This is a genomic window from Noviherbaspirillum malthae (genome assembly GCF_015352985.1).
Classification (GTDB): domain Bacteria; phylum Pseudomonadota; class Gammaproteobacteria; order Burkholderiales; family Burkholderiaceae_D; genus Noviherbaspirillum; species Noviherbaspirillum malthae.
Genome location: NZ_JACYXF010000001.1, coordinates 1 through 54,655 on the forward strand (window position 1 = coordinate 1; position 54,655 = coordinate 54,655).

Annotated in this window: 58 protein-coding genes; 30 read left to right on the top strand and 28 right to left on the bottom strand. The window is 62.7% G+C overall.

The window, feature by feature from the left end:
* The 4 genes from IGW03_RS00005 to IGW03_RS00020 all read left to right on the top strand — a co-directional run.
* Positions 1-871 (top strand): branched-chain amino acid ABC transporter substrate-binding protein (locus tag IGW03_RS00005; RefSeq protein WP_194720468.1); only part of this gene is annotated, 871 nt, incomplete at its 5' end.
* 119 nt (positions 872-990) lie between these two features.
* Positions 991-1,749: an aspartate/glutamate racemase family protein gene (locus IGW03_RS00010; protein WP_228534837.1), complete on the top strand. Its 759-nt coding sequence runs from the start codon at positions 991-993 to the stop codon at positions 1,747-1,749.
* 31 nt (positions 1,750-1,780) lie between these two features.
* Positions 1,781-2,791, top strand: coding sequence for an asparaginase domain-containing protein (locus IGW03_RS00015; RefSeq protein WP_194720469.1), 1,011 nt, complete (start codon positions 1,781-1,783; stop codon positions 2,789-2,791).
* 363 nt (positions 2,792-3,154) lie between these two features.
* Positions 3,155-4,321, top strand: coding sequence for a benzoate/H(+) symporter BenE family transporter (locus IGW03_RS00020; protein WP_194720470.1), 1,167 nt, complete (start codon positions 3,155-3,157; stop codon positions 4,319-4,321).
* Here IGW03_RS00020 and IGW03_RS00025 read toward each other — a convergent pair whose 3' ends face one another.
* The 5 genes from IGW03_RS00025 to IGW03_RS00045 form a co-directional block, all read right to left on the bottom strand.
* Positions 4,322-5,206, bottom strand: coding sequence for a PhzF family phenazine biosynthesis protein (locus tag IGW03_RS00025; RefSeq protein WP_194720471.1), 885 nt, complete (start codon positions 5,204-5,206; stop codon positions 4,322-4,324). It abuts the gene before it with no gap.
* A complete protein-coding gene (locus IGW03_RS00030) occupies positions 5,206-5,517 on the bottom strand; it encodes a cupin domain-containing protein (RefSeq protein ID WP_194720472.1) in 312 nt (103 codons plus the stop codon). The genes IGW03_RS00025 and IGW03_RS00030 overlap by 1 nt, the downstream gene beginning before the upstream one ends.
* Positions 5,514-6,035, bottom strand: a complete 522-nt coding sequence (locus tag IGW03_RS00035) for a DUF3291 domain-containing protein (protein ID WP_194720473.1) — start codon at positions 6,033-6,035, stop codon at positions 5,514-5,516. Before IGW03_RS00035 ends, IGW03_RS00030 begins: the two co-directional genes overlap by 4 nt.
* A gap of 35 nt (positions 6,036-6,070) precedes the next feature.
* Positions 6,071-7,057, bottom strand: a complete 987-nt coding sequence (locus tag IGW03_RS00040; protein WP_194720474.1) for an NADPH:quinone reductase — start codon at positions 7,055-7,057, stop codon at positions 6,071-6,073.
* Between the two features lie 63 nt (positions 7,058-7,120).
* Complete coding sequence (locus IGW03_RS00045; RefSeq protein ID WP_194720475.1) at positions 7,121-7,468, bottom strand: DUF2917 domain-containing protein; 348 nt, start codon at positions 7,466-7,468, stop codon at positions 7,121-7,123.
* A gap of 147 nt (positions 7,469-7,615) precedes the next feature.
* On the opposite strand from IGW03_RS00045, the gene gcvA reads away from it, so the two are divergent.
* A complete protein-coding gene (gene gcvA / locus IGW03_RS00050) occupies positions 7,616-8,509 on the top strand; it encodes a transcriptional regulator GcvA (protein WP_194720476.1) in 894 nt (297 codons plus the stop codon).
* Between the two features lie 127 nt (positions 8,510-8,636).
* On the opposite strand, the gene IGW03_RS00055 is transcribed toward gcvA, so the two are convergent.
* The 11 genes from IGW03_RS00055 to IGW03_RS00105 all read right to left on the bottom strand — a co-directional run bounded on the left by IGW03_RS00055 (position 8,637) and on the right by IGW03_RS00105 (position 17,982).
* A complete protein-coding gene (locus IGW03_RS00055; protein ID WP_194720477.1) occupies positions 8,637-8,924 on the bottom strand; it encodes a DUF493 family protein in 288 nt (95 codons plus the stop codon).
* A 92-nt stretch (positions 8,925-9,016) separates the two neighbouring features.
* Positions 9,017-9,307, bottom strand: a complete 291-nt coding sequence (locus IGW03_RS00060; RefSeq protein ID WP_194720478.1) for a DUF1330 domain-containing protein — start codon at positions 9,305-9,307, stop codon at positions 9,017-9,019.
* A gap of 146 nt (positions 9,308-9,453) precedes the next feature.
* Complete coding sequence (locus IGW03_RS00065; RefSeq protein WP_194720479.1) at positions 9,454-10,599, bottom strand: D-alanyl-D-alanine carboxypeptidase family protein; 1,146 nt, start codon at positions 10,597-10,599, stop codon at positions 9,454-9,456.
* Positions 10,600-10,737: 138 nt separating this feature from the next.
* Complete coding sequence (locus tag IGW03_RS00070) at positions 10,738-11,361, bottom strand: alpha/beta hydrolase (protein ID WP_194720480.1); 624 nt, start codon at positions 11,359-11,361, stop codon at positions 10,738-10,740.
* A 107-nt stretch (positions 11,362-11,468) separates the two neighbouring features.
* A complete protein-coding gene (locus tag IGW03_RS00075; RefSeq protein WP_194720481.1) occupies positions 11,469-11,786 on the bottom strand; it encodes a (2Fe-2S) ferredoxin domain-containing protein in 318 nt (105 codons plus the stop codon).
* A 48-nt stretch (positions 11,787-11,834) separates the two neighbouring features.
* Positions 11,835-12,989 carry a VanZ family protein gene (locus tag IGW03_RS00080; RefSeq protein WP_194720482.1) on the bottom strand — a complete coding sequence of 385 codons (1,155 nt, stop codon included), beginning with the start codon at positions 12,987-12,989 and terminating at the stop codon, positions 11,835-11,837.
* Between the two features lie 83 nt (positions 12,990-13,072).
* Positions 13,073-13,711: an ABC-type transport auxiliary lipoprotein family protein gene (locus IGW03_RS00085; protein ID WP_194720483.1), complete on the bottom strand. Its 639-nt coding sequence runs from the start codon at positions 13,709-13,711 to the stop codon at positions 13,073-13,075.
* A gap of 16 nt (positions 13,712-13,727) precedes the next feature.
* Entirely contained in the window at positions 13,728-14,678 is a 951-nt protein-coding gene (locus IGW03_RS00090) for an MlaD family protein (protein WP_194720484.1), read from the bottom strand.
* 8 nt (positions 14,679-14,686) lie between these two features.
* Positions 14,687-15,463: an ABC transporter ATP-binding protein gene (locus IGW03_RS00095; protein WP_194720485.1), complete on the bottom strand. Its 777-nt coding sequence runs from the start codon at positions 15,461-15,463 to the stop codon at positions 14,687-14,689.
* Entirely contained in the window at positions 15,463-16,590 is a 1,128-nt protein-coding gene (locus IGW03_RS00100) for an MlaE family ABC transporter permease (RefSeq protein ID WP_194720486.1), read from the bottom strand. The genes IGW03_RS00095 and IGW03_RS00100 overlap by 1 nt, the downstream gene beginning before the upstream one ends.
* Before the next feature lie 105 nt (positions 16,591-16,695).
* Positions 16,696-17,982, bottom strand: coding sequence for a DUF6402 family protein (locus IGW03_RS00105; protein WP_194720487.1), 1,287 nt, complete (start codon positions 17,980-17,982; stop codon positions 16,696-16,698).
* A gap of 223 nt (positions 17,983-18,205) precedes the next feature.
* Here IGW03_RS00105 and IGW03_RS00110 point away from each other — a divergent pair, with 223 nt between their 5' ends.
* The 3 genes from IGW03_RS00110 to IGW03_RS00120 are packed head-to-tail and all read left to right on the top strand — an operon-like array spanning position 18,206 to position 20,680.
* The gene (locus tag IGW03_RS00110; RefSeq protein WP_194720488.1) at positions 18,206-19,003 is read left to right on the top strand and encodes a biotin--[acetyl-CoA-carboxylase] ligase; all 798 of its coding nucleotides are present in this window, start codon (positions 18,206-18,208) and stop codon (positions 19,001-19,003) included.
* Between the two features lies 1 nt (position 19,004).
* Positions 19,005-19,778, top strand: a complete 774-nt coding sequence (locus IGW03_RS00115) for a type III pantothenate kinase (protein WP_194720489.1) — start codon at positions 19,005-19,007, stop codon at positions 19,776-19,778.
* Complete coding sequence (locus IGW03_RS00120; protein WP_228534839.1) at positions 19,772-20,680, top strand: SPOR domain-containing protein; 909 nt, start codon at positions 19,772-19,774, stop codon at positions 20,678-20,680. Before IGW03_RS00115 ends, IGW03_RS00120 begins: the two co-directional genes overlap by 7 nt.
* Before the next feature lie 27 nt (positions 20,681-20,707).
* Here IGW03_RS00120 and IGW03_RS00125 read toward each other — a convergent pair whose 3' ends face one another.
* The 3 genes from IGW03_RS00125 to IGW03_RS00135 are packed head-to-tail and all read right to left on the bottom strand — an operon-like array spanning position 20,708 to position 21,730.
* Complete coding sequence (locus IGW03_RS00125; RefSeq protein WP_194720490.1) at positions 20,708-20,920, bottom strand: cysteine-rich CWC family protein; 213 nt, start codon at positions 20,918-20,920, stop codon at positions 20,708-20,710.
* Positions 20,917-21,132 carry a zf-HC2 domain-containing protein gene (locus IGW03_RS00130; protein WP_194720491.1) on the bottom strand — a complete coding sequence of 72 codons (216 nt, stop codon included), beginning with the start codon at positions 21,130-21,132 and terminating at the stop codon, positions 20,917-20,919. The genes IGW03_RS00125 and IGW03_RS00130 overlap by 4 nt, the downstream gene beginning before the upstream one ends.
* A 13-nt stretch (positions 21,133-21,145) precedes the next feature.
* Positions 21,146-21,730 carry a sigma-70 family RNA polymerase sigma factor gene (locus tag IGW03_RS00135; RefSeq protein ID WP_194720492.1) on the bottom strand — a complete coding sequence of 195 codons (585 nt, stop codon included), beginning with the start codon at positions 21,728-21,730 and terminating at the stop codon, positions 21,146-21,148.
* 131 nt (positions 21,731-21,861) lie between these two features.
* Between IGW03_RS00135 and argB the strand changes: the two genes are divergently transcribed.
* The 5 genes from argB to pabB all read left to right on the top strand — a co-directional run bounded on the left by argB (position 21,862) and on the right by pabB (position 27,645).
* Positions 21,862-22,773 carry an acetylglutamate kinase gene (argB, locus tag IGW03_RS00140; RefSeq protein ID WP_194720493.1) on the top strand — a complete coding sequence of 304 codons (912 nt, stop codon included), beginning with the start codon at positions 21,862-21,864 and terminating at the stop codon, positions 22,771-22,773.
* 306 nt (positions 22,774-23,079) lie between these two features.
* Entirely contained in the window at positions 23,080-23,808 is a 729-nt protein-coding gene (locus IGW03_RS00145) for a pyrimidine 5'-nucleotidase (RefSeq protein WP_194720494.1), read from the top strand.
* 17 nt (positions 23,809-23,825) lie between these two features.
* Positions 23,826-24,401, top strand: a complete 576-nt coding sequence (gene slmA / locus IGW03_RS00150; protein ID WP_194720495.1) for a nucleoid occlusion factor SlmA — start codon at positions 23,826-23,828, stop codon at positions 24,399-24,401.
* Between the two features lie 436 nt (positions 24,402-24,837).
* A complete protein-coding gene (locus IGW03_RS00155) occupies positions 24,838-25,731 on the top strand; it encodes a DMT family transporter (RefSeq protein ID WP_194720496.1) in 894 nt (297 codons plus the stop codon).
* A 66-nt stretch (positions 25,732-25,797) separates the two neighbouring features.
* A complete protein-coding gene (gene pabB, locus IGW03_RS00160) occupies positions 25,798-27,645 on the top strand; it encodes an aminodeoxychorismate synthase component I (RefSeq protein WP_228534840.1) in 1,848 nt (615 codons plus the stop codon).
* Here pabB and IGW03_RS00165 read toward each other — a convergent pair.
* The 3 genes from IGW03_RS00165 to IGW03_RS00175 all read right to left on the bottom strand — a co-directional run bounded on the left by IGW03_RS00165 (position 27,619) and on the right by IGW03_RS00175 (position 30,700).
* Positions 27,619-28,521 (bottom strand): DMT family transporter, encoded by a 903-nt coding sequence (locus tag IGW03_RS00165; protein ID WP_194720497.1) that lies wholly within the window; start codon positions 28,519-28,521, stop codon positions 27,619-27,621. The genes pabB and IGW03_RS00165 overlap by 27 nt on opposite strands.
* A 95-nt stretch (positions 28,522-28,616) precedes the next feature.
* On the bottom strand, positions 28,617-29,813 hold the full coding sequence (locus IGW03_RS00170; protein ID WP_194720498.1) for a YbfB/YjiJ family MFS transporter: 1,197 nt from the start codon (positions 29,811-29,813) through the stop codon (positions 28,617-28,619).
* Positions 29,810-30,700 (bottom strand): DMT family transporter, encoded by an 891-nt coding sequence (locus IGW03_RS00175; RefSeq protein ID WP_194720499.1) that lies wholly within the window; start codon positions 30,698-30,700, stop codon positions 29,810-29,812. Before IGW03_RS00175 ends, IGW03_RS00170 begins: the two co-directional genes overlap by 4 nt.
* A gap of 187 nt (positions 30,701-30,887) precedes the next feature.
* On the opposite strand from IGW03_RS00175, the gene IGW03_RS00180 reads away from it, so the two are divergent.
* The gene (locus tag IGW03_RS00180) at positions 30,888-31,301 is read left to right on the top strand and encodes a hypothetical protein (RefSeq protein WP_194720500.1); all 414 of its coding nucleotides are present in this window, start codon (positions 30,888-30,890) and stop codon (positions 31,299-31,301) included.
* A 38-nt stretch (positions 31,302-31,339) separates the two neighbouring features.
* Here IGW03_RS00180 and IGW03_RS00185 read toward each other — a convergent pair whose 3' ends face one another.
* Complete coding sequence (locus IGW03_RS00185) at positions 31,340-35,374, bottom strand: hypothetical protein (protein WP_194720501.1); 4,035 nt, start codon at positions 35,372-35,374, stop codon at positions 31,340-31,342.
* A gap of 284 nt (positions 35,375-35,658) precedes the next feature.
* Between IGW03_RS00185 and IGW03_RS00190 the strand changes: the two genes are divergently transcribed.
* The 3 genes from IGW03_RS00190 to IGW03_RS00200 all read left to right on the top strand — a co-directional run bounded on the left by IGW03_RS00190 (position 35,659) and on the right by IGW03_RS00200 (position 38,611).
* Complete coding sequence (locus IGW03_RS00190) at positions 35,659-36,453, top strand: cystine ABC transporter substrate-binding protein (protein ID WP_194721162.1); 795 nt, start codon at positions 35,659-35,661, stop codon at positions 36,451-36,453.
* A gap of 303 nt (positions 36,454-36,756) precedes the next feature.
* Positions 36,757-37,410 carry an amino acid ABC transporter permease gene (locus IGW03_RS00195; RefSeq protein ID WP_194720502.1) on the top strand — a complete coding sequence of 218 codons (654 nt, stop codon included), beginning with the start codon at positions 36,757-36,759 and terminating at the stop codon, positions 37,408-37,410.
* Positions 37,411-37,462: 52 nt separating this feature from the next.
* The gene (locus IGW03_RS00200) at positions 37,463-38,611 is read left to right on the top strand and encodes a trans-sulfuration enzyme family protein (protein WP_194720503.1); all 1,149 of its coding nucleotides are present in this window, start codon (positions 37,463-37,465) and stop codon (positions 38,609-38,611) included.
* Here the strand turns inward: IGW03_RS00200 and IGW03_RS00205 are convergent.
* From IGW03_RS00205 to gpmA, 4 genes are all read right to left on the bottom strand, one after another.
* Positions 38,597-39,409: a HesA/MoeB/ThiF family protein gene (locus IGW03_RS00205; RefSeq protein WP_194720504.1), complete on the bottom strand. Its 813-nt coding sequence runs from the start codon at positions 39,407-39,409 to the stop codon at positions 38,597-38,599. The two genes, IGW03_RS00200 and IGW03_RS00205, sit on opposite strands and share 15 nt — an antisense overlap.
* 178 nt (positions 39,410-39,587) lie before the next feature.
* Positions 39,588-41,066 (bottom strand): S41 family peptidase, encoded by a 1,479-nt coding sequence (locus tag IGW03_RS00210; protein ID WP_194720505.1) that lies wholly within the window; start codon positions 41,064-41,066, stop codon positions 39,588-39,590.
* 3 nt (positions 41,067-41,069) lie between these two features.
* A complete protein-coding gene (locus IGW03_RS00215) occupies positions 41,070-42,422 on the bottom strand; it encodes a murein hydrolase activator EnvC family protein (protein ID WP_194721163.1) in 1,353 nt (450 codons plus the stop codon).
* A gap of 179 nt (positions 42,423-42,601) precedes the next feature.
* Complete coding sequence (gene gpmA, locus IGW03_RS00220) at positions 42,602-43,348, bottom strand: 2,3-diphosphoglycerate-dependent phosphoglycerate mutase (RefSeq protein WP_194720506.1); 747 nt, start codon at positions 43,346-43,348, stop codon at positions 42,602-42,604.
* A gap of 110 nt (positions 43,349-43,458) precedes the next feature.
* On the opposite strand from gpmA, the gene IGW03_RS00225 reads away from it, so the two are divergent.
* The 5 genes from IGW03_RS00225 to IGW03_RS00245 all read left to right on the top strand — a co-directional run bounded on the left by IGW03_RS00225 (position 43,459) and on the right by IGW03_RS00245 (position 46,373).
* Positions 43,459-43,860 (top strand): rhodanese-like domain-containing protein, encoded by a 402-nt coding sequence (locus tag IGW03_RS00225; RefSeq protein ID WP_194720507.1) that lies wholly within the window; start codon positions 43,459-43,461, stop codon positions 43,858-43,860.
* 13 nt (positions 43,861-43,873) lie between these two features.
* Positions 43,874-44,155, top strand: a complete 282-nt coding sequence (gene grxC / locus IGW03_RS00230) for a glutaredoxin 3 (protein ID WP_194720508.1) — start codon at positions 43,874-43,876, stop codon at positions 44,153-44,155.
* Positions 44,156-44,270: 115 nt separating this feature from the next.
* Positions 44,271-44,774, top strand: a complete 504-nt coding sequence (secB, locus tag IGW03_RS00235; RefSeq protein ID WP_194720509.1) for a protein-export chaperone SecB — start codon at positions 44,271-44,273, stop codon at positions 44,772-44,774.
* Between the two features lie 89 nt (positions 44,775-44,863).
* Entirely contained in the window at positions 44,864-45,310 is a 447-nt protein-coding gene (locus IGW03_RS00240; protein WP_194721164.1) for an SH3 domain-containing protein, read from the top strand.
* Positions 45,311-45,356: 46 nt separating this feature from the next.
* Entirely contained in the window at positions 45,357-46,373 is a 1,017-nt protein-coding gene (locus IGW03_RS00245) for an NAD(P)H-dependent glycerol-3-phosphate dehydrogenase (protein ID WP_194720510.1), read from the top strand.
* A gap of 609 nt (positions 46,374-46,982) precedes the next feature.
* Here IGW03_RS00245 and IGW03_RS00250 read toward each other — a convergent pair.
* The gene (locus IGW03_RS00250; RefSeq protein WP_194720511.1) at positions 46,983-47,336 is read right to left on the bottom strand and encodes a cupin domain-containing protein; all 354 of its coding nucleotides are present in this window, start codon (positions 47,334-47,336) and stop codon (positions 46,983-46,985) included.
* 282 nt (positions 47,337-47,618) lie between these two features.
* On the opposite strand from IGW03_RS00250, the gene IGW03_RS00255 reads away from it, so the two are divergent.
* The 8 genes from IGW03_RS00255 (at position 47,619) to IGW03_RS00290 (ending at position 54,651) form a co-directional block, all read left to right on the top strand.
* Complete coding sequence (locus IGW03_RS00255; RefSeq protein WP_194720512.1) at positions 47,619-49,373, top strand: extracellular catalytic domain type 2 short-chain-length polyhydroxyalkanoate depolymerase; 1,755 nt, start codon at positions 47,619-47,621, stop codon at positions 49,371-49,373.
* Positions 49,374-49,785: 412 nt separating this feature from the next.
* Positions 49,786-50,250, top strand: a complete 465-nt coding sequence (gene gspG, locus IGW03_RS00260) for a type II secretion system major pseudopilin GspG (RefSeq protein ID WP_194720513.1) — start codon at positions 49,786-49,788, stop codon at positions 50,248-50,250.
* Positions 50,238-50,747, top strand: coding sequence for a GspH/FimT family pseudopilin (locus tag IGW03_RS00265; protein WP_194720514.1), 510 nt, complete (start codon positions 50,238-50,240; stop codon positions 50,745-50,747). The genes gspG and IGW03_RS00265 overlap by 13 nt, the downstream gene beginning before the upstream one ends.
* Before the next feature lie 2 nt (positions 50,748-50,749).
* The gene (gene gspI, locus IGW03_RS00270; protein WP_438943611.1) at positions 50,750-51,145 is read left to right on the top strand and encodes a type II secretion system minor pseudopilin GspI; all 396 of its coding nucleotides are present in this window, start codon (positions 50,750-50,752) and stop codon (positions 51,143-51,145) included.
* Complete coding sequence (locus tag IGW03_RS00275) at positions 51,142-51,801, top strand: prepilin-type N-terminal cleavage/methylation domain-containing protein (RefSeq protein ID WP_194720516.1); 660 nt, start codon at positions 51,142-51,144, stop codon at positions 51,799-51,801. The genes gspI and IGW03_RS00275 overlap by 4 nt, the downstream gene beginning before the upstream one ends.
* Positions 51,798-52,856 carry a type II secretion system minor pseudopilin GspK gene (gene gspK, locus IGW03_RS00280; protein WP_228534844.1) on the top strand — a complete coding sequence of 353 codons (1,059 nt, stop codon included), beginning with the start codon at positions 51,798-51,800 and terminating at the stop codon, positions 52,854-52,856. The genes IGW03_RS00275 and gspK overlap by 4 nt, the downstream gene beginning before the upstream one ends.
* A gap of 17 nt (positions 52,857-52,873) precedes the next feature.
* Positions 52,874-54,124 (top strand): type II secretion system protein GspL, encoded by a 1,251-nt coding sequence (gene gspL / locus IGW03_RS00285; RefSeq protein WP_194720517.1) that lies wholly within the window; start codon positions 52,874-52,876, stop codon positions 54,122-54,124.
* Positions 54,121-54,651, top strand: a complete 531-nt coding sequence (locus tag IGW03_RS00290; RefSeq protein ID WP_194720518.1) for a type II secretion system protein M — start codon at positions 54,121-54,123, stop codon at positions 54,649-54,651. Before gspL ends, IGW03_RS00290 begins: the two co-directional genes overlap by 4 nt.
* The last annotated feature ends 4 nt before the right edge of the window (positions 54,652-54,655 follow it).

Here is a 54,655-nt window from a genome sequence, read left to right on the forward strand (position 1 = left end):
AAAACTGGTCGACGCCAAGGTCAACGGCGTCATCGGCCACCTGAACTCCGGCACCACCATCCCGGCTTCGAAGATCTATCACGACGCCGGCATCCCGCAGATCTCGCCGTCGGCAACCAACCCCAAGTACACCCAGCAGGGCTTCAAGTCGGCCTTCCGCGTGGTGGCCAATGACGGCCAGCTCGGCGGCACGCTGGGCCGCTACGCCGCTGAAAAGCTCAACGCCAAGAAAGTGGCCGTGGTCGACGACCGCACCGCTTACGGCCAGGGTGTGGCGGAAGAGTTCATCAAGGGCGCCAAGAGCAAGGGCGTGCAGATCGTGGCGCAGCAGTACACCAACGACAAGGCCACCGATTTCAACGCCATTCTGACCGCCATCAAGGCCAAGAATCCTGAAGTCGTCTTCTTCGGCGGCATGGATGCGGTCGCCGGTCCGATGCTGCGCCAGATGAAGGCACTGGGCATCAATGCCAAGTTCATGGGCGGCGACGGTATCTGTACCGAAGCGCTGGCGAACCTGGCGGGCGACGCCGTCGGCGAAAACCAGGTGGTCTGCGCAGAGGCAGGCGGCGTGGAAGAAGCGCAGAAGAAAGGCATGGACGAGTTCCGCGCGGCGTTCAAGAAGAAGTTCAATGCCGACGTGCAGATCTATGCACCGTACGTCTATGACGCCGTGATGGTGATGGTCGAAGCGATGAAGAAGGCCAACTCCGCCGATCCGGCGAAGTACCTGCCCGAACTGCACAAGATCAACTACAAGGGCGTCACAGGCAACATCGCCTTCGACAGCAAGGGCGACATCAAGAACGGCACGCTGACGCTCTACACCTACAAGGGCGGCAAGCGCGAACAGCTGGCAGTCGTCAAGTAAGCCAGCCGTCGTTCCCCATGCGGCCGGCATTGCGCCGGCCGCAATTTCTCCTGCTTCATTCGCAGGGCGCCGCATAATTATGATCGCCTTGCCGTATTTCCCTCCCATTCGCATTCGGCATGAAAGAATCCGCCATGCACTCCGCATCCCCTCGCAAAAGAATAGGCATCATCACCGGATCGGGTCCGGAAGCCGGCATCGACCTGTGGAGCAAGCTGCTCCAGGCCAGCCGGGAACTGCAGGGAGCGGCGTTTCGCGGCGACCTCGACGCGCCTGCAGTGATCGTGCATTCCGAGCCCGAGCTCGGCCTGTCGATGGAACTGGACCGCAATGACGAGCAGGTCTGGAACTGCCTGCGCGAGTCTGCAATGGCCATCGTTCCTCGCGTCGATTATTACGCGATCGCCTGCAATACGCTCAATGTCTATCAAGACCGGCTGGACGCGCTCGGCTTGCCGGCCAAGTTCATTTCCTTTGCCGATGTGGTCGCGGATTTCCTTGAGCTGAACGGCATTTCCAGGGTCGCCCTCCTGGGCGCGCGCCCGGTGATCGAGTTCGGCGAATGGTCGCATTACCGCAAGCTTGCGCAGCACGTGGAAGTCGAGCTTCCGCGCGGCCGAAGCGCGGAACGCCTGCACCAGCTGATCTATGACGTGAAGACCCATGGCGGCGCGGCGCCGCAGCTGCGTCCGCAGTTCCAGGCCCTGCTGTCCGAACTCCAGGCGCCGGCGGTGCTCCTGGCCTGCACCGAACTGCCGCTGATTCCGCTCGGCGGCCTCGATGTCGCCGGCAAGCAGATCATCGACGTCACCGCCCTGGTCGCGCGCCGGCTGGCGCATCTGGCCATCGGCGGCAATGCGGCCGGCGGCTTGGCCTGAGTATCATCCGCATCTTTCCTCTTCAGACATCATGAGCAGAAAACATATCGGCGTGATCTACACCGGCGGCACGGTGGGCATGGCAATGACGCCGCAAGGCTATGCGCCCATGCCGGATTTCGCAGCCGTTCTTTCGCGCCTGCTCGGAAGCCATGGCGAGCTGCTGCCGCGCCATACGCTCCATGCCTATGACGATCCGATCGACAGCACCAATGCGACGCCTCTAGACTGGCAAAGGATAGGGCGCGACATCGCCGCCCGCTATCATGACCATGACGGTTTTGTCGTGCTGCACGGCACCGACACCATGGCCTACACGGCATCAGCGCTGTCATTCATGCTGCAAGGCCTGCGCAAGCCGGTGATCGTCACCGGCTCCCAAATACCGCTGGGCGCGCCGCGCTCGGATGCGGCGCAGAACGTGATCACCGCATTGCAGCTGGCCGCCAGCGAGGCGATCAGCGAAGTGGCCATCTGCTTCGCCGGCCGCCTGCTGCGCGGCAACCGCGCCACCAAGGTCAGCGCCTCGCGCATGGAAGCCTTCGACACGCCCAACTATCCGCACCTGGCTGAAATCGGCATCGAGCCGCGCCTGAATGCATCTGCCCTGCTGCCGAAGCCGGAGCGGGAAAATTTCCAGCTGCCTGATTACGCCGAGGCGCTGGTCCTGCCGCTGCGCTTCGTGCCCGGCCTGCCGCTGCGCGCGGTCGAGGCGATGCTGGCGCTCAAGCCGCAGGCAGTCATCCTGGAGTGTTACGGCTCCGGCAATGCGCCCGACCGCGACCCGGCATTGCTGCAGATGCTCGCGCGTGCCAGTGCCGAGGGCACGGTGCTGGTTGCGCGCAGCCAGTGCCTGCATGGGGAGGTTCATATCGGTACCTATGCGGCGGGCGCGGGCATGACGGCCGCCGGCGTGGTCGGTGCGCGCGACATGAGTTATGAGGCGGTGTTTGCGAAGCTGCAGCACTTGTTTGCGCTTGGGATGACGGCGGGGGAGGTGAGGAGGGAGCTGGTGCGTGATGTTTGCGGTGAGGTGAGTTAGCGCTCTTTCGCACCATCTTGTCCTGATAACTTGAATGCTATGCCGGTCAATGTGACCGCGCTCCGACGGACTCCCTTCTCCCGCAGGCGGGAGAAGGGTTGGGGATGAGGGGCGTAGCAAGGGCTCCTGCGGTCTTGACCATCGCCCTCACCCCCGGCCCCCGCTCCGCGCCCCACGATTCGGCTTGCAAGCCGAATCGGCTACGGCAGCGCAAACCGGTGGTTTGCGAAACCCTGCCTCCGCCCCGCCTGCGGGAGAGGGGAGTTACTTAAAACTGCCACCACCCTGGCAATCTCCTCCCACCTGCACCACCCCGGCATCCATGCAACAATGCCGGCTTGCTCACAGCACCCGTCCCGCCCCATGTCATTCTTCAAGGATTTCTCCCTCTCCGCCCTCGCCGCCGGCTTCGTCACCGTGCTGGTCGGCTTCACCAGTTCCGCCGTCATCGTCTTCCAGGGCGCCAGTGCGCTCGGCGCGGGGCCGGCTGAAATCGCTTCCTGGATGTGGGCGCTCGGGCTGGGCATGGGGCTGACCTGCATCCTGCTGTCGCTGCGTTACCGGATGCCGGTGGTGATCGCCTGGTCGACACCCGGCGCGGCCATGCTGATCACCGGCGCGTCCGGCGTTCCGCTCGACGAAGCCACCGGCGCCTTCCTGCTCTCGGCGGCGATGATCACCCTATGCGGTTTCTCCGGCTTCTTCGAGCGCATGATCAGCCGCATCCCCGTGTCGATCGCATCCGGCATGCTGGCCGGCGTGCTGCTGCGCTTCGGCATGGATACCTTCATCGCGATGAAGACGCAGTTCGGCATGGCCTGCGCCATGTTCCTGACCTATCTGATCGGCCGCAGGCTGTTTCCGCGCTATGCGGTGATTGTGACGCTGGCGATCGGCATTGCCATCGCCGCGGCCGGCGGCCTGCTGCATCTCGATGGCATCCGTTTCGAATTCGCTCAGCCGAAATGGATCACGCCCAGCTTTTCCGTCGCCGCCGTCGTTGGCGTGGCGCTGCCTCTGTTCGTGGTGACCATGGCCTCGCAGAACGTGCCCGGCGTGGCCGTGATCCGCGCTTCCGGCTATGCGGTGCCGATCTCGCCGGTGGTGGGCTGGACCGGCGTCGCCAACCTGGTGCTCGCGCCTTTCGGCGGCTTCGCATTGAACCTGGCCGCGATCACCGCCGCCATCTGCATGGGACGCGAGGCGCATGAAGATCCGAAGCGCCGCTATGTCGCGGCGGTGGCGGCTGGCGTGTTCTATCTGCTGGTCGGCATTTTCGGCGCCACGGTCGGCGCGGTGTTCGCCGCCTTTCCCAAGGAACTGGTGCTGGCCATCGCCGGCCTCGCCCTGTTCGGCACCATCGGCAACGGCCTGGCGTCGGCACTGGCCAACGAGCAGGAAAGGGAGCCGGCGCTGGTCACCTTCCTTGTCACCGCCTCGGGCGTCACGCTGGCCGGTGTCGGTTCGGCATTCTGGGGATTGGTCGCCGGCGTGATCGCGCTGCTCATCCTGCGCGCCCGCAAGCCCTGATCAAATCTGCACGACGCGGTTTTCCATCACCGCTGCGCGCCCGCCTGCCATCAAGCCGGCAATGCGGCCGTCTGCCTTGTTCAGCTTCACTGTGATCACGCTTGGCGAGGCTTGCGGCATCAGGTAGCCCTGTTCGATCAGCAGGGTGTCGGCATCGATCTTCAGCCTGTCATGCAGAAAGCAGGCGAGGGGACCGGCCGCCATGCCGGTCGCCGCTTCCTCGGCGATGCCGTAGCGCGGCGCGAACATGCGCGTGCCGGCGTGACGCCCGGCCCGTCTCGTCTCTGTGGAAAACAGGTAATAGCCGATCAGGTCGAGCTGTTCGCTGATGGTTTCGATCATGTCCATCCGCGGCTGCGCGCGCAGCAGGGCCGCTTCGTTTTTCAGCGGCACGATCAGGAAGGCATTGCCGGTGTGGACCACGGCCGGCGCCTGGCCCGCGATCAAATCGTCGCGGCTCAGCCCCAGCGACACCAGCACCCGTTCGGTATCGATACCGGGCGTGGCCTCGCCCAGTTCGGTATGGCGCGGCGCGAGCTGTTCCATGAACGCCATGCCGTCATGCAGGCGTATCGCGCGCGTGCCGTCGATGGTTTCCTTCGAAGTGTCGGCGCGAGCGACCCGGCGCAGCTGCTGCAGATAGCCGAAGGTGGCAATGGTGGCATGGCCGCAGTGCGCGATCTGGCGCGAGGGCGTGAAAAACTCCAGCTTGAAGTCGGCTGCCTGCGACGGCGACACGAAGGCCGTCTCGGACAGGCCGACGCGGGCGGCGATGGCCTGCTTCTGTTCACGGCTGAAGCGTTCCGCATCGAGCACCACGCCGGCGGGATTGCCGCCGCGCTCGCCGTCGACGAAGGCATTGACGATCTGCACCGCGATCTCCATCAGATGCTCCCTTCCTTCTCGATCACCAGGATGCGCGCCGCGCCGCGCGGATGGGCGACATGCTCGCAGCCGATGCCGGCGAAGAACACGTCGCCGGTCTGCAGCACGGCGGATTTCTCGACGCCCTGTTCGCGGTAGCGCATCTCGACCGTGCCATCCAATATCGCGAACACTTCCTCGCCGTCGTTGACATGCCATTTGTAAGGCTGGTCGGTCCAGTGCAGGCGTGTGGTGACGCCGCCCATGTTGGCGATGTCGAGCGCCCCCCAGGCGCGTTCGGCGGTGAATTCCCTGCTGCGGATGACTTTCATGCTGCGGTCCCTGAAATGATGGTTGTCTGCTCGGTTTGTTCTGCTTGTTTCAGCTGTTCTATCGTCTGCACCGCGCCCGGCGGGTGAATGACCCTGGCGAAGGAGAACGCGAATTCGGTCTCGCCGTACAGCCGCAGGTAGGCCAGGCGTTCCTTTGCCTCGGCCACGGTCGGAACATGGCCGGGCGCGACCCACCACAGCGCGGCATGCGACTCCCGCATGCGCTCGAACCACTGCCTGCGCGACTTCATGACTTCCGCATGGGCGCTGCGGTAGACGAACTGCTTCAGATGCTCGACCGATTCCCAGACCGACAGATTCACCAGGATGAGCTCGTCGTCATAGGCGCTGATCGAGGTTGCATTGCCGGCCTCGGTCTTGAGCCGCCAGACGAAGCCGGGGCTGCTTTCGGCGAGCGCATTGACGGCGTCGAGCCGTGCCGCGAAGCCCGCCATCACCGGATGGCCGATCGGCGCAAGGGCGCGGGCGATGTTGACCTGTGCGAGCTGGCATTTCATGTGTCTCACCATTCGGTATCGGAATGGAATATCTATCAATCGATGGCGAGCACCACGTTGCCCGTCACCTTGCCGCTTTCGACCAGTTCATGCGCTTCGGCGATGCGCTCCAGCGGCAGGCTGGCAGCGATGTTGTGTTTGAGTTTTCCCTGCTCCAGCAGGCGGGTGAGGCCGTCCACCGCGCGCCTGCGGTCGGCGGCAGTCAGGTTGTAAGCGATGAAGAAGCGCAGCCGCACATTCTTGACGATCATCGGAAAGAACGGCACCGCGATCTCGGGCTTGCCGCTGCCGTAGCCGATGATGTCGCCCTCGGGCGCGATCAGTTCGGTATCGAGCGCCATGTTGGCGCCGATGTCGACTTCGATGATACGGTCGATGTTCTTGCCTCCGGTCAGCTGCCGTACCTGTGCGGCGGCATCTCCGGTCTTGTAGTTGACGGCGGCGTCTGCGCCTGCCGCCAAGGCGAGCGCGGCCTTCTCGTCATTGCTCACCGTGGCGATCACCTGCGCGGCGCCGGCAAGCCGGGCCATCTGGACCGCGTAGTTGCCGACCGCGCCCGCGCCGCCGGCCACCAGCACCCGCTTGCCGGCCACGCCGCCATCCATCCCGACCGCATGCAGCGCGGTCAGCGCCGGTATGCCCATGCAGGCGCCGACATCGCCTTTGACGCCGTCCGGCAGGCGCACCGCCTGTTCCGAAGGCAGGCAGATGAATTGCGCGGCGGTGCCGTCGGGGCGGCCCCAGGCCGCATTCCAGGTCCAGACCGGCTCGCCGATGCGCGATGCGTCCACGCCCGCTCCGACCGCATCGATCACGCCGGCGCCGTCGCTGTGCGGAATGATGCGTTCGAAGGCCAAGGTTTTGGTGCGCAGTCCGGCCCGCGTCTTCACGTCGGAAGGATTGACGCCGGAGAACTGCAGCTTCACCCTGACTTCGCCGGGGCCGGGCTCCGGCGTGGCAATGTCTTCGATCGTCAGGACTTCCCTGGCCGGACCGGTCCGGCGGTACACCGCAGCTAGCATGGCTTTTCCTTTATTGATTCGGCCCGAAAAGTGGTTCATTTTTCGGGCCGGGTTTATCAGTTATCAGCAGGGGCTGTTGCAGCGGCGATCACGCTTGAGGCTGACCGTGGCATGGCCGAACACGCGCTGTGCCAGGCCCACGATCCATGCACCGGCATTCGCCACGGCCTGGCGCGCGCCGGCACGGCGGGTATCGATGCTGCTTGCGCTGTCTGCTTCGATGACGATCAGTTTGCCAGGAATCGCGGTGAAGCTGTCGCCGGCGGCGAGCCAGTAATCATGCTTGATGCCTTCCACGGTCAGCCAGACGTTGCCGCGTGTCACGCGCAGGGTCTGGGCACGCGGCGCAGTGCCGGAAACGGTCTGGCCGGGTTCGATGGACAGCAGCTGGTTTGTGAATAGTCCTCTCATGGCAGTACACTCCTGAAAGTGCGGAAAGGTGCCTTTGCAGGCTTGCATTGACAGGCTGTTCCCAACCGCGTGAAGTCATTCTAGTACTTGCCCCTGGCTTGTCTAAACGATATATTTTGGCTTTCTTTGTTAGATAAATTCACAAAGATGGCAGATCTCAGGCGTCTTCCCAATCTCGCCGCGCTGCGTGCCTTCGAGGCTGCAGCGCGCCACCAGAACTTCTCGCGCGCCGCCGAAGAGATCCATGTCACGCACGGCGCGATCAGCCACCAGATACGTGCGCTGGAAGAGGAATTGGGCGTGGCGCTGTTCATGCGGCACGGCAAGCGCATTGCAATCACCCCTGAGGGCGAACGCTTTGCGGAGACGCTGCGCCGCGCGCTCGGCGATATCGCGGCGGCGGCGGCGCAGCTCAGGACGGAAGGCAAGCAGAAGCGCCTGACGGTCACCGCCCTGCCGTCGTTTGCGGCGCGCTGGCTGTCGCCCCGCCTCGGGCGCTTCATCGAGCGCTATCCGGAACTGGAAGTCATGCTGCAGTCGAGCGGACACCTGACCGACTTCGTGCGCGAGTCGGTCGACATCGGCATCCGCTTCGGCGGCGGCCATTATCCGGGGCTGGTGGTGGAGAAGCTGCTGGACGATTACTACTATCCTGTTGTCAGCCCGCGCTTCAACGGCGGCAATCTGCCGAAAACGCCGAGGGAAATGGTGAAGCATCCGCTGCTGCGCTGCGAGGGCGAGCCGTGGACGCCGTGGTTCCGCGCGGCCGGACTCGATCTGCTCGAGCCGACCGGAGGGCTGGTGTTCCAGGATTCCTCGATGCTGGTGCGGGCCGCCGCCGAAGGGCACGGCATCGCCCTGGCGCGCCATGCGGTGGCAATGACCGATATCGCATCCGGCGAGGTGGTGCGGCTGTTCGATGTGGCGGCGAAATGCTCGCTGTCGTATTACCTCGTCTGTCCCGAGGAATCGCTGCGCAAGCCGCAGGTGCAGGCATTCCGCCAGTGGCTGCTGGAGGAAGTGGCGAAAGCGGGCGGCTGAAGCCGCCTTATTGATTCGGCCCGAAAAATGGTTTGTTCTTCGGGCCGCTAATCTCACCCTCTCCCTCTGAAAGAGGGTCGGGGTGAGGGGATCCGGCTCACCATATTTTCGGGCCGGATCTATGGGTTTACAGCACGACCTTGACCATCGGATGCGAGGACAGCTCGCGGTACAGGTTGTCGAGCTGTTCGCGGCTGGTGGCACGCACGGTGACGGTCAGCGCGAGATAGGTGCCCTTGGACGAGGGGCGCATTTCCATCTTCCCGGCGTGGAAGGTCGGGTCGTGGCGCACCACGACGTCGACCATGGTCTGCGCGAAGGCGTCCTGCATGACGCCCATGATCTTGATCGGGAAGTCGCTGGGATATTCGATGAGGCTTTCTGCGGGCGGCTTGGGCTGTGTGGGCTGGGACATGATGAGTTTCCGGCTGCGGCGGCTTTCCCTGCTGAAAGAGGAAAGCGGACAATGGGCGGCACGACCTTGGAGAGGTCGGCAAAGCCGGTATTTTACGCCGATGCCTCGTAACTGATCAGGGTCACGTCGGCCCCGGCGTCACGCAGCGGAATCAGCGCCTGGTATTCGGGGGAGGCATGCCAGCCCAGCACCGACGCCCGGTCGGGGAAGCGCGCTACCACGGTATCGGTCTGCGGATGCTCGCCGTTGAACACCTCGATCTTCTTTCCCCGGAACACCAGCTCGCCGCCCCAGGCGGTGATGGTCGCGCCAACCCGTGTGCGGTAGGCGTCCCACTGTTCCGGGTTCTTGATGGCGATGTGGCCGATGATGTAGGCGGGCATGGACACTCCTGGTCTGTGGTTGATGACGGACCTGAGGAGTGTAACCCGGCGTGGAGCTTGTCCGTGTGTGCCTGAAGGGAAGGAAAAAGAAAAAGGGCGGGTGATCCCCCCCGCCCTTGCAGCGTAATGGCGTACAGGGCTGGCGCTTACTTCATCATCAGCCGTACCGAATCCCAGGCGCGGCCAAAGATGCCGGCTTCGTTCACCTGTTCCAGCGCGGTCACCGGCAATTCGGTCAGCGGCTTGCCGTCGACCATCATCTTCAGCGTCCCGACCCTGCTGTGCTGTGCAACCGGCGCCACCAGCGGGTCCTTGCGCTCGAGCACCGGCTTCATCTTGTCGGCCACGCCCTTGGGCACGGTCACGTAGACATCATGGTTGAAGCCGATCTTGACCTGGTTCTGCGTGCCTTTCCAGACTTCCGGCGTCGCCACCGGCTGGCCCTTGCCATACAGCTTGACGGTATCGAAGTTCTGGAAGCCCCAGTTCAGGAGCTTCAGGCTTTCCTGGGCGCGCACCTGGTCGGACACGGTGCCGAGGATGACCGAGATCAGGCGGCGGTCGCCGTTGCCGTTCGGACGCTTGGCGGTGGAGATCAGGCAGTAGCCGGCGCCGGAAGTGTGGCCGGTCTTCATGCCGTCGACGGTCGGGTCGAGCCACAGCAGGCGGTTGCGGTTGGGCTGCTTGATCTTGTTGTAGGTGAATTCCCTGATCGAATAGATCTTGTAGTAGTCGGGATGGTCGGCAATGATGCGCGCGGCCAGCGTCGACAGGTCCTGCGCGGTCGAATAGTTGTCCGGGCTGGGCAGGCCGTGCGGATTGGCGAAGCGGGTGTTCTTCAGGCCCATGCGCTCGGCTTCGCGGTTCATCAGCGTCACGAAGGCGTCTTCGGAGCCGGAGACCGCTTCCGCCAGGGCGACGGCGGCATCATTGCCGGACTGCACGATCAGGCCGTAGAGCAGGTCGTTGACCTTCACCGGCGTGGCAGGATCGATGAACATCTTCGAGCTGCCGGCATCGACCTTCCATGCGCGCACCGACACGTTGATCAGCTGTTCCGGATCGAGGCGCTTTTCCTTGATGGCCGAGAAGGCCAGGTAGGCGGTCATGATCTTGGTCAGCGATGCCGGCTCGATGCGGGTTGTCGCATCTTGAGAGGCGAGAACCTGGCCGCTGGTGGCGTCGAGCAGGAGCCAGGACTTGGCGGCGACGGTGGGCGGAGGAAGGGCCTGAGCAAAAGCCGCAGACCAGGAAAAGACGGTGGCAGCAAGGGCTGCTAGGAGTTTTTTCATCGGTGGCAAGGTGAGAAAGCCGCGTCCGGGCGGCGGGTGACGACAAGAAACGAGGTGCGAATTATAGCCTCGCGGAATGCGCGAACCCCGAAACCCGGCCAGCCCGCAAGGAGGCTGTTTCTTGTTTCTCGTCGGCAATCAGCGATGCCACATTTCGACTACGAAATTTTTTATATGTTGCAACTTGCGATGAAAAAAATGATCGGCGCCGGGAATCACGATGACCGGCACATCCTGCGGACGCGCCCAGTCCAGCACGTCCGACAGCGGAATGGTTTCGTCATGCTCGCCGTGGATGAGAATGGTATTGGCAGGGATCTCCGGCATCGCCCATTTGCCGGCGGCGCTGCCCACCAGCACCAGGCGCTCGGCCGGCGCACCCTGCGCGATCAGGCGCTGCTGCAGCTGCGACTGCACGAAGGTGCCGAAGGAAAAACCGCCCAGCGCGACCGGCAGGTCGGGATACTGCTGCTTCATGTGCTCCAGCAGCAAGGCCATGTCGTCGGTTTCGCCGCGGCCGGCATCATGCACGCCTTCGGATTTGCCCACGCCGCGGAAATTCATGCGCACGGTCGCATAGCCGATGGCCACGAAGGCGCGGGCCAGGGTCTGCGCCACCTTGTTGTCCATGGTGCCGCCGTAGAGCGGATGCGGATGGGCGACGAGCGCCAGGCCGCGGGGCGCGGTTTCAGGCAGGTCCAGCGCGCATTCGATCGAGCCGGCGCCGCCCGTGATGGAGAAGCGTTGAGTTTGTGCGTTCATGAGTCTGATGTGCGTCCCGCCGCTGCGGGGGATGAAACGGTAGTGTTTGCGATGGATTGCTGACAGGCATCTCGTCGATGCGCGACGGGGATGGCGGCCTACTATCCTCAGATCTTCAGGCGATCCACCACCTTGCCGCCGACCAGATGGGTATCGATGATTTCATCGATGTCTTCATTGTCGACATAGGTGTACCAGGTACCTTCGGGATAGACCACCAGGACCGGGCCTTCCTCGCAGCGGTCCAGGCAGCCCGCCTTGTTGATGCGCACCTTGCCTTGGCCGCTCAGGCCGAGCTGCTTGATGCGCTTCTTCGCATGTTCCTGCGCGCTCTGCGCACCGCGGTCGGCGCAGCAGGGGCGGCCTTCGTCGCGCTTGTTCAGGCAGAAAAACACGTGGTGCTCGTAATACGGCTTGTCGGACATGACACTCTCGTCGATACAGGTTGAAGCGGCAATCATACACCGCGATGCCTACCTCTTCAGGCCATGCATCGGATGCAGCAGGAACCACAGCGCGAACAGCGGCCACACGACCGAAAGAAAATGCGCAGCGCCGTTGAAGTTGAGAAAGCGTCCCTGGACCCAGGTCTGCAGCGTTGCGACGAAATACGGGTTGGCCGGCACCATGTTGATCGCAGCCAGGCTCACCAGCAGGCTGAAGATGGCCAGCCGGCGCTGCGCCGCGGGCGGTGCGAAGGCCAGGCCGCCGACCATCATCGCACCGATCAGGATCCCGCCTTCGGCCCCCGGCGTCAGCCAGGCCAGCGCATTGGCCGGCGTGAACAGCAGCGCATTGGCCAGCAGCTTCACCGCGGCCGCACCGAGGGCCAGCAGGATCAGCAGCACCGCCCGCGGCGCCTGCTTGCGCAGCATGCAGGACAGCATCAGGAGCGCAGTGGTCATGCCGCAGGCGGTGATGAGCGTTTCCGCCAGCCAGAATTGCTGCACCGTCAGGTGGATGTGGGTGCTGATCAGCGCCAGCAGGTCCACCGGCTGCTCCAGCCAGTCGGAAAGCCAGTCCGACAGGATGGGCAGGAACTGCCCATGGCCGAACAGGTAGCCCTGCGGGTAAATCTGCGCAAGCGGCCACAGGCCGATGACGATCAGTCCGCGTCCCGCATCGGGGATCACCCAGGAGCGGCGGATCACCCTCAGCATCCGGTTTTGTTCGAGGAAGTAGGGGCTGAGCAGCACGCCGGTCACCGCGCCCAGTCCGGTGCCGGTGATATTGGTCAGGAAATCCAGGTTGGACGACACACGGTTGGGCAGCAGCGTCTGGATTGCTTCCATCGAGCCGGACAGCAGCATGCCGCTGAAGATGGCGACAATCGCCGCCGAGGCGCCCTTGAGGTGGGGATGCAGCGCGAATACGACCAGCGCGCCGAACGGCAGGTAGCCGATGATGTTGGTGATGACGTCGAAGCCGGTCCAGTAGTGCGGCATCGGCATGAACAGAAAGCCGAACAGCGGCAGGCCCTTGTTCTGCCAGTTGGAGAGCGGATAGAGGCTGGCGTACACGATCAGGAAGGTGTACATCAGCAGGCCGGCGCGGGCGAAGGTCGACGCGCTGGCGGACAGTGAAGCGGAGGCAGCGTCGGCCGCCGGGTGTTCCTCGTTTGGCAACATAGCAATCCGGTGTTCGGTATCACGCATCCTTCGAGAGGCGTGGTCTCGTATTCTGGCCAGCGGCAACCGGCCCGGCAAGCAGATTATTTGAGGTTGAGGGAAGCCAGCCACGCGATCATGTCGCAGAGCGCGGCATCGCCGGCATCGGCCAGCGCGCGCACGCCGCCGGCTGCATCCGCCGTGGGCGCGGGTGCCTGGCGCACGAAGCTGCGCTGCGCGACCAGCGTGCGCTCCCTGAAAACCGAGGCGCGCAGGCTGACCTGCCCGATGCTTTGCGCCGGGCTGGCAAAGAGTTGCGTGAAATCGTCGGCTTCGATGCGCAGCACCGGCACATTGGGCGCAGCCGACGACGGCGTCAGCACCGCGCCGCCGGCCTGGGCGATGCGTGACTTCAGGTGCTGCTGCAGCAGCTGGCCGGGCGGCATGCTCCAGCGCGCCTGCGCATAGGGCCGCGGCTGCTGTTCATTCGCGTAGCTGAGACGGTAGAAGATCAGCGAGCTGTCGAGCCAGCCGGGCACCTGGATGTCGACGATGCTGAGCGGCGGCAGCGGCAGTGACTGCGGCGATTGTGAAGATTGCGGCGTCTGCGTGCGCAGCGGGCCGAGGTCGTAGAGCACGGCTGCGTCGGGACGGCTGACGACCGAGCAGGCGGAGATCATGGCCAGCGCGGCGATGCCGGCGGCAAGGCGGAGATGTCTTCTTCGGGTTCGCGGTGTTGTCATTGCTTTCCTCATTTCCCTATTGCGCCTGCACGGGCGTTCGCGGCGCGGTGAATCCGCTTTCTCCCGGCCCGGGCGCGAGGACGGACGATCCGAACAGCACGCTCTGCGGGCGCTCGTTCAGGTTGTCCAGCGTGCGGTTGAGCGTGCGCAGCGAAGTACGCGCATCGTTGATCAGCGGCAGGGTTTCGAACTCGATTTTGCCGGCCACCGCGCCGAGCTGCTCCATGCTGCTGGAAAAGCGGGTGATCGGACCGTTGGGCGCCTGCAGTCCGGTGACCAGCCCGTTGAGGCTGCGGGTGAGCGCGCCGGCATCGGCCGACAGCTTGCTGACGGTACCCAGCGTCTGCTGCGCCTGCGCCGTAATGGCGGGCAGGCGGTCCAGCGTCGGCTGTATCTTGTCAGGAATGGTTTCCAGCGCCACGGCGGCCCGGCTCACGTTGTTGGCCGCGTCGATGATGGCTTTCTGGTTCTCGGGCGTGAGTATGCCGTTGATGCGCTTGGCCACTTCCTCAGTCTGCTGCAGGATCGCCAGGCCGCGCGTCTGCAGCTGGTCGAACAGGCTGGGCCGCATCTCGATGCGGGCGATCTTTTGCGGACTGCTGGGCAGGCGCACCGGACGGCTGCCGTCATCGTCGAGCTGCACGTAGGCGATGCCGGTCACTCCCTGGTAGCCGAGCGTGGCGAAGGTCGATTCGGTGATCGGCGCATCCGGCTGCACGCTGATGTTGACCAGGATCTGGCCGACCACCTGCGGATCGAAGGCAATGCCGTCGACCTTGCCCACGTCCAGCCCGCGATAGCGCACCGCGGCTTGGGGATTGAGGCCGGGGATCGACTGCTTGGTGGCGATCTGGTACGGCACCCACTGCACGCGGTCCTGCTTGAACCAGATGCCGGCGAAGATGGCGCCTGCCAGCAGCAGCAGCGTGAAGAGGCCTGCCATCAATGCATGCGACTTGTTTTCCATAATGTTTCCTAATGCTTGTCACGCAAGACTTCCAGCGCGCGCTGGCCGCGCTCGCCGAGGAAGAACTGCTTGATGAAAGGATGCGGCAGGGCGATCACTTCCTCGGGCGCGCCCATCGCGATCACCCGTTTTTCCGCCAGCACCGCGATCTTGCTCGACAGCGCGAACAGCGTATCGAGATCATGGGTGACCATCACCACCGTCAGGCGCATCTGCTGGTGCAGGCCGCGGATCAGCGACACGAAGCTTTCCGACCGGTCCGGATCGAGCCCGGCGGTCGGCTCGTCGAGGAACAGCAGCTCCGGCTCCAGCGCCAGCGCACGGGCCAGCGCGACCCGCTTGATCATGCCGCCGGACAGGTCGGCCGGCATCTTGACCGCGTCCTTCGGCGTCAGGCCGACCATCGCCAGCTTCAGCAGGGCCGCGTCGCGGATCAGGTCTTCCGGCAATCCGCGCAGCTCGCGCATCGGCTGCGCCACGTTGTCGAGCGCGGACAGGGCCGAGAACAGGGCGCCATGCTGGAACAGCATGCCCCAGCGGTTGCGCAGCTGCTGGCGCCGCACGCTGCCGCAGCCGTTGATGTCCTCGCCGAGCACCCTGACGCAGCCCTGCGCCGGATGTTCCAGGCCCAGCATCTGCCGCAGCAGCGTGGTCTTGCCCGAGCCGGACCCGCCGACCAGCGACACGATCTCGCCGGCCTGCACCTCGAGGTTCAGGTCCTGGTGAACGACGACCTGGCCGAACTTCGTCCACAGGTTCTGGATCTGGATGACGGGCGCGGCCATCAGTAGAACCCCACGCCCTTGAACAGAATGGCGAATACCGCGTCGGCAAGGATCACCACCGTGATCGATGACACTACCGACAGCGTGGTGCCCTGTCCCAGGCTTTCCGTATTGGGCTTGATGCGCAGGCCGAAGTGGCAGGCCATCAGCGCGATCAGCGCGCCGAAGACAACCCCCTTGCCGATGCCGATCCAGTAATTGGCCAGCGGCACCGCGTCCGGCAGGGCCTGCAGGAAGTAGCTGGCCGACAGTCCGAGCTCCAGCTTGGCCGCCACCATGCCGCCGGCGAGCGCCACTGCATCGGTCCAGACCACCAGCAGCGGCATTGAAATCGACAGCGCCAGCACCTTGGGCATGATCAGCCGGAAGCCGTGCGACATGCCCATGACCAGCATCGCGTCCAGCTCCTCGGTCACGCGCATCACGCCGAGCTGCGCGGTGATCGCCGACCCCGAGCGGCCGGCGACGAGAATGGCCGCCAGCAGCGGACCGAGTTCGCGGATCACGCTCATGCCCAGAATGTTGACCAGATAGATGTCGCCGCCGAAGGTGTGCAACTGCTGGGCCGACAGGAAGGACAGCACCACGCCGATCAGAAATCCCACCAGCGCGGTGATGCCCAGCGCCTGATAGCCGATGTGATAGATGTTGGAAGAGATTTCCTTCCACGGTCCGCGCAGCGGCCGGCGCGCAAAGCGGCCAAAGTCGAGCACCAGCTGGCCGATCAGGATCACGAAGGAAAACAGATGGCCGGCGAGATTGCGCTGGATGCGCAGCAGGGTCGCAGGGGAAAACCAGTGCGGCCTGGATTTCGCGGGCAGCACCAGCATGCCGGCCTGTTCGATGCGTTCGAAGGTGTCTTCATGCTGGGGCGCCAGGATGAGATGGCGCGGCCGTCGCTTGCCCCAGGCATTCCACAGGATCTGCGCGCCGAAATGGTCGAGCGCCTCGATGCCCGACAGATCCCACTGCATGTCGGCATCCCGGGCGGCCTTGCGCAGCTGCCTGCTCAGCCCGGCCAGCGCATCGTTGGCCACCAGCGCGTGCACCTGCCACTGGCCGATGGCGGCCAGGCGCGAAGGGCGTTCGCCGGTGAAATTCAGTGCGGGGGCTTGCTGTTCGGACATCCCGTTAGTTTAAGGGAGAAATGGAAAAGGGGCGCATATTCGCCTGCTAGTTCCGAACCATTCCACATGGCGGGTTCCAGTGAACATCACAACAAACACTTGGTTTCAGGCGCGTTCCATTCTTTGCCTGACAAATGTCCGAATACGCGGTTCGAAGACGGCAAGCAGGAGCAGCAATGAGGTGACAGCCAGCAATGCATAAAGCTCATCTACGGAACGGGACCATGCCGGACCGTCGTGCGCATCGTTGTTTGCCGGGTAGGTCGCCAGCGAAAAGACGATGAATCCGGCGCATGACAGCAGTGAGGCAATGGTGATCCAGCGGGCAGCGAAGAAGCGAAAGGCAACGCCTGTAAAAAGCAGCACCATTCCGCTGCAGGCCAACCAGAAGGCGACTTGGTAAATGGCGGAGGCCCCCATTTTCATGCTGATGGTATCCGTGACGTTTGCATAGCCGATGAAGAAGAACACGGTCAGGGCGCTAACAGGCAGCAGGGTGATCAGGCTGAGTATCCGGCGCATAACGTCTTCCTGAATCGTGATCTTCAACGGACGGACGAGCCGCTTGGACATGACATCCGAAAAGAGTGCGAAATCACCGCCGCGACCATGACGAGTACGCCACTCCCTGAAACTTTTATTCTCGACAAATACCTTCCCGGAACTCGGCATTCTGCTTGCGCCATCCCGTCCCCAATGGCCGAGAGGTTCATCTTCCCCGGAAAATTCATAATTGTCTCGCACATAGAAATGGAGGGCGGTAATCTCAACTTCATGTGTCGCGCCAGCCGATGTTCTTGCGACGGGCTGGACCGAGCCGCTTGCCGCCATATGCAGACTGAATGACCCAAGTGCGCAGTCAAGCGGATCGGTTGAATCGGCAAGCTCGACGGTCATGAAATTCAGATGGGCTGTCTCGTGAAGATCAATGACATCGGGCGACGTACCAAGAGCCATGCGCTTGTTGGTCAATGCGCCGGCTCGCATCAGTACCCGCTTGAGTTCCCGTGCCGCAGCAGGCGTGGCAGCGTGATGTGCTTCCATCATCGCAAGTGCTCGCTGCGTGCGTGCAAAGCCGGCCACCCAGGACATTTTCACAGCTGCGGTATCAATGTTTTGCCTTGAAATCGCCCGGAAATCGACACGGCCATGGATCATTGCTTCAGATATGGTAAATGCCGGGCTATTGAACCAGCGCTGCATCAGAGCCGCACCGGCAGGCGCATTCATTCGCGTGCGCATGACCTCCGGAATCTCGATCAGCTGGAAATCCTTGAAGCACGCTTCGTTAGCATTGGCCACCGTTGCAGCTTCCGTTGATACGAGGCGCATCGCTCCGGTATAAGCTGAGTAGAGCGCTTGCTTCACTGATTCCTTGACTGACATTTGCATCCCTCGATCTATCCGCGGGTTGCAATGGTAACAATAAATTCAGCGTTGTTTCCTTTTTGTTAATGGGAATTGTAAGGATATGAAGCATCTCTTCCGTAATTGCTGACGATTTTCATGCATCTGCTTTCGACGCAGGCTGGACTCGGACGCCTGCGATGGTTTTGCAAACCAGCTGTTGCCAATCAGCATCAACGCCGCTCAGGCATGCCATTACAATGTCAGCATGACTGACACTCTTTCCCCCGAACGGATTGCCGCGCTCTGCCGGCCTGCTGCCCAGCAGGTCACGGTGCGCGTCGTCGATGAAACCGGCTCCACCAATGCCGACCTGCTGGCGGCGCTGCCAACCCTCAGCGGTCCCGTGCTGCTGCAGGCGAAGCGCCAGACCGCCGGCCGCGGCAGGGCGGGGCGCAGCTGGCTTTCCGCGGAAGGCAAGTCGCTGACCTTTTCGCTGGCATGGAAATTTCATCTGCCGGTGCATGCGCTGGTCGGTCTGCCGCTGGCGGTGGGCGTTGCCCTGGCCGAGGCGCTGGCCATGTTCAGCATCGATGCAAGACTGAAATGGCCGAACGACGTTCTGGTCCAGGGCCGCAAGCTGGCCGGCATCCTGATTGAATCGGCCGGCGCCGGCAGCGTGCCGCACGATGCGAGCTGGGCAGTGATCGGCATCGGTCTCAATATCGCCGTCGACGAGCGCATGGCGGCCGAGATCGGGCGGGCTGCGGCCGGCATCCCGTGGCTGGCCGACCTCGACCAGAACATGCTGATGGCGACCCTGCTTAGCAGCCTGGCCGAAGCGCTGGTGCAGTTCGAACACGAAGGGCTCGGCGCCTTTACCGGGCGCTGGAACGCCTTGCACGCGCATGCGGGCCAGGCCGTGGTCATCCTCGACCACGGCAAGGTGCTGCACGAGGGCATCGGACGCGGCATCGATGCGAGCGGGCGCTTTCTGATCGATACCGCGGCGGGTCAGGTTGCCGTGATGGCGGGCGATGTGTCGCTGAGGCCGAAGGAGGCATGAAATGCTGCTGCTGATCGATGCGGGCAATACCCGAGTGAAATGGGCGCTGGTGCCGAGCAGCCTGCGCGGCGCTTCGGCGCTTGGACAGTGGACGGCATCGGGCATGGTTGACCATGCGCAGCTCGCCACGCTGAGCGAGACCTGGCGCGGACACAAGATTGCGCATGTGCTGATTTCCAATGTCGCCGGAGAAGGCATGCGCGACAGGCTGGAGCAGGTGCTCGTGCGCGTGCTCGGCCTGCAGCCGGTGCCGCTGGAATGGTTCGCCTCCTGCGCCAGCCTGGCGGGCGTGCGCAACCATTACCGCAACCCTGCGCAGCTCGGCTGCGACCGCTTCGCATCCGTCATCGGCGCGCATGCGCTCTATCCCGGCAAGGCGCTCATCGTGGCCACCTGCGGCACCGCGACCACGATCGACGCGGTGACGCCCGACGGCATCTTCCAGGGCGGCATGATCCTGCCGGGCCTGGGACTGATGGCCGCGTCGCTGGCCCGCAATACCGCGCAGCTGCCCCAGGTGGCGGAAACGATGAACATCACCGAGACCTTCGCCGACCATACCGACGCGGCCATCATCAGCGGCTGCCTGGCGGCGCAGGCCGGCGCCGTCGAGCGTGCGATGCGCGCGCACCGGCAGCACCACGGCGAAGTGCAATGTGTTCTGTCCGGCGGCGCGGCGCCGCTGATTGCGCCGCATCTGGGCTTTGCGCCCCTGCGCGTGGATAATCTCGTGCTGATCGGCCTGCATCACGTCGCGATGAAAACATCATGCTGAAATTCTTCTTCTTTATCCTGCTGCTGGCCAACGGTGCTTTGCTGGCCTACCAGCAGGGCTATTTCGAGACGCTGTTCCCGAGCGGGCGCGAACCGGCGCGCGTCAAGAACCAGCTCAACGCCGACAAGCTGAAGCTGGAGAAGCCGCCGGCAGGCGATGCGGCCCAGACCCGGAGCGAACCCGCCGCACCGGCAGCCCCGGCAGCGCCGGCATCAACGCCTGCGGCCCCGAAACCGGCGGCAGCTCCAGCCGCGCCCGCCGCCCCGGCTCCCACGACACCTGCAGCTCCTGCAGCTCCTGCAGCACCCGCCACGCCCGCCACGCCCGCCGCTCCGCCGGCAGCCGAACCGGCGCCGGTCAGCGCCGTGCCGGCTTCGGCTACGGTTCAGTCCGTCAGTGCAGTGAGCGATGCCGGCAAGTCCGTCGCCAAACCCGCCGTGCTGGCCTGCGCTGATATCGGCAACTTCAATGCGGAAGAAGCGAAGCGTTTCAGCGCGCAGCTTGCGCCGCTGGCGCTGGGCCGGCGCGTCACGCAGCGCCCGGTGCAGGAAGTCGCATCGCACATGGTCTACATTCCGCCGCAGGCCGACAAGGAGTCCGCCGAGAAGAAGGCTGGCGAGCTGCGCCGCCTCGGCATCGACGATTTCTTCATCATCCAGGACAATTCGCCGCTGCGCTGGGGCATATCGCTCGGCGTATTCAAGATGGAGGAGGCGGCGCGCGCGCATCTTGCCAACCTGAACCAGAAAGGCGTGCGCAGCGCGCGCATCGGCCAGCGCAGCGTCAGCTCGCACCTGGTGGCATTCCGCCTGCGCGACCTCGACGAAGACAGCAGCAAGGCGGTGCAGAAGATCAAGGCCGCTTACGCCCGGCAGGAAATGCGCAATTGCGAAGGCGCATGACGCGCGTGGCTGTCGCGGCTGCTGCGGCTACGAATCGCCGGCCGCAGGCCGTTCCAGGCTGCGGCTGATCAGCGCCCGCAGGCAGTCGGGACAGAAACAGCCGGCGCTCCCGCCGCCGGCATTGCGCACATAGGCTTCCGGCGGCAGCGTCGGCAGCTGCGTGCACCAGCACGGCACGTCCGCCGGGCCGTCCGCCATGCCGCATTCGAAGCTGGCGCCGCAGGAGGAGCAGGTGCTCATTGCGGTCCGTCCTTGTCTTGATCTTCACCGCCCCGTCCCGACAGCCTCTGCATGGCCTTGTGCAGCAATTGCGTCTGCTCGGTGAAATTGCGGCAGGCCTGGCAGGTCAGCAGGTGCACCTGCATGCGCGCGCGCTCGACCATGGACAGTTCCCGGTCCAGTCCTTCGGATGCCAGGCGGTGAACTTCCTTGCAAGTCGGCTTGATCGACATGGTCATCTCTTCCTCAGTTTTTCCGGCCGAACCAGTTCAGGTCCAGGCATTCCCGCAGCTGCAGGCGCGCCCGGTACAGCATGACCCAGGCATTGGAGGAACTGATCTGCAGTTCCATGCAGATGTCCGCAGTGTCCATCTCCAGCCATTCGCGCATCATGAAGATGCGCGCCGTCTTCGGCGGCAGCTTCTCCAGGCAGACCTCCAGCGTGCGAAAGAAATCCTTCTGTTCCAGTGCGGCATCGGGATCGCCCCAGCGGCGCGGCATGTCGACGACGTGGCCGTCGGGGCGGAACAGCGCATCGATGAAGTCGGCGTCGGACTGGCGGTCATTCCCGTCGAAGCCGTCGACGGCCCCATCGAACTGCACTTCGCGCCGGTTCGAGCGCATCGCGTCGAGAATCTTGTGCTTGAGAATCCCGGTGACATAAGTGCGCAGGCTGGACTGGCCGGCGAAGCTATTTGGCTTCTCCAGCACCGCCATCAATGTTTCCTGGACGACGTCTTCCGCCGCAGCGTCATTCCGCAGCTGCAACACCGCAAAGCGCACCAGGGCGGGGCGCAGGGCTTCCAATTCACTGTTCGGGGGAATGCTCATAAAGGCCGGCTTGTCATTTGGTCAAACACGCGAAACATGCGTGGGCAAAGCGCCATTTTAAAACCAGTAAATCAACGAAGAATTCGAAACGTTTCCTGTAAAATCGCGAAAAATTGTTTTCAGGACTGACCATGACCGATCAACTCGCTCCCGCCGCCGACCTGAGTGCGGTTGCCCCGCAGATCAAAGCGGAAATCCTGGCCGAGGCGCTGCCCTATATCCGCAAGTTCCACGGCAAGACCATCGTCGTCAAGTACGGCGGCAATGCGATGACCGAGGAGCGCTTGAAGCACGGCTTCGCGCGCGACGTCATCCTGCTCAAGCTGGTCGGCATGAACCCCGTCGTCGTGCACGGCGGCGGACCGCAGATCGACAATGCGCTGAAGAAGATCGGCAAGCAGGGTACCTTCGTGCAGGGCATGCGCATCACCGACGAGGAAACCATGGAAGTGGTGGAGTGGGTGCTGGGCGGCGAAGTGCAGCAGGACATCGTCATGCTGATCAACCACTACGGCGGCCAGGCGGTCGGCCTGACCGGCAAGGACGGCGGCCTGATCCGCGCCCGCAAGATGAAGCTGCCGGACCGCGAGAATCCGGGCCAGTTCCTGGACATCGGCTTCGTCGGCGAGATCGACGCGATCAATCCGGCGGTGGTCAAGGCGCTGCAGGACGACGCCTTCATTCCCATCATTTCCCCGATCGGTTTCGGCGAGGATGGCCAGGCCTACAACATTAATGCCGACCTGGTGGCCGGCAAGATCGCCGAAATCCTGAAGGCTGAAAAGCTGATCATGATGACCAACATCGCCGGCGTGCAGGACAAGCAGGGCAAGCTGTTGACCGACCTGTCGGCCCGCGAGATCGATGAAATGTTCGCCGACGGCACCATTTCCGGCGGCATGCTGCCGAAGATCTCCTCGGCGCTCGACGCCGCCAAGTCCGGCGTCAATACCGTGCACATCATCGACGGCCGCATCGAGCATTCGCTGCTGCTGGAAGTGCTGACCGAACAGGCGTTCGGCACCATGATCCGCTCTCACTGATCCGAGCTGCAGCGCCGGCTAGGACCGGCGCCGTCACCGACGCTGCCCGCGACATCGCCTGCCGATGCCGCGGGCAGCGTGCTTTCCGGCTTCCCTTGCAGCTGCCGCGCTACCGCCTCCGCAAATTTCCGGCTGAAATACACTGCAATGTTGTAGGAAATACAGCTGAAAACTTGTGCAGATTGCTTCCCTGTTGCATTATTGCTCCAATGTAATTTCGACAGGCAGCGGGAGCGCATCGGCCATCCGACAATCGCCCATGGTCAATTTTGCAATTTTCCGGGCAGTTTCAAGAATGTATTCATCATGCGCAATCCGGTCTGGCTCTTCGATCTCGATAACACGCTGCACAACGCGTCACATGCGATTTTTCCGGCAATCAACGCGAACATGAATGCCTACATGGCCAAGGTGCTTGGACAGGATGAGATGCCGGCCGATCCGGAGACGGTCAATGCCGCGCGCATCGCCTACTGGAAGCGCTATGGCGCGACGCTGCTCGGCATGATCCGGCACCACGGGGTGCACATGGACGACTTCCTGCATGAAGCCCACCTGTTCGACGATTTGTCGGCGATGATCCGCGCCGAGCGCGGTCTGGGGCGCCTGCTCAGGCGCCTGCCCGGGCGCAAGATCCTGCTAACCAATGCGCCGCGCCGCTATTCGCACGAGGTGATGCGCCATCTCGGTCTGCACCGGCATTTCGCCAAGCATATTCCGATCGAGGCCATGCATGTGCACCGCCAGCTGCGGCCCAAGCCGTCGAAGCAGATGCTGCGCAAGCTGCTCGCTAAAGAACGCATTGCCGCCAGCCGCTGCGTGCTGGTGGAGGACACCGCGGACAACCTGAAGGCGGCCAAGGCGCTCGGCATGCGCACCGCCTGGGTCACGCAGTACCTGGCGGCGAGCCCGAATCACCAGCAGCTGGCCGGCATGCGCCGCCCGGCCCGATTGAGCCGGCGGCCGGCCTTCGTGGATGCGAAGGTGAAGTCCGTCACACAGCTTCCCGAGATGCTGCACCGATTGCGCCACTAACGACAACGAAGAGACCTATGGCTACGACAAAACCGGGCGAACGCAAGCTTCAGATTCTCCAGACACTCGCGCAGATGCTGGAGCAGCCGAAGGGGGAAAAGATCACGACTGCCGCGCTGGCGGCCAGGCTGGAGGTATCGGAGGCCGCGCTCTACCGGCACTTCGCCAGCAAGGCGCAGATGTTCGAGGGCCTCATCGAGTTCATCGAAACCTCGGTGTTCGGCCTGATCAACCAGATCAGCGAACAGCAGGAAAACGGCCTGTCGCAGGCCCAGGCCATCACCGGCATGCTGCTCAATTTCGCCGAGCGCAATCCCGGCATGACCCGCGTGCTGATCGGCGATGCGCTGGTCAATGAAGACGAGCGCCTGCAGCTGCGCATGAATCAGTTCATCGAAAGGGTGGAGCTGGCGCTGCGGCAGTCGCTGAAACTGGCGGCGACCCAGGGGGAGACCAGCGACCTGGACGCGGCCAACCGGGCCAACCTGATCGCCTGCATGGTGGTGGGGCGCTGGCACCGGTTTGCCAAGAGCGGGTTCAAGCAGGTTCCGACGGATAATCTGCAGGGGCAGCTTGCGGTGTTGCTGGTTTGAGGGGCTCAGAGTTCGGCCGCGAGAGCCCTGAGCCGCTTAATGCTTAAAGAATGCTCCTTCCCCTTCAAAGGGACGTAGCAGGGGTTTCGCAACGCATGTGTTGCGCCTGCGAAGTCGGAGTGGCTTGCAAGCCGCGAGGTGGAAGCTTGGGATGGGGATGGGTGTATCTGCGTGAGCTTAACCCATCCCCACCCTAACCCTCCCCTTGAAGGGGAGGGAACCCCAATGCCTTGACGAATTGTGGTGTGTCGCCATCAAACACTTCCATACTTTTACCGGCCCTGACCAAATTTCCTTCCGCCCCACCCCCTCCCAGCCCCCTCCGCACATACGTCATTCGGACCCCTGCAGCAAAATCCGAATCTCATTACACTGCGAGCCTCCTATACTCGGGAACGCCCGCCGCCATGCGGCTGCCTCTCACAGACAACAACCCATGACGCCTTCCAACAAATTCCCTGCACTCGCCTTCGCTTCGCTGCTCCTGGGCGGCATGGCCATCGGCTTCGCCGGCATTTTCATGCGGCTGTCCGACGTCAACCCGATCGCGTCCGCCTTCTGGCGCATGGCGCTGGCCGCGCCCATCCTGTGGGCATGGGCATTCGCCGTGCGCAGGCAGGATGTGGCCGCCGGCAAGCGCACCGGCTTTGCCGCCTCGCTGGTGCTGGCCGGGATCTACTTCGCCGCCGACATGGGCCTGTGGCATCTGTCGCTGCATTACACGACGGTGGCCAATGCGACGCTGCTGTCGAACTTCGCACCCATCTTCATCGCCCTGTGGATGTGGCTCGCCTACAAGGTGCGCTTTGCCCGCGTCTTCGTGGTCGGCATGGTGTTCGCGCTGGTGGGCGCGGTCATGCTGGTGGGGCCGAATGCGGCGGGCAACGGCCCGGCGCAGGGCGACCTGAAACTGATCGGCGACGGGCTGGGCCTGGCCAGCGCGATTTTCTACGCGGCCTATCAGCTGGTGGTCAAGGATGCGCGCAGCCAGTATTCCACCGCGCGCCTGATGGCCTGGAGCACCACCATCACCGGGCTGGCCCTGCTGCCGTTTGCGCTGATGTCGCCGGGCGGCTTCTTCCCGGCGCAGCTGTCGGGCTGGCTGCCGCTGCTGGCGCTGGCGGTGGTGGCGCAGATCGGCGGTCAGACCGTGATTGCCTATGCGCTGGCGCATCTGCCGGCGTCGCTGTCGTCGGTGAGCCTGCTGATCCAGCCGCTGACCGCCGCCGTGGCCGCATGGCTGATCTTCCAGGAGACGATAGGGCCGGTGCAGATGCTGGGCGGCGCCTTGCTGCTGTTCGGCATCTATCTGTCCAAGCGCGGCAGCTGATGCGCCGGCGAGCGGGTAAGGCGGCCGTACAATAGCGCCTTGCCCTGCACTGCAACAGAGATTTCCTTGGCTTCCGACTCCCTTCCCGCCTTGCCTTCATCCGGTCTTTCCGATTGCTATGCGCTGCTCGACGACAGCAGCGCGGCCGCAGGCGAAGCCCGTTCGCGCCTCTACACCGGGCATGCGGAAACCCTGATTTGCGAAAACGCCGCGCACTTGCCTGCCATGCTGGAGAGCCTGCAGCAGGCGCTGCGGCAAGGCCTGCATGCGGTGGGGTTGTTCAGCTACGAACTTGGTGCAGCCATGCAGGGCATCGAGGGGCGTGAAGGCGCCGGCAAGCCGGCGCAGGTGTTGCTGTTCTCGCGCTGCGAGCTGCTGACCGGCGAGCAGGTCGAGCAGTGGCTGGCGCAAAAGGATGACGCATCGCCGGCCGGCATTGCCGGCGCACGGCACGGCATCGACGAGCAGGCTTTCGGCGAGGCGATCGCGCGCATCCATGCCTATATCGAAGCGGGCGACACCTACCAGATCAATTACACCTACCGCATCCGTTTCGATGCCTACGGTTCGCCGGTTGCGCTTTACCGCAGGCTGCGCGCCCGCCAGCCCGTGCCCTATGGTGCACTAATCGGATTGCCCGACGGATCGAGCGTGCTGTCGCTGTCGCCCGAACTCTTCGTGCGGCATGAACGCGGCCTGCTCACCGCGCGCCCGATGAAGGGCACGGCGCCGGCGAGCGACGATGTTCAACGCGATGCGCAGCGCGCCGAGGCGCTTGCCGCAGACGAAAAGAACCGCGCCGAAAACCTGATGATCGTCGACCTGCTGCGCAACGACCTGGCGCGCATCGCCCGGGTCGGCAGCGTGCGGGTGCCGGCGCTGTTCCAGGTCGAGCGCTACCGCAGCGTGCTGCAGATGACTTCCACCGTGCAGGCCGAACTGCGGCCCGGCACGCGGCTGATGGAGGTGTTCGACGCCATCTATCCCTGCGGTTCGATCACCGGCGCGCCGAAGCGGCGCACCATGCAGATCATCCGAGAACTCGAAGCCGAGCCACGCGGCCTGTACACCGGCGCGATCGGCTGGTTCGACACCTGTGCGCCGGATCAGGACATGGGCGACTTCTGCCTGTCGGTCCCCATTCGCACGCTGGTGCTGCAGCCCGAACGCGACGACGGCATGCGCAGCGGGGAAATGGGCGTCGGCGCCGGCATCGTGCATGACAGCGTTGCTGCCGACGAATACCAGGAATGCAGGCTCAAGGCACGCTTCCTGACGGGGCTGCCGAATGCGTTCTCGCTGTTTGAAACCATGCATGCCGGCCGGGAGGCGGGCATACGGCATCTCGACCGGCATTTGCATCGCCTGCAGGCGTCAGCCGCTTATTTCGGTTTCGGCTGGAACGAGCAGGGCATCCGCGCAGCGCTCGAGCAGGCCTGCGCCGGTCTGCCGGAGGGCAGCCACAGGCTGCGCCTCGCGCTGGCGCAGGACGGAACGTGGGAGATCCGCAGCGGGGCGCTCGCGCCGCTGCCGGACAGAGTCAACATCCTGCTCGCACCGCAGCCGACACGCTCGACCGATCTCTTCCTGCGCCACAAGACGACATGCCGCACCGCCTATGATGCCGCATGGCAGGCCGCCGAAGCGCAGGGCGCATTCGACATGCTGTTCTTCAATGAAAAGGGCGAACTCACCGAAGGCGGGCGCAGCAATGTCTTCGTCAGGCTCGACGGCCGCTGGCTGACGCCGCCGCTGTCCTGCGGCCTGCTGCCCGGCGTGATGCGAAGCGTGCTGATCGAGGAATTGCAGGCAGACGAACGAGCCATCAGCCTGCGCGACCTGGAACGCGCGCAGGAAGTGATCGTCTGCAATGCGCTGCGCGGCGCGCTAGCTGCCGACCTCGTCCGGCACTGATGCCGACGAAGGCTTGGGCGCGGGCTGGAACACCACCAGCCAGGTGGCCAGCACTACCAGCGCGCAGCCGATCAGGGTATTTGCATTGATCGCTTCGCCGAGAAAGATCGCTCCCCAGGCCAGCGCGAACAGCGGGATCAGGAAGGTCACCGTCAATGCCTTGGTCGGGCCGAGATCGGCAATCAGCCGGAAATAGATGAAGTAGGCCACCGCGCTGCACAGCAGGGCCAGCAGCGCCGCTATCACCACGACGAAGGGCGTGACCGTTCCGGGCACCGACGAGGCGCCCGCAAAGGGCAGCAGCACCAGCGCAGCGCCCAGCTGTGAACCGGTGGCCATCTGCGGCGGCGCGATGCCCGCCGACTTTTTCTTGGAATAGGCGCCGGCGATGCCGTAGCACACTGCAGCGCCGACGCAGGCCAGCGCGGCCAGCAAGACTTGCGGCGTGAAGGCCACCGGCCCCAGCCGCACCAGGAAGGCAACGCCCGCCACCCCAATCACCAGACCTGCCAGCTTGCGCGCGTTCATGCGCTCGCCGAGCACCAGCGCCCCGACCAGCGCGCCCCACAGCGGACTGGTGGCATTGACGATCGCAGAGTAGCCGGCAGGCAGCGTCATCGCGGCGAAGGAAAACAGCGAGAAGGGCAGCGCGGAATTGAGGATGCCGAGCATCAGGTACTGTTTCCAGTGCCTGCCGAAATTCATGCCCTGGTGCGTCAGCAGCATGTAGGCCAGCATCGCGATGCCGGCCAGTGCCACCCGCGTTTCCGCCGTCCAGAACGCGCCCAGCACCGGCGCGACGATGCGCATGAAAAGAAAGGAAGCGCCCCAGATGGCGGCGAGAATCAGAAGGCGGGTGAGATCGGCACTACGCATGGCAACTCCGTTTGAACAGGTGCACAGCATAGGCCAAAGCGATCCGTCGCGCTGGCCGGATTCGGACACCGCAGCGATGGCCTTGATTGCCGGCGCTATGCCGCCAATGCCCGCTGGCGCGACGCCAGCAATGCGCCCAGCACCAGCGCGCCGGCGGAAAACATCAGGCCGCGCTCCAGTCCGCCGGCGGCATCGGAGATCCAGCCGACGATGGTGGGGCCGACGATCTGTCCGAAGGCAAACACGGTGGTGAAGCCGCTGATGCCCGACGACCAGGATGGCGGCGGCAGGTTGTGCCGCACCAGCGCGGTGGTCGATGCCACCACCGACAGGAAGACCGCGCCGAACAGGATGCCGGATGCAAACACCGCCGCGGGCGCATGCGAGAGCACCGGCAGCAGGGTAGCCGCCGCCAGCAGTGCGTTGAGGATGGCGAGCGGCTGTCCGCCCTTGAAACGGTCCAGCATGCCGGCCCAGATGCGCGACGAGGCCACCACCGCCAGGCCGAGGCAGGCATAGAACACCGTAATGGCGGTCTGCTGCATGCCCTGTTCACGCAGCAAGGCAATAACGAAGGTCATGTAGCCGATATAGCCGACGCCGAACATGAAATAGCCGGCCAGCCCGAAGGCGAATTTGCGGACGCTGAAGCCGCCCTGGCTGCCGGCCGCCGCCGGCGCGCCGTCGATGCTGCGTGCCGGCAGGCTCATCGCCAGCGTCATCAGCAGGCATAGCGCGCCCAGCGCCAGCCACGCCCATTGCCAAGCATGCGCGCGGGCTTGTGCCGCTGCCGCACCGATCGCCGCAGGCACCAGCAGCGCGGCGAACACGATGCCGAAGCCGGTGCCGCCGTAATACAGCCCGATCAGGAACCCGGCGCGTTTCGGATGCAGCGCGCCGAGCCGCGCCGCCAGCACGCCGCCGGAAATGAAGATGAAGGCGCTCGCCACGCCGGCCAGCACCCGCTGCACCAGCAGCAGCGAGGCTTCGACGACGAAGCCCGACATCAGCATGAACAGCGCGGTCAGCACGGCGCCGCCGATGAGGGCAGCCTGCGCGCCGAAGCGGCGCATCAGCGCCGGCGTCACCAGCGCGCCGAGGAAATAGCCGAAGGCGTTGGCGGTGTTCATCGCGCCGGCCAGCAGGTACGACCAGTCGAGATCGTCCCGCATCGGCGGCAGCAGCAAGGCATAGGAAAAGCGCGACAGGCCGAGCGAGATGGCCGCCCCCAGCGAGATGCCCAGCGCCGCGAGCAGGGGGCTGCGTTCGGCAAGGCCCGGGCGCGCCGTCATGATTTGCGCGGCAGGGATTTGGCGTGCGACGACGTCAGCACCAGGCCCATTGCCAGCAGCACCACGATGCCGCCGACCAGGGTCGACCAGCCTACCGATTCGCCGAGGAAGATGAAAGCCCACAGCATGCTGAACAGCGGGATCAGGAAGGACACGCACATCGCCCGTGTCGGTCCGACTTTGACGATGAGCGGAATGAAGATCGCCTGCGCCAGGCCCGACGACAGCAATGACATCGCCGCGATGCAGGCCAGCGCCAGGCCGGAAGGCATGGCCGGCGGCAGCGAGAAGGGCAGGGCCGGCAGCATGATCATGCCGCCCAGCGCCAGCGAGCCGGTCGCCATCGCGATCGGGTGGATGCCGCCCGGCTTGCCGGTCTTCTGCACGATGATGCTCGACATCGCATACGACGCGGCCGCGGCCAGGCAGGCGGCGATCGCCAGCAGCGTGGATGCGCGCATCGCCACCGTGCCGATGCCCACCAGGATGCCCACGCCCACGATGCCGAGCAGTAGTCCGGCCAGCTTGCGCAGCGTCAGCGCCTCTTCCAGCCAGATCACGGAAAACACGGCGCCGAACAGCGGCGCGGTGGCGTTGAGCACCGCCGAGTGCGCGGCCGGCAGATGCAATGCGGCGAAGGAGAAGCAGGAAAACGGAATGACGCCGGCGAACAGCCCGACGATGGCAAAGGGCTTGAAGTTGCGGCGCCAGTCCATGCGCACGCCGGTGGCATAGGCGAATGCCAGCAGCGCCGCTCCCGCCAGGCCGGTACGCAATGCGGCTGTCAGCATCGGACCGGTTTCGGGCACGGCGATGCGCAGGAAGATGAAGGAGCCGCCCCAGATCGCGGACAGGAATACCAGCTTGGCAAGGTCGGGTGGGGACATGGAGGCAAGGCAACGTTGGGAAGGCCGGTCGATTGTAGCATCGGCCCTTGCATGGCGTCGGCACGTCCGGTCGTCGTTTTTTATTGAGCTTGCACAAGCCGAAGTCAGGCCATGTCGGCCGGTTGACACAAGCCAAAGAGACCTTGCCTGAAAAACAAAATAATCACGGCAAGGGAGATGAACATTCATGCTTAGCTCAAGACGCCTTGCCGATCTGGTGACGATGGTACTGGTTGCGATTCCGCTGTTCGGCTGCGGTGATGCGGTGACCGGAGAAGCGCGCGACAGCCGCCAGTCACGTACCGCTTCTGGCGCGCTGTCGCACACATCAGTCGACGTTGGAGAAGCGCAGGACTTCACGCCCGAGGATGCCGCGATGATGAACCGCATCAGCCGCATCGAAGGGCGTCATTTCGATCTGTACCGGCATTACCGCGGGATTGCCGCACGCCAGATGCATGTGGCGGCGGACGACGATGACGAAGTCGATGACGACAATGCGGACGGTGCGTTGCGGCAGGCCGTCATCAGCTTTTCCGCATCGAGTCTGAGCCAGGCCTTGAACGGCTGTTCGATGCGGGCGCTGCTGATGCTCGATTGAGTACCAATGAGCGCCACCGGCATGGATTGAATCGCATGTCAGGCAGTTTGACTACCGCTACCGTCATCGACCCCGGCGGAGGATGCAGGCCGGTCTCTCTTCGTGAGCACGCGGCGATCGTTGCCCAGATTCCTGATCCGCGTTTCGAATCCGTACTCGGTCTTGGTGGCGCGATGCCGTGACAGGTTGTGGATTGCCCGCGTATTTTCGACGATCCGGATGAACCAGTCGAGAACCGGCCGGCCTTGGTCGCTGCAGTAGTAATCGATGCGCTTTTGCAGCGTATCCCAACCGGTGATTGTGTCTTTCACTTGATTCCAATCCTGTCCAGACGGGAAATGCGGTGCAGCGACAGGCGTCCGCAGGCTGGGCGGCACCATGAACGGATCGGCGCGTTCTCCGGTCCCGCTTCTTGCATGGAATGTCGAGCCCGGCGCATGATGCTTCGCCTCGCGCGCGATCTCGGCCACTCGGCGGAAGGGTTCTTCTTGCGAGCTGCTGTCATAGTAGCGGTGGAACTCGTTCTCGAAGCGAGAGTTATCCGGGTTGTTTCCGCTTTGCTCCGTTTGTCCAGCCGGTGTTTCTGAGTGAAGGTAGTCAAGGTAATCGTCAATCAGTCTCGGTATCATGCTGCCGATCCCGAAGTAACTCTCCGCGACCCAGGTGCCACCATGGTTCACTAAAATAGCTTCATGCCATGGCTTGCCGGAGTCGGCACTCCCTGTAAAAATTGCTCTGAGCACTTCGTTTTCATCGGCGCCATGCTCCGCTGCGATAGAGGCCGCGCGTTTCATCACACGCTCAAGTTTCTTGTGTTGCAGCATCAGATAGCTGATATCCGCCCCCATGTATTCCGTTACGACATTCTGCAAGGTGTGCTGCCGGTTCAGGCCAAGCGAGGTAACGCCGCCTGGATGAGGCAATGGAATGCCGATGGAAGCTCCGCCTGACTTCTGATCATGCACCTGCATGAACTGCAGACGAAAATCCGATACGGCGGCATTGGGAAACCTTCTCAGCCGTCCGGTCACTCCGGCGCCGGCAGAAACATTCCATACCGTTCCCTGCAATTGTTCGACAAGCGAAGCCTGCTGCCGCGCCCAATCATCCGCCTTGGATGATTTGGAATATATCCTCTTCAGTCCCGTCATCAACGCAGTGACCAGCGCTTCCCCAATAACCGGAGCGCCGGCCGTCAAGGTAATCTTGAATTCGATGAATTGCCCTTGCCGGCTGGGATTGATCTGCGAGTCCGCATGCTGGAGCCGCAAGCGTATTGCGCCCGTCACCGTGCCGGCCGCATTGCTGATGCTGTACCCTTCCATGCTTCCGCCGGCTTGCTCCGCTGCAGACTCGAAGATGTTAAGCGACAAGCCGCCGCTTCCGGATACCTGGGCAATGACATTATGCCGCTGCGAGGTACCGCGATCTTCAAGGGTATTGTCAAGCAGGAATACGCTCTCTCTCTTCATTGGCAGGCCTGTCTGGTTGAGCGCCATTTTCATCTTCATGTAAGCGGTATCTGCATCATGGATCGCTCGTGCACAATCATTTCGTTGCGGAGGTTCCAGCCCAGTGTCTAGCTGTGTCATCCTGCGCTTGGCAATTGCCAGATAAATGCCGGCGAGGCCGAGCGCGAGACCGATGGCATCGTGGCTCGCAGCAATGAATGCGTCAGGGTTTTTCAATGCCGCCTGCATTCCGGGCGGATAGCCTGGCGTTCCATCAACAGCACCCCAGACAGTGCTGTTGATGTCATTAAATGCCTCTTGCCTAAGCTGGGTGAGTTTGGGAAGTACCGTCTTGTAAGTGAAGTGGTCGGGTTTTGCCGCGATGTGCGCGGCGGAGTTCATGAAGTCGATGTAAGTCTGATGCAGTCCGGCGCAATATTTTTCAAGAGCGTTGATTCTTTGCTTTGCCCCTTCCACGTTTTGCGGTCCCGCAATGGCTGTGCGAAAGCAGTCGGGAATATCGGCATCCGGACCGTAATAATGCTGATCAGTGTTCGACAAGCTCAACTTGTCTTCGGATGGCACACCGAACTGCTCATTCACTTTCCGGTAGAGATGCATGCGAGGACTATTTCCTCGCTTGGCATTGATCTGGTTGACGAGCTTGAAGGTAAGCGCCATATCGGCGTGATAATCCGGATCGAGGAGCCTGTTGGAGGGCTCCACATTCCGCAGATGGAATTGGGCAGTATTGGCACTGAGAGTGACCGCGCCCCCGGCGCCTGTGCTTGCACCCGTTGCAATGCCATGGAACTTGCTCATTCCCGCCGTTGCCGCAATCCGATAGTTCCGGTATGGGGCCTTGCCGTAACCAAGTGGGTCGGAATCTGGAATGGTCGCACCCAGGAAATCCGGAAAGCCCTCGTTCCTGGCAATGCGCTCGGACGGAGATGGAAAGGCCTGTTTGACAAGCTCCGAGAAAACGCCCGGCTGCTGCGTACCGGACACTTCATTGGCATTCGACGGTTGCGAGGAGCGACTCAAACCATCAAGAGCCTCTGCATGGAGATGCAACAGCGTTTGGTTAACCCCCTTGCTGATCTTGTTATCGCTTAGATAGTGAGGCTTGTCGGATTCTTCGGTATGGATGCGGCCGAGTAATGCACGCTCAAGAGTTTGCCGTGAGCTCCTGAGCCGTGTGATCGCTTCACGCATGCGCGGTGCGGCGGACTGCATCAACAGGCGGTTTGCCGGGTGATTGGCATCGTGGTTCAGTACCAGCCTCAGTATCTCTTCCATCGAGTCGGTTTCGAAGTACACACTGCCTGCTTCGGCACTGATCGAGGCTTGCAGCCCCATGAGCCAGCTCCCCGGCCCGGTAGCGGATAGGCTGCCGCCATAGCCGTTCCAGTAGTTGGCATCCCGGTCGTCATCGAACCAGAAGGTTTTGTTGCGGCTTGCACCAGCACCCACGCCGGCAGGGCCGAAATCGTGGCTGATGCCCAGGCCCGCATCGTCCGCGAGCATGCTGCGCGACATGTAATCGATGGTCGGAACGCTGTTCTCCATTCTCGCCAGTTCCCGTGCAGCCCAGTTTTTTGCCAGCGATGGCGCAGCGGCAGACAAGGCAGTGCGCTTGAGCTGAACCAGGTTCGAAGCCATGGCGGCATAAAACCGGCGTGCATTTGCATCAGGGTGCTGTCCTGTCCCCAGCATACTTTTTCCAGCCAAAGTGTAGGCCATGTCGGCGGCGGCGGCGATATGGTCCCTGATCGCCAGGTTCGGCGTAATGACATTGCCTTCGGCTTCATCCGGAGGAATTGCCTTGATGGCTTCAAGCTGGCTGAACAGGTCTTGCCGCTGTTTCTGCGTTTGTTTGTTGTCGCCATCAATCGAGTCAAGTACGGCGGTGCAAGCATCGGTGAACCGGTCGACGAATCCGTGGAGTTGGGTACGGTCATACATTCCGTCTGCAGTGATGACTGCGCCTTGCTCAGCCGGCGGTGTTCCGGAATCGAGAGGGAAGGGACGGGATGCAGTTGTTTCGCTAGCTCCTTTGTCTCGAACGGACAGCGGCTTCAATGAAGAATCGGCGGTTTTCTTTTTTTCGACGGATATGCCGTGAAGAGAGGCTTCTCCGTCTTGCTGCGGCCCTTCGTTGGAGATTGATTGCGGTGGTACCCGGGATGCAGCAAGCGGAGCGTAATCTCTTTCAACGCGATGTTCTTCTGCACTGCCCGTCATCGGGCGCATGTTAGTCAATTCATCCCAATTTGTCGGCAAAGGTTCACCGAAATCAAGTATTTCTGGTAGTACAAATTCATCGGCTCTGGTCGAGGATGTTGAAGCGGGGGAGGATGCTGTCTCTCTGGCCTGTACCGCGACAGGGGAACTTGCAGAACGAGAACTCGATTTGTGTCGCATGAAGAAGCGGCTTAAATTCTTGCCCGACTTGGCACTTTTGTCGGGACGTTTTTTCTGGCGTGGTAACTGTGGAGAAGGGGGCGTTAAGCCTGGACTGAACGAAGCATGGCCGTCGTCTGCGGGCTCTTGCTCTCGCGTGCTGCGCTTGGCCAGACTGGTGATGGTTGATAACCAAAGAGTGGAAGTTCCTAATTTCATTATTGAATGCTCGATAAGCGTTAAAGAATTTTCTGGAAGCAGGCGCGTGTAACGTCCGGATCCGAATGGCTTGTGTGGCACTGCAAATGAGGCGGTTCCAGAAGGTTTTTGCATAAGCACAATCGGTTTTCGTCATTAAATGAGCTTGGTGGTCAAGCATCGAATTCGCCGGAAAGGGCATGTCGATATGCAAATAAATTTGTTGTCATGTATCGATTGCTTTCCCTAGAATGTAGTTTTTATAAATAAAAATTTCTTCATAGGGGGTAGCTTTGTTAAATCGTATGCGTAGTGGGGTGATGAAGTGCTTGTTCGCCATTGGTTTTACGGCAGCCGCAATGCAAGCGTCCGCAGCGGATTTGCTGGAAACCGCAAAAGCGCGCGGCACGCTGAAAATTGCTCTTGAAGGCACCTTCCCTCCATTCAATTTCAAAGACGCCGCGACCAATGAGCTGAGCGGTTTCGATGTCGATGTCGCCAAACTCATTGCTTCCAAGCTCGGACTCAAGCCCGAATTCATCACGGCCGAATGGAGCGGCATACTGGCTGGCCTGAGTGCCGGCAAATACGATGTCATCGTCAATCAGGTGGGCGTGACGCCGCAGCGGCAGGAGGTTTTCGACTTCTCCGAGCCCTACACCATCTCCAACCCTCAGCTCATCGTGCACCGGAACCAGCCATCCACGTTCAAGAGCCTGGAAGACCTGAAAGGGAAGAAGGTCGGCGTCGGACAGGGGACCAACTTCGAGCAGAAGGTCAAGGCAATCTCCGGCGTAGAGGTCAAGAGCTATCCGGGCGCACCGGAATACCTGCAAGACCTTGCATCAGGCCGCATCGACGCAGCGGTCAACGACAGCCTCATGGTGTCGTACCTGCTGAAGACATCCAGCCTGCCGCTCAAGGCCGGCGCCGTCGTGGGCGAGACTGAAAAGATGGCGATACCGTTCAAGAAGGGCAATCCGCAATTCAAGGCTGCCATCAACAAGGCGCTGGCGGAAGCCCTGGCCGACGGAAGCTTCAGCAAGATTTCCGTGAAATGGTTCGGCCGGGATGTCAGCAAGGCTCCGATCAGCCACTAGGCAGCTGAACTGAGGGTGGCCGACAGCGACGGCTCTTGTGCAAGCGGCCGGCACGCCTGTGTCTTGCATGGCGCAGGCCGCTGAACACATAGCGGTACGCAGCCCTTTTCAACGATGACCTGCTGCCCGCCCATCTACCCTTGAAGGTGGTAGATGGGCGCTTGGTCTTTTTCGCAAAGTCTTTCTGCAAAATCTTTTCCAGAGACTGATTGGCACACATGCGTATGACGTTCTTCGCATGCGCTTGCATTCGGCTTGCATTCTTCTCAGCCAGTCTCTTCGCAATACCTGATTGATGATCAAATGGATGTTTTAGAGTTGCTGCGCCTTGCGCTTCCCGTCATGTTGCGCGGCTTGGGCCAAACCCTGCTGTTCGCGCTGGCATCAATGTTCTTGGGCCTGGCGCTCGGATTCGCGCTTGCCATTGCCCGCATCACCGAGTGGAAGATCGTGCGCGGACTGGCGGCTGCCTATGTAAGCCTGATGCGCGGTACGCCGCTGCTGGTGCAGATCTTCGTGATCTATTACGGCTTGCCGGGCATAGGCATCGAATTCTCGCCGATCGGTGCAGGCATTCTTGCATTGAGCCTGAACGCAGGCGCGTATCTGTCGGAAAGCATTCGCGGCGCCGTGCTGGCTGTCCGTCGCGACCAGTGGGCTGCGAGCTACAGCCTTGGGCTGGGTTATGCCCAGACGCTGCGCTATATCGTCATTCCGCAAGCCCTGCGCAGCGCGGTGCCGGCCATCAGCAATACCCTGCTCAGCCTGATCAAGGATACGTCGCTGGTATCGGTCATCACTGTCGCGGAACTGATGCTGACGACCAAGGAAATGATTGCCGTTACCTTCCGCCCGTTGCCGCTCTACATGACGGCCGCGGTGATCTATTGGCTCATCAGCCTCGCTTTCGAAGCGCTTCAGCGCCGCATGGAGCGGCGGCTGCAGGCTTCCGCCTGACATTCCTTGCCGGATTGTCCGTTCCGCCTCCACCCTCTGAAAAGGAGTTCCCATGACTCATCCCGATACCTTGACTGTCCACGCCGGTTATACGCCGGACGCAACCGGCGCGGTCATGCCGCCCATTTATCTCTCCTCCACCTTCGCGCAGCAGGCGCCGGGCAAGCATGGCGGATTCGAATATGCGCGCAGTGGAAATCCGACCCGCCAGACACTGGAGCGAGCCCTTGCCGAACTGGAAGGCGGGGCCGCAGCGTTCGCGTTTGCATCGGGCCTGGCGGCCATCTCCACCGTACTCGAGCTGCTGAATGCCGGCGATGAAATCGTCGCGGTCGATGATCTGTATGGCGGTTCCTGGCGCTTGCTCGAGCGCGTGCGGACGCGTTCCGCCGGATTGAAGATCCGCTATGTGCCGGCCGGCGATACGGCTGCGATATGCGAGGCGATCACGCCCGCTACCAAACTGGTCTGGATCGAAGTGCCCACCAATCCGCTGCTGCAGATCGTGGATCTGGAGGCCATAGTGAATGCCGCCCGGAAGGCAGGCGCAATGACTGTCGCGGATGCCACCTTCGCAACGCCGTATCTGCTGCAGCCGATACGATACGGCTTTGATGTGGTTGTGCACTCCCTGACCAAATACCTGAACGGGCATTCCGATGTCGTCGGCGGAGCGGCGATCGTTCGTACGCCCGAACTGGCAGAGAGACTCGGCTATTTGCAGAATGCAGTGGGCGGCGTGCTGGATCCGTTTTCCAGTTTCCTCGTCGTGCGGGGATTGCGTACCTTGCCGTTGCGCATGCAGCAGCACTGCAGGAATGCACAGCAGATCGCGGCCTGGCTCGCGTCGCAGGCAGGCGTGCGTGAAGTGATCTATCCGGGCCTGGAATCCCATCCGCAGCACGAGTTGGCCAAGCGCCAGTTTCCTCAAGGTTTCGGCGGCATGATCTCGCTGCGCCTCGATACGGATGAAGCAGGCGTCCTGCGCTTCTTGTCCGGCCTGAAAATTTTTGCGCTGGCCGAAAGCCTGGGCGCGGTGGAGAGCCTCATCGCTCAGCCATGGACCATGAGTCATGGATCACTGCCAGAAGTCCAGCGCCTCGCGCGAAACATCGATCCCGGACTGCTGCGGCTATCGGTCGGGGTCGAACATGCGGATGATCTGGTTGCGGATTTGCGCAATGCGCTAACGCTGATTTGACTTTGATGACGCTCCGGCCGCCGCGTTGGCGTCAGCCGAATTGACAGCATGGTTCCTGCCGCATACGGAGCATGACGCGCCGCGCCCCACCCGTATGCTGTTCCATTCCATGCTGCGCGCATCGAGCAGCAGCAGCCGTCCTGCAAGCGATTCCCCGATGCCCGCAACCAGCTTCAATGCCTCCGCCGCCTGCATCGCACCGATGATGCCAACCAGCGGCGCGAATACGCCCATGGTCGAGCACAGCACTTCCTCGAATTGCTGGTCGGGCGGGAACAGGCAGGCATAGCAGGGCGCATCGTCGCGGCGCGTGTCGAATACCGAAATCTGGCCGTCGAAGCGGATCGCCGCGCCCGACACCAGCGGCACGCGATGTTCGACGCAGGCGCGGTTGACCGCGTGGCGGGTGGCGAAGTTGTCGCTGCAGTCGAGCACCACGCTGGCCCGGCTGACCAGTTCGGCAAGGCGCGCGCCCTCGATGCGCTCGGCCAGCGCGATCACTTCCACTTCCGGATTGATCTGCGCCAGCGTCTGCCGGCCCGATTCCACTTTCGGCAGGCCGACCCGTTCGGTGGTGTGCAGGATCTGGCGCTGCAGGTTGGTCAGGTCGACCGTGTCGTTGTCCACCAGCGTGATCTTCCCGATGCCGGCCGAGGCGAGATAGAACGCCGCCGGCGATCCCAGTCCGCCCGCGCCGATGATCAGCGCATGACCCGCGAGCAGTCTTTCCTGGCCCTCGATGCCAATCTCATCGAGCAGGATATGGCGGGAATAGCGGAGCAGCTGGTTGTCGTTCATGGGGTGCAAGAGGCGTAGGCAGATAACAGTCGCCGTAGCTTAGCATTTTTAACCCGGCGCAGCGGGGGTGCGGACCGATAGCCATCATGCGCGAGATAGCGTGCAGGGATGGAAAGGCCGCGCAAAAGAAAAGGCCGCATTGCTGCGGCCTTGTGCGGATTGTTACCGTGAAGACGGCTTATTTCTTGTCACCGTTTCCGGCGCCGTTTCCGTTGCCATTCTTCTTCTCATCGTTGATGGTGTTTTCCTTCTTGCTTTCCACCTTCGGTGCCTTGGACAGCTGCACCGGCAGTCCCTTCAGGTGGTTGAGCGCCTGGGCCAGCTGGAAGTCTTCCTTGCCGCCGAATTCCAGGGGCTTGCGCTTCTTTTCAAGTGCTGCAAGACGCTGTTCTTCCTCAAGCTCGTCAAGCTTGCGGGCGGCCTCGTCCTTTTCCTTGTCGTTCGACAGATGCTTGGTCAGGTCGGCTTCACGCAGGCGCAGGCCGTTCAGGCCGTCGCCGTCCGCGGTTTCATCGACCAGCAGGTCGGGGACGATGCCCTTGGCCTGGATCGCGCGGCCGTTCGGCGTGTAGTAGCGCGCTGTCGTCAGCTTGACGGCGGTATCGGCCGACAGCTGGCGGATGGTCTGCACCGAGCCCTTGCCGAAGGTTTGCGTGCCCATGATGGTGGCGCGCTTGTAGTCCTGCAGCGCGCCGGCGACGATTTCAGATGCGGAAGCGGAGCCGGTATTGACCAGCACTACCATCGGCACCTTCTTGATCGCATCGGGCAGCTTGGCCAGCGGGTCGCCGGTCGAGATACGCGACGAGGTGTAGGCATCGCGGCGCGCGTAATAGGTCTGCTTGGAATCCGGCAGCTGGCCGTTGGTCGAGACGATAGGCACATCCTTCGGCAGGAAGGCGGCCGACACGCCGATCGCGCCCGGCAGCACGCCGCCCGGATCGTTGCGCAGGTCCAGCACCAGGCCTTTCAGGTTCGGCTCCTGCGCATAGATGGCATTGATCCTCTTGACCATGTCGTCCACGGTCGGCTCCTGGAACTGCGCAACGCGCAGCCAGGCATATCCGGGCTCGACCACTTTGGACTTGACGCTCTGCACGCGGATTTCCTGGCGCACGATGGTAACGATGACCGGGCGGTCTTCATCCTTGCGGGCGATGGTCAGCGTAATTTTGGTGTTGGGCTCGCCGCGCATGCGCTTGACCGCTTCGTCGAGTGTCAGTCCCTTGACCGGGGTCGAATCGAGACGGGTAATGAGGTCGCCCGCTTTCAGGCCGGCCTTGAATGCCGGCGAGTCCTCGATCGGGGAAATGACCTTGACGTAGCCGTCTTCCATGCCGACCTCGATGCCGAGGCCGACGAACTTGCCCTGCGTGCCTTCACGCAATTCCTTGAATGCCTTCTTGTCCAGATAGGCGGAATGCGGGTCGAGGGAAGCGACCATGCCTGATATCGCCTCGGTAAGCAGCTTCTTGTCTTCGACCGCCTCGACATAATCGGTCTTGATCAGCCCGAACACCTCGGATAGCTGGCGCAGTTCCTCGAGCGGCAGCGGGGCGCCGCTCTTCTGTGCGCTTGCCTCGAATTGCATCGAACCTGCGATGCCAGCTACCACGCCTAATCCGATAAGGCCAAAGTTCTTCAGTTTGCTGCTCATGTGTCACCTAAAAGTAATCCACCCGGAGGGATCGATGGCGCGGCCCTGATGCCGCATTTCAAAGTATAAACCCGATTGTTCGTTGCCGCCGCTGTTGCCGGCGCTGGCGATGGTGTCGCCGGTTTTGACGATATCGCCGGCATGTTTCAGCACGGCATGATTGTTGCCGTAGACTGTCATGTACTGGCCGCCGTGATCGATGATGACGAGGTTGCCGAATCCGCGGAGCCACTCCGCAAACACCACTTGGCCTCCGGCAACTGCCTTGATTTCGGCGCCTTCGGGCGCGCGGATGAACAAGCCTTTCCAGCTTGGTCCGTCGTTCCGCTTGCTGCCGAATTTTGCAATGAGATCCCCTTTTACCGGCAGCCTCAGCTGCCCGCGCAGTCCGCTGAAAGCACGCGACGCGCCACCGTCTTGGACGGTGGGCTCGGGCGTGAGTTCATTTCGCCCCAACAATTTCGATGGCGGTTCGTCGTCATCAATTGCATCAGGATTGGGTTTCGGGGTTTTGACGGAGCTCACCTTTGCGTTCGCCTCGGCCTCCTTTTTCGCCTTGGCCCGAGCCAGCTGTTCCCTGGCCAGCCGCTCCTGCCGCTCTTTATGCTCCTGGCGGCGCTTTTCCAGCGCGGCGGCTTCCGCCTTGCGTTGTTCCTCGATCAACTTCGCCAGCTTGTCGACCAGGCCGCCGAGGCGCTGCTCGTCCCGCTCGATATTGCCGGCTTCCTTGCGCTGCACGGCAAGCTTGCCGGAAAGCTGGGTCAGCAGCGCGGCGCGCCTTGTCTTTTCCTTTTCGAGCACCAGCTTCTGTTCGCGCTGCTCGGCCGCGATCTTTTCCAGTTCCTGCCGGGCTTCCTGGGTCGCGGTCTTGTTGGCTTCGACCGCAGCCAGGTTCGCGCGCAGCGAATCGATCAGACGCGCCTGCGCCTGCGAGACGTAGCCCATGTACTGCAGTTCGCGGTTGATGCGGTTCGGATTGTCGCCCGAGAGCAGCAGCTTGATGCGGTCCTCGTTGCCCGCGACATACTGGTCGCGCAGCAGGCGGGCCAGGCGCTTCTGCTGGCTGTCGATCAGCCTGGTCAGCCGGTTGTGTTCCTCGGTGAGCTTGGCCAGCTTGGCTTCGGTGGCGCGCTGGTCGGCATCCAGGCCGTACAGGGCGCGGTTGGCCTCGGAAATCGCCGCTTCGGTCTGCGACAGGGCGTCGGCGGCGTGCCCCTTGGCAGCCTCGGTCTGGGTAATGTCGCGCTTGAGCGTGCTGAGCTTCTTTTGCAGTTCGGCGCGCTCTTCCTCGGCGGCGCGCTTCTGCCTGGCGCGCTCGGTGAGCTTTTCGGCATGCGCCGGCGTGGCCCCCGGCATGCTCAGGCTGCCCAGGGCAATGGCGAATCCGATCACGGGAAGAAAACGACGGCGAGGTCTGCGGTGCTGCGTGAACAATCTGACTTCCTCGGCTTTTAGTGATGCGGTGCGATTGAAACGCGCCCTGCGCGCATGCCGAATCGGGCATGCGCGCAGGGTGGATTGCTGGTTTGCTTGGATTACTTGGACTTGCCCTGGCTGGCGACGGCTTTCATCGCCGCCTCGATGGCAGCGGCGTCACCCAGGTAGTAGCTCTTGATCGGCTTGAGGTCGGCGTCGAGTTCATACACCAGCGGCTGGCCGTTGGGGATGTTGAGGCCGACGATGTCTTCGTCGCTGATGCCGTCCAGGCTTTTGATCAGCGCGCGCAGGCTGTTGCCGTGGGCGGAAATGATGATTTTCTTGCCCGAGCGGATGGCCGGCGCGATCGATTCATCCCAGGCCGGCATCACGCGCGCGACCGTGTCCTTCAGGCATTCGGTGAGCGGAATCTGTTCCTTCGACAGGCCTGCGTAGCGAGGGTCGTCGTAGGACGTGCGGGGATCGTTCGGCTCCAGCGGATTGGGCGGCGTGTCGTAGCTGCGGCGCCATACCAGCACCTGCTCGTCGCCGTACTTGGCCGCGGTCTCCGCCTTGTTCAGGCCCTGCAGCGCGCCGTAGTGGCGCTCGTTCAGGCGCCAGTCGTGCTCGACCGGCAGCCACATCAGGTCCATTTCGTCGAGGGTCAGCCACAGGGTGCGGATGGCGCGCTTGAGCACCGAAGTATAGGCAAGGTCGAACGTGAAGCCGGCTTCCTTGAGGATCTTGCCGGCCTGGCGCGCTTCATTGATTCCTTTTTCGGTGAGGTCCACGTCGGTCCAGCCGGTGAAGCGGTTTTCCAGGTTCCAGGTGGATTCGCCGTGGCGCATCAATACGATTTTGTACATGTTGAATTTGATAAAGAAGTGAGAGAGTGTGCTGCCGAGTTTTGAAATCCTAATTCGGCTTCTATTTTATAATGTTGGGATTGCTTAAAACCATTGAACCCAGGAGTAGCGTGAAATTTCTGATTGACAACATTTGGCTGATCGGCATCGCCCTGATTTCCGGAGGCGCCCTGTTATGGCCAAACCTGCAGCGCCGCGGCAGCAAAGTAACGACCTTGCAGGCGACCCAGATGATCAACCAGGGCAATGCGGTGGTCGTTGATGTGCGCGATCCGGCCGCGTTTGCCGCCGGGCACTTGCGTGATGCCAAGAACATCCCGCTCAAGGAACTGTCGAACCGCGTAAGCGAGCTCGACAAGGCCAAGACCAAGCCCGTAATTGCTGTCTGCCAGTCGGGCGTGCAGTCGGCCAAGGCGGCCGCGCAGCTCAAGAAGGCCGGCTTCAACGAAGCCGTCAGCCTCGACGGCGGCGTTGCGGCCTGGCAGGCGCAAGGCCTGCCGATTGCCAAGTGATGGAGCAATGACTATGACCGAACAAGCGAACCAGCATGCACCTGTCTTGATGTACAGCACCGGCGTCTGCCCGTTTTGCGTGATGGCGGAGAACCTGCTGAAGAAGAAGGGCGTTTCCAACATCGAAAAGATCCGCGTCGATCTCGAACCCGAGCGCCGCGCCGAGATGATGCAGAAGACCGGGCGGCGCACCGTGCCGCAGATCTACATCGGCGACACCCATGTCGGCGGCTTCGACGACCTGAGCGCGCTCGAGCACGCAGGCAAGCTCGACCAGTTGCTTGCTGCTGCCTGATACGGCATCATCCGCAGCGTTCAGCCGCATTTGAATATCAAGCAAGTCACAGGATAAGGACGGCAGGTTCGCCGTCCTTTTTCTTCCTACTCTTCCTACCTAACGAAAGCAGCCCATGTCCGACCAAAACCAACAGCCCGTATTCCAGATCCAGCGTGTTTACCTGAAGGACCTGTCGCTGGAGCAGCCGAATTCCCCGGCCATTTTCCTGGAACAGGAAGCCCCGAGCATTGAAGTCGCCGTCGACGTCGGCGCCGAGGCGCTCGCGGAAACCATCTTCGAGTCGACCGTCACCATCACCGTCACCGCCAAGATCAAGGACAAGGTCGCTTTCCTGGTCGAAGGCAAGCAGGCCGGCATTTTCGAAGCCGCCAACATCCCGCCGGAACAGCTCGACCCGCTGCTCGGCATCGGCTGCCCGAACATCATCTATCCCTACCTGCGCGCCAATATCGCCGACATGATCACCCGCGCCGGCTTCCCTCCTGTGCACCTGGCCGAAATCAATTTCGAGGCCTTCTACCAGCAGCGCCTGCAGGCCCTGGCGGAACAGCAGCAACAGCAGCCGCAGGGTTCCGGCCTTGTCATGCCCGACGGCACTGCTGCGCGCCCGCAGTAAGGCGAACGGAATGGGGCAGGCGCGCCGCTGCAATAGCGAAGCGGCGCGCCTGCCGGTAACGAGATCATGGATAGACCAGGGAGGTCATGATGAAATCTGCGCGTCTCTTCCTGTCGTGCGCCGCCTTGCTGTGTGCGACAGGCGCTGCTCAAGCCATCGAATACAAATCCATCGGCCCCGCGCCGGCCATTTTCTATGATGCGCCGTCGCTGAAAGGGCGCAAGATGTTCGTCGCGCCGCGCGGCATGCCGGTCGAGGTGGTGCTGACCTACGGCGACTGGGTCAAGGTGCGCGACGCGGGCGGCGACCTGTCATGGGTCGAGGCCAAGATGCTTGTCGTCAGGCGCAATGTCGTGGTCAAGACCGGCGGCACCCGCATACGGGAAAGCGCTGCCGATACCGCACCGGTCAGCTTCACGACCGACAAGGGCGTGCTGCTGGAGCTGCTGGAAACGGCCCCGGCCGGATGGCTGAAGGTGCGCCACCGCGACGGCCAGAGCGGCTTCGTCAAGGCAGGCGAAGTCTGGGGCAGCTGATCCCGGACGGCACGCCGGCCTGCGTTTCTTCGAGCACAACAACAAGATGAATATCACCATACTTGGCGCGGGAGCCTGGGGTACCGCGCTGGCCATCGCACTCGCCGACCGTCACCGCGTGCTGCTGTGGGGCCGCGACGAGGCGGCGATGCGGCAAGCCGCGGCAGCACGGGAAAACCGCGCCTACCTGCCGGGCTTCCAGCTGCCGGCGGCGCTCGACATCAGCGCCGATTTCCCGCGTGCCGTCGGCCATGTCGCCGCAGCGCAGGACAGCCTGCTGGTAGTCGCCTCTTCCGTCTCCGGCTTGCGTCCGCTGGCGCATCAGCTTCAGCTTGAACGGCAGCAGGGACGAGCCATTCCCAACCTGGTCTGGCTGTGCAAGGGCTTCGAGGAAAGTACGCGGCTGCTGCCGCATCAGGTGGTGCGTGAGGTGCTCGGCAGCGACGTGCCGCACGGCGCCCTGTCAGGGCCGTCGTTCGCGCAGGAAGTCGCGCACGGCATGCCCTGCGCGCTGACCATCGCCTCGCACACGGCGGCACTGCGCGACACCGTGGTCCAGGCCGTGCACGGCCGCTCGATCCGCGTGTATTCCACCGATGACCTGGCCGGCGTGGAAGTCGGCGGCGCGGTCAAGAACATCCTCGCGATCGCCACCGGCGTCATCGACGGTCTCGGCCTCGGGCTGAATGCGCGCGCTGCGCTGATCACGCGTGGCCTGGCCGAGATCAGCCGCCTGGGCATTGCCCTCGGCGGGCGTCCGGAAACCTTCATGGGCCTGGCCGGCGTCGGCGACCTGATCCTGACCTGCACCGGCGACCTTTCCCGCAACCGCAAGGTCGGCCTCGGCCTGGCCGAAGGCAAGAGCCTGGACACCATCGTCGCGGAGCTCGGGCATGTCGCCGAAGGCGTGCGCTGCGCCCAGGCAGTGCGTCAATTGGCTGCCGAATACGGCGTCGACATGCCGATCACGCAGGCGGTGGCGGCGGTCTTGTTCGATGGTGATTCGCCGAAGGAGATGGTGCACAGGCTGCTGGCGCGCGATCCGCGCGATGAGGCGGCGTAGGCGGCGGTATAACGAGCTTGAGCGGGAAGGGCGGGAATTCGGCTGGGGCTTGGACGGTCCTAGCTTCTGTATTCGCGCGACACGACGCTCTTTTGGCGTCGTTAAAAGGGGTTATCCACAGACTCTTTGTACTGGCTTGGTCTGCTGCCTTGCTTGCCTGTTCAGCGATGGTTTTTGTGTGTTGGGACTGTTGTCTCTCTTGCGAGCGCCCTCACCCCCAGCCCCTCTCCCGCTTGCGGGAGAGGGGAGTCGACCGCCGGTGGCTAACTAGGACCAAGCTTGCGCATGGAGGCTGTTAGCTCCCCCCTCTATCGACGCCAAAAGTGTCCGGCATAAAGCGGATAAAGAAGCGCAGTTGTCTGAGCCGGAGGCGAGTTTCTGCGCTTCCCGCTTTGCAGCCTTCACTTTTGGGAACCCCGCAGGGGCGCCGATAGGGGCGTCGCACCTCGGCGGCCCCCTTCTTTTGCTTACTTTTCTTGGCGAGACAAGAAAAGTAAGTGGCCGCCGGGCCACCCCCGGCAAGCCTCCGCGAAGAAACCAAGGTTCAAATTAGTCGCGAACGTAAATCTTTTTGTGCAGGATAGCTATCTGCACTACTTACTCAAAACCTCACTTCCCATTCCCCTTGCTATCCTCCCCCTTCCGCAACATCGTCATCAACACCGAAGCATTCTCCCCCGCCGCCAGCGCATAAGCGGTATTCCCCTGCAGATAAAGCATCTGCCCTGCCCGCAAGGTCCTGCGCTCTCCAAGCGCCTCCACTTCCACGCTGCCCTCGAGGCACTGCAAGGTCAGCTCCCCCTCGATCTGATGCGCGGGGATCGACTTCCCCTTGGGCAGTACCAGCCGCATCACTTCAAAATCATCCGTCCGCACCAGCGCTATCGATGCGGAGTCGATCAACTGGTCGCCAAGCGGGCGGATATCGATCAGCTCGCCGGGAGTGGCATGGGGCAGTGACATGGGTTTCTCCTTATGCAGCACGGGTTTCGATGTTATCAAGACTGCATCGGCATGAGGTTTGTTCCTTCATGAACCGTCCGGCGCACATCGCCGAACACATGCATGCCGGAAAGCCTTGGCATGCATCAATATGGTAGAACTACTAGGTCCCGTTGCGTTTTCGCGGTTTCTCACTAAGCTTGCTCCACCAGCAGAACCTCTGCGGTAAAAAAGCGTTCTGCGGACGCACGGGGCCAGACGTGCGGATTCGATTGAAACGAATAAAACAATCAGGAGACACGCATGGTCGGTTCCATCCCGCATGGCCGCCGCCTATCCCATGGCGCGCGCAACATTCTGGCAGCAGTCGGCTTCACGGCCGCAGCGGCTGCCCATTCCGCAATCACGCTTCCCGCCTACAACGTCGACCTCAGCCAGAGCTCGGTCTCGGGCCTGTCCTCGGGCGGTTTCATGGCCGCGCAGCTGCATGTCGCCTATTCGGCCACCTTCAAGGCCGGGGCCGGCATCGTCGCCGGCGGCCCGTTCTACTGCGCGCAGGGCAGCCTGAGCACGGCCACCGGCCCCTGCATGGCCGCGACCAGCACCAGCAAGCCGGCCACGTCCACCCTCATTTCCACCACCAACAGCTGGGCCGGACAGGGCGTGATCGACCCCACCGGCAACCTCGCCAACTCGAAGGTCTATCTCTATTCCGGCACCATCGACAGCACGGTCAGGCAGCTGGTGATGAACGAAGCGAGGGCCTACTATGCCAACTACGTCAACAGCGCCAACCTGTTCTACAAGAACAATGTCGCTTCCGAACATGCGATGGTGACCGATTACTTCGGCAGCGGCTGCAGCGTCAAGGGCAGTCCCTACATCAACAATTGCAACTTCGATCTCGCCGGCGAAATTTTGAAATGGATCTACGGTTCGCTCAATCCGAAGAACACCGGCACGCTGGGCGGCAGCTTCATCGAATACAACCAGGGCGACTTCATCGCCAGCCCGACTTCCCATGGCATGGCCAATACCGGCTGGGCCTATGTTCCGGCAAGCTGCGCGGCCAATCAGGTGTGCCGGGTGCATGTGGCGCTCCACGGCTGCCAGCAGGACACGACCAAGATCCAGGACCGCTACTACCGCAACACCGGATACAACAAATGGGCCGACACCAACAACATCATCGTGCTCTATCCGCAGACCGCGCCGAGCAGTGTCGGCAATCCCAACGGCTGCTGGGACTGGTGGGGATATGACGATCCCAACTATGCCAAGAAGAGTGGCCGCCAGATGGTCGCCATCAAGGGCATGGTCGACAAGGTATCGAGCGGCTTCGTGCCGCTGCCCGCGCCCGCCGGCCTGGTGTCGACCGGCGCCACCGACAGCTCCATTTCTTTGCAGTGGAACGCGGTCTCCGGCGCCGCAGGCTACAACGTCTACCGCATGGGCACCAAGGTCAATGCCAGCATGGTGACCGGCACGGCTTATACCGATTCCGGGCTGCTGCCGGGCACCAGCTATACCTATACGGTCAGGGCGGTGACGTCGAGCGGAGCCGCCGGACCGGACTCGGCACCGGTATCCGCCAGCACCACCGGCAATCCGCCGCCGCTGGCGACGCCGGCGGGCCTCACGGTCAACGGCACCACCTCGAGCTCGGTTACGCTGGCCTGGGGCGCATCCAGCGGTGCTGCAGGCTACAACGTCTACCGCAACGGCACCAAGGTCACCGCCAGCCCGACTGCGGCCACCAGCTATACCGACAACGGCTTGGCGGCCAGCACCACGTATTCGTATGCGGTGTCGGCCACCAGCTCGGGCCGCGAAAGCGCGCTGTCGGCGCCGGTGAGCGCAACCACCAAGTCCTCGTTCGTCTGCACCGCGACCACGTCCAGCAACTATGCGCACGTGCAGGCCGGGCGTGCCCATAACAGCGGAGGTTATGCGCTTGCCAACGGCTCGAACCAGAACATGGGTTTGAACAATACCTTCTATACCACCACGCTGGCACAGACGGCGCCCGGCTTTTACATCATCGGCAATTGCCCTTGAGCATTGCAGCTTGAACGGCTCGAGGAGCGAATTTCTTCAGGGAATCGCTCTTCGAGTTTTTTTGTATCAATATGCCCCTGATGCAAACTAATTGAGAAAACTCAAGTCAGAGAGCACGCGACACAGGCAATGTGCCGCCTTCTATGTTGCTCTGTGCTGTCCTATGCTTCGGTATACGAGTGCAGCCTGCCGCCCCGGGCCGGCATGACAATGGACAATGTTTTTTTACCTTGTCGAAGTTCTCGCCGGCAATTGGCCGCATAATCTACCGGCATCATCAACTTAATTGCGTGCAATATTTCATATAAGCAAGCGCGCTGCTGATGCATGACGGTAATCGGGAGGTCATCGGGAAGTGGCATGCTTCCGTCATATACTAGTGGTTTGTTAGTCCTTCAATTAGATCTACTTTATGCAAAACAACCATTCCTTCGCTTCGCGTCGTACCCTGCCGCGCGCATTCAGCCGCGGCTTTACCCTGATCGAAATCATGGTGGTCGTGGTCATCATGGGCATTCTGGCCGCACTCGTGGTGCCCAAGCTGATGGGCCGCGCGGATGATGCGCGCATTACCGCGGCGCGTCAGGACATCGCCACCCTGATGTCCGCCCTCAAGCTCTACAAGCTCGACAACCAGCGCTATCCATCGACCGAACAAGGATTGCAGGCCCTGATCAGCAAGCCGACCAGCGGCCCGGCCGCCAACGGCTGGAAGAGCGGCGGCTATATCGACAAGCTGCCCAAGGATCCGTGGGGCAATGCCTATCAATACCTGTCTCCCGGCGTGAAGGGCGAGATCGACGTCTTTTCCTTCGGCGCCGACGGCCAGGCCGGCGGGTCCGGCAATGACGCAGACGTGGGTTCGTGGGATCTCTGATTCATTCTTCGCCGACCTTGATCCAGCGCGTCCGCCCGACCGCGGCGCGCGGCTTCACCCTGCTTGAATTGCTGGTGGTATTGGTCATTGCTGCGCTGCTGATGGGCGTGGTGGCCTTCAATGCCATGCCCGGCGAGCGGCAGGCGCTGCAGAACGAGGCCCAGCGCATTGCACTGCTGCTGCAGCTGGCGCGCGACGAAGCCATCGTGCGCAACAGGCCGATCGCCTTCGAAGCCGACAACACCCGTTACCGCTTCCTCATCCGCGAGGAAAACCAGTGGCAGCCGCTGGGACAGGACGACCTGCTGCGCGAGCGCGAATACAGCCGCGCACCAATCGGCTTGTCGATCGTGCCCCAGCTGTCGGCCGACAACGGTCCGCTGCGCATCGTGTTCGGCCGCGAGCCGGTCGACAAGCCTTTCCTGCTGACGCTGGCGATAGGCGAATCCAGCGTGGCAATACGTGCCGACGGCGTCGGCCACTTCACGGTGGAATGATCATGCGCAGCCACCGTCTTTCATCAAATTCACGAGGCTTCACTCTGCTCGAGGTGCTGGTCGCCCTGGTCATCGTCGGCACCGCGCTCGGCGCCAGCCTGCGCGCCGTCGGCGGCCTCACGCAGAACAGCAGCGGCCTGCGCTCGGCCATGATGGCAACCTGGTCGGCCGAAAACCGCCTGGCGCAGATCCGCCTCGGGCGCGAATATCCGGCCATCGGCAAGCGCAGCTTCGAATGCCCGCAGGGCGACCTGCGGCTGATCTGCGAGGAAGATGTGCTGACCACGCCGAATCCGTTCTTCCGGCGCGTCGAAGTCAGCGTGTACGACGGCGGCGATACCCAGCGCCGCCTGATCAAGCTGGCGCAGATCGTGCCCGACCCGCAGAGGGCGCGATGAAGGCGCAGCGCGGTTTCACCCTGATCGAACTGCTGGTCGCCGTCATGGTGCTGGCCATCGTCGCCGTACTCGGCTGGCGCGGCCTCGACAGCATCGTGCGCGCTCGTGTATCGCTCAACGCCGACCTGGACCATACGCGCGGCATGCAGCTGGCCTTCGCGCAGATGCAGAGCGACCTCGACAATATCGCGGTCAAGAAGACCATTGGAAACCGATCGGTGCTGTCCGCACAGGCGGGACGGATAACGCTGGTGCGAAGCGTTTATGCGGAGAACCAGCCGACCCGTGTGCAGGTCGTGGCTTATCGTATTCGCGACGGCTTGCTGACCCGGCGCGAGTCGCTGGCCACGCGTAACCTTCAGGAACTCGATGTGGCGTGGCGGGCGATGCTCGCCGACACCGACAATTCGGCAGTCGTCCAGCTTACGACGGATGTCCTGGCCATGCCGGTGCGCATCTTTATTCTCGACAATCAGGGGTGGCGCGCGGCGGTCGAGAATGCGGCATCGATGTCGGGGACACCGGCGCGCACGACGCCACAGGGGCTGCCGCAAGCCGCGCTGGTCGCTACCGAACCGACAGGCCTCGAAGTGACGCTGCAGTTGCGCGACCGTCCCGCCGGGTTGATCAAGATTTTCCTGCTGGGGGTCGTATGAAGATGCGCACGCTTTCCCGTCAGCGCGGCGTCGCCGTGGTCACCGCGCTGCTGCTGACCACGCTGGCGATCACCATTGTCGCCAGCCTGTTCTGGCAGCAGCAGGTGCAGGTGCGCTCGATCGAGAACCAGCGGCTTCAAATGCAGAAGCAGTGGATTCTGCGTGGCGCGATTGATTATGCAAGGCTGATCCTGATGGCGGATCGCACGCCGAATTCCGATGGTCTGGATGAGCCCTGGGCGGTGCCGCTAGCCGAGACGCGGCTCGACGACTATGTGGAAAACGGGCGTTCAGGCTCCGATGTCCCGGATGCGGTGTTGTCAGGCGCAATTGAAGATGCACAAGGGCGCTTCAATCTTGCAGGCATATGCTGTATCAACAATCGGCCTAATGAAGCCAAGGTAAAAGCATTCGGACGCCTGCTCAGCGCTCTGCAGCTCAATGCGTCGCTGGCACAGGCGACAGCCAATTATCTGCTGTCGGCACAGGCAGCAGGCAACACGATCGACAGTTCAACTCTCGGAGCAGGCGGCGGGACCAGTACCACCAGTCCGAATGCGGGAGGCGGCTCAACCGGCACCAATCCCGCAGGAGGCACCCAAACCAATCCCGGCGCTCAAGTCGCTTCGACGGCAGCGCAGCGGACATTGAGTCTGGTACATGTCGATGATCTGCTGGCGGTACCGGGTTTCACGCCCGAGATCCTGGAAAAGTTGAGGCCTTATTTGATTGTGCTAGAAGATGCCACTCCAATTAATATCAATACTGCCTCGGAAGAAGTCATTTATGCAGTCATTGATACACTTTCCATCTCGGATGCCAGGGCAATCGTCATGGCGCGTAGAAATGCATCGTTTCGCAGCATCAATGATCCTGCCTTGACGGGCATTCTGGGACAGAGAACGATTGGCTCTGCTGCTAATGTCGCAACGGGCTATTTCTTGATCAACGGCAAGGTACGTCTTAATCGTGCCGGCATGCAGATGCAGGCATTGATAAAAAGAGAGCTTGGTTCACAAAGCCGGTCCCAAGTCATCTGGATCCGCGAATTCTAAAAAGAAAGAGCACAACATTGAGCACCCTTTACATACGCCTGCCGTCGCATGCCTTTGCGGAAAACCTGCAGCCGGGCATGCCGTTGTATTGCGAATATGCGTCGGCGACCAATAGCGGCGCGCTGGAACGCGAGGGCATGGCGGCCTTGCCCGACATGAGCGAGCTGGTACGCAAGGCACAGCGCGTGGTGCTGCTGCTGGCGCCGGGCGATGTCACGCTGCTGCGGGTGAAGGTGCCGCCGCTGTCGCCGGGGCGCCTGAAGGCCGCACTTCCGAATCTGGTGGAAGACCAGCTGATGAGCGATCCCGCCGAATGCGTAGTAGTCGCCGACGGCACACGCAATGAAACGCGCACGGTTGCCGTCGTGCAGCGCTCCTGGCTGGAATTGCTGGCGCGCACGCTGACCACCTTGGGCGCGCGCAGCGTGGCGGCCGTGCCGGCGCAGCTGTGCCTGCCGGTGCAGGCCGATGCGGTCAGTGCCGCCGTTGCCGAACACGGCGGCGACATTGATGTGGCGGTCCGCCTGTCCGAGCAGGAGGGATTGGGCCTGTCGATCGTGCCCGACCAGCCCGAATCGGCCGCATTTGAAGTGATGCAGTCGCTGGCCATGGTGGTGCCGCAGGCGCCCATCGTGCTCCATGTGCCGCAGGCAAGGGTGCGCGATTACCAGGATTCGCTGCGCATCGCGCCGGCGCTGAGCGAGCGCATCACGCTGCATGCCGACAACTGGCCGCGCTGGATCGGCGCTGCCGCCAAGGCGCCGCTCGACCTGATGAGCGGACTGGGCGCCGCCGCCGGGCCGAAGTTCGACTGGTCGCGCTGGCGCTGGCCGGTTGCGCTGGCGCTGCTGCTGCTGACAATCAATCTGGTCGGCCTGAACGTCGACTGGCTGCGCATGAAGCGTGAAGCCGAAGTCTTGCAGGCCGGCATGGTGCAGACTTACAAGGCCGCCTTCCCGAAGGAGACCGTCGTCATCGATCCGCTGGTGCAGCTGCGGCAGAAGCTCTCGGGCGGACAGCGGCAGGCCGGCCAGATCGCGCCTGACGATTTCGTCGGGCTTGCCGCCGGCTTCGGCGAAGCCTGGAGCGGACTCGGGCAGGGCGGCAATGCCATCGCCGGACTCGAGTACCGCGATCGCAGCCTGACCGTGAAATTCAAGCCCGATGCCAACGTGCCGGCCGACCAGCTCAACAGCGCGCTGTCGTCGCGCAACCTGTCGGCAACGCAGTCCGGCAGCGGCGTATGGCAGATCAGGAGCGGAAAATGAATGCAGCCACCAGCCGCGCGGGCGGCATGAAACAATCCTTTTCGACATTCTGGGGCGCGCGCAACAAGCGCGAGCGCAACATGCTGGCCATCGCCGCCGCCGTGGTCGTGCTCGGCCTGCTGTATGCGCTGCTCATCGATCCGGCGCTCAGCGGCCGCCAGGCATTGGAGCGCAAGCTGCCGACGCTGCGCCAGCAGTCGGCCGAGGTGCAGGCGCTGGCCAGGGAAGCCTCGAGCAGCGGCGTCGCGGCCCGCGCCAACGCCAATACGCCGCCTCCGCCGCCGATCACGCGCGAGCGCCTTGAAGCCTCGCTGTCGGAAAAGGGCTTGAAGGCGCAGAGCCTGAGCGTAACCGGCGAACTGGCGCGCGTGCAGCTCGCCGGCGTATCCTTCGCCAGCACCGTGGAATGGCTGACGGAGCTGCAGCGCACTTACAGCGTCGGCGTGGTCGATGCGGTGGTGGAAGCGCAGGCGCAACCCGATACGGTGAATGCGACGCTGTCGCTGCGCCAGCAAAAGGCCCAATGAGGGC

What these genes read in the sequence shown, in the direction of transcription:
- IGW03_RS00010 (WP_228534837.1), top strand. Translation starts at nt 991, where the DNA reads ATGAAAGAATCCGCCATGCACTCCGCATCCCCTCGCAAAAGAATAGGC.
- IGW03_RS00015 (WP_194720469.1), top strand. Translation starts at nt 1,781, where the DNA reads ATGAGCAGAAAACATATCGGCGTGATCTACACCGGCGGCACGGTGGGC.
- IGW03_RS00020 (WP_194720470.1), top strand. Translation starts at nt 3,155, where the DNA reads ATGTCATTCTTCAAGGATTTCTCCCTCTCCGCCCTCGCCGCCGGCTTC.
- IGW03_RS00025 (WP_194720471.1), bottom strand. Translation starts at nt 5,206, where the DNA reads ATGGAGATCGCGGTGCAGATCGTCAATGCCTTCGTCGACGGCGAGCGC.
- IGW03_RS00030 (WP_194720472.1), bottom strand. Translation starts at nt 5,517, where the DNA reads ATGAAAGTCATCCGCAGCAGGGAATTCACCGCCGAACGCGCCTGGGGG.
- IGW03_RS00035 (WP_194720473.1), bottom strand. Translation starts at nt 6,035, where the DNA reads ATGAAATGCCAGCTCGCACAGGTCAACATCGCCCGCGCCCTTGCGCCG.
- IGW03_RS00040 (WP_194720474.1), bottom strand. Translation starts at nt 7,057, where the DNA reads ATGCTAGCTGCGGTGTACCGCCGGACCGGTCCGGCCAGGGAAGTCCTG.
- IGW03_RS00045 (WP_194720475.1), bottom strand. Translation starts at nt 7,468, where the DNA reads ATGAGAGGACTATTCACAAACCAGCTGCTGTCCATCGAACCCGGCCAG.
- gcvA (WP_194720476.1), top strand. Translation starts at nt 7,616, where the DNA reads ATGGCAGATCTCAGGCGTCTTCCCAATCTCGCCGCGCTGCGTGCCTTC.
- IGW03_RS00055 (WP_194720477.1), bottom strand. Translation starts at nt 8,924, where the DNA reads ATGTCCCAGCCCACACAGCCCAAGCCGCCCGCAGAAAGCCTCATCGAA.
- IGW03_RS00060 (WP_194720478.1), bottom strand. Translation starts at nt 9,307, where the DNA reads ATGCCCGCCTACATCATCGGCCACATCGCCATCAAGAACCCGGAACAG.
- IGW03_RS00065 (WP_194720479.1), bottom strand. Translation starts at nt 10,599, where the DNA reads ATGAAAAAACTCCTAGCAGCCCTTGCTGCCACCGTCTTTTCCTGGTCT.
- IGW03_RS00070 (WP_194720480.1), bottom strand. Translation starts at nt 11,361, where the DNA reads ATGAACGCACAAACTCAACGCTTCTCCATCACGGGCGGCGCCGGCTCG.
- IGW03_RS00075 (WP_194720481.1), bottom strand. Translation starts at nt 11,786, where the DNA reads ATGTCCGACAAGCCGTATTACGAGCACCACGTGTTTTTCTGCCTGAAC.
- IGW03_RS00080 (WP_194720482.1), bottom strand. Translation starts at nt 12,989, where the DNA reads ATGTTGCCAAACGAGGAACACCCGGCGGCCGACGCTGCCTCCGCTTCA.
- IGW03_RS00085 (WP_194720483.1), bottom strand. Translation starts at nt 13,711, where the DNA reads ATGACAACACCGCGAACCCGAAGAAGACATCTCCGCCTTGCCGCCGGC.
- IGW03_RS00090 (WP_194720484.1), bottom strand. Translation starts at nt 14,678, where the DNA reads ATGGAAAACAAGTCGCATGCATTGATGGCAGGCCTCTTCACGCTGCTG.
- IGW03_RS00095 (WP_194720485.1), bottom strand. Translation starts at nt 15,463, where the DNA reads ATGGCCGCGCCCGTCATCCAGATCCAGAACCTGTGGACGAAGTTCGGC.
- IGW03_RS00100 (WP_194720486.1), bottom strand. Translation starts at nt 16,590, where the DNA reads ATGTCCGAACAGCAAGCCCCCGCACTGAATTTCACCGGCGAACGCCCT.
- IGW03_RS00105 (WP_194720487.1), bottom strand. Translation starts at nt 17,982, where the DNA reads ATGCAAATGTCAGTCAAGGAATCAGTGAAGCAAGCGCTCTACTCAGCT.
- IGW03_RS00110 (WP_194720488.1), top strand. Translation starts at nt 18,206, where the DNA reads ATGACTGACACTCTTTCCCCCGAACGGATTGCCGCGCTCTGCCGGCCT.
- IGW03_RS00115 (WP_194720489.1), top strand. Translation starts at nt 19,005, where the DNA reads ATGCTGCTGCTGATCGATGCGGGCAATACCCGAGTGAAATGGGCGCTG.
- IGW03_RS00120 (WP_228534839.1), top strand. Translation starts at nt 19,772, where the DNA reads ATGCTGAAATTCTTCTTCTTTATCCTGCTGCTGGCCAACGGTGCTTTG.
- IGW03_RS00125 (WP_194720490.1), bottom strand. Translation starts at nt 20,920, where the DNA reads ATGAGCACCTGCTCCTCCTGCGGCGCCAGCTTCGAATGCGGCATGGCG.
- IGW03_RS00130 (WP_194720491.1), bottom strand. Translation starts at nt 21,132, where the DNA reads ATGTCGATCAAGCCGACTTGCAAGGAAGTTCACCGCCTGGCATCCGAA.
- IGW03_RS00135 (WP_194720492.1), bottom strand. Translation starts at nt 21,730, where the DNA reads ATGAGCATTCCCCCGAACAGTGAATTGGAAGCCCTGCGCCCCGCCCTG.
- argB (WP_194720493.1), top strand. Translation starts at nt 21,862, where the DNA reads ATGACCGATCAACTCGCTCCCGCCGCCGACCTGAGTGCGGTTGCCCCG.
- IGW03_RS00145 (WP_194720494.1), top strand. Translation starts at nt 23,080, where the DNA reads ATGCGCAATCCGGTCTGGCTCTTCGATCTCGATAACACGCTGCACAAC.
- slmA (WP_194720495.1), top strand. Translation starts at nt 23,826, where the DNA reads ATGGCTACGACAAAACCGGGCGAACGCAAGCTTCAGATTCTCCAGACA.
- IGW03_RS00155 (WP_194720496.1), top strand. Translation starts at nt 24,838, where the DNA reads ATGACGCCTTCCAACAAATTCCCTGCACTCGCCTTCGCTTCGCTGCTC.
- IGW03_RS00165 (WP_194720497.1), bottom strand. Translation starts at nt 28,521, where the DNA reads ATGCGTAGTGCCGATCTCACCCGCCTTCTGATTCTCGCCGCCATCTGG.
- IGW03_RS00170 (WP_194720498.1), bottom strand. Translation starts at nt 29,813, where the DNA reads ATGACGGCGCGCCCGGGCCTTGCCGAACGCAGCCCCCTGCTCGCGGCG.
- IGW03_RS00175 (WP_194720499.1), bottom strand. Translation starts at nt 30,700, where the DNA reads ATGTCCCCACCCGACCTTGCCAAGCTGGTATTCCTGTCCGCGATCTGG.
- IGW03_RS00180 (WP_194720500.1), top strand. Translation starts at nt 30,888, where the DNA reads ATGCTTAGCTCAAGACGCCTTGCCGATCTGGTGACGATGGTACTGGTT.
- IGW03_RS00185 (WP_194720501.1), bottom strand. Translation starts at nt 35,374, where the DNA reads ATGAAATTAGGAACTTCCACTCTTTGGTTATCAACCATCACCAGTCTG.
- IGW03_RS00190 (WP_194721162.1), top strand. Translation starts at nt 35,659, where the DNA reads ATGCGTAGTGGGGTGATGAAGTGCTTGTTCGCCATTGGTTTTACGGCA.
- IGW03_RS00195 (WP_194720502.1), top strand. Translation starts at nt 36,757, where the DNA reads ATGGATGTTTTAGAGTTGCTGCGCCTTGCGCTTCCCGTCATGTTGCGC.
- IGW03_RS00200 (WP_194720503.1), top strand. Translation starts at nt 37,463, where the DNA reads ATGACTCATCCCGATACCTTGACTGTCCACGCCGGTTATACGCCGGAC.
- IGW03_RS00205 (WP_194720504.1), bottom strand. Translation starts at nt 39,409, where the DNA reads ATGAACGACAACCAGCTGCTCCGCTATTCCCGCCATATCCTGCTCGAT.
- IGW03_RS00210 (WP_194720505.1), bottom strand. Translation starts at nt 41,066, where the DNA reads ATGAGCAGCAAACTGAAGAACTTTGGCCTTATCGGATTAGGCGTGGTA.
- IGW03_RS00215 (WP_194721163.1), bottom strand. Translation starts at nt 42,422, where the DNA reads ATGCCGGGGGCCACGCCGGCGCATGCCGAAAAGCTCACCGAGCGCGCC.
- gpmA (WP_194720506.1), bottom strand. Translation starts at nt 43,348, where the DNA reads ATGTACAAAATCGTATTGATGCGCCACGGCGAATCCACCTGGAACCTG.
- grxC (WP_194720508.1), top strand. Translation starts at nt 43,874, where the DNA reads ATGACCGAACAAGCGAACCAGCATGCACCTGTCTTGATGTACAGCACC.
- secB (WP_194720509.1), top strand. Translation starts at nt 44,271, where the DNA reads ATGTCCGACCAAAACCAACAGCCCGTATTCCAGATCCAGCGTGTTTAC.
- IGW03_RS00240 (WP_194721164.1), top strand. Translation starts at nt 44,864, where the DNA reads ATGAAATCTGCGCGTCTCTTCCTGTCGTGCGCCGCCTTGCTGTGTGCG.
- IGW03_RS00245 (WP_194720510.1), top strand. Translation starts at nt 45,357, where the DNA reads ATGAATATCACCATACTTGGCGCGGGAGCCTGGGGTACCGCGCTGGCC.
- IGW03_RS00250 (WP_194720511.1), bottom strand. Translation starts at nt 47,336, where the DNA reads ATGTCACTGCCCCATGCCACTCCCGGCGAGCTGATCGATATCCGCCCG.
- IGW03_RS00255 (WP_194720512.1), top strand. Translation starts at nt 47,619, where the DNA reads ATGGTCGGTTCCATCCCGCATGGCCGCCGCCTATCCCATGGCGCGCGC.
- gspG (WP_194720513.1), top strand. Translation starts at nt 49,786, where the DNA reads ATGCAAAACAACCATTCCTTCGCTTCGCGTCGTACCCTGCCGCGCGCA.
- gspI (WP_438943611.1), top strand. Translation starts at nt 50,750, where the DNA reads ATGCGCAGCCACCGTCTTTCATCAAATTCACGAGGCTTCACTCTGCTC.
- IGW03_RS00275 (WP_194720516.1), top strand. Translation starts at nt 51,142, where the DNA reads ATGAAGGCGCAGCGCGGTTTCACCCTGATCGAACTGCTGGTCGCCGTC.
- gspK (WP_228534844.1), top strand. Translation starts at nt 51,798, where the DNA reads ATGAAGATGCGCACGCTTTCCCGTCAGCGCGGCGTCGCCGTGGTCACC.
- IGW03_RS00290 (WP_194720518.1), top strand. Translation starts at nt 54,121, where the DNA reads ATGAATGCAGCCACCAGCCGCGCGGGCGGCATGAAACAATCCTTTTCG.